Raw genomic sequence first — 54,679 nt, 5'->3', positions numbered from 1 at the left:
GCGGGATGTACGAGACTTGAACTCGCGACCTCCGACGTGACAGGCCGGCGCTCTAACCAACTGAGCTAACACCCCGTTCAGCTGCGAGAAAGTACAATACAGCAGTTAGCGATCCGATGCAAGTACTATTTTCAAAAAATTGCCCCTCCGGCGATATTAAACCCGCAAAGAGTTCGCTCAAGGAGCCGAACCCGCATCGTTGCTCAAGCAGCCTCCCGGCGACCGCCCTATCGTCAACCGCCCCCATCATCGAACGGCCTTGCGGCAGCTATCCCCCGCATGGACGCTGCACAACCCAAGACCCACGCGCACAAGAAAGCCTCCCATCTCTTACTGCGAGAAACGGAAGGCTCCGGAGCGTTCGCGTTCGATCTATTTCGCCCGTTGCGCGATGCGCGTCATGGACAGCACGCGCAGCGGCTGGTCATCGGCGGGCGGTTCGATGGACTGCGTCCACGCATTGTCCACCAGAAACGCCAGCGGGACCTCTTGCTCCTGGCCATCGGGCACGTTCACCTGCTCCAAGCACGCGGCCAGCAGCTTGTCGGGGCGAAGGCTGCCCGTGGGCTTCTGCTCCAAGGTGAACGTCAGCGACGCACCCTCGAGCAGCATCTCCCCCACCAGGAAGTCGGCAACATCGAGCACCTTCTCCTTCTTCTTGCGGATGATGTGCACCTGCGCGGGAACCGGCAGCTGCGCCGGCGCGGCCGACAGCAGCGCGCGATAGGTGCTCAGCGGGAACGCCGCCGAGGCCGCAGGGGCCTTCGGCTCGATGTAGACGCATTCCTTCACCATAAGGTCGGGGACGCTCTCCTTCTGCAGGGCGAGCAGTGCCTCCTCGGGACGCACGTAGCGCAGAAGCTGCAGGTCGACCATCTCGTGCGTGCCGCCGACGCCAACAGGCAGCGCGGCGCCGAACGCGATCTTCATATGCGGGCTGAAGCCCTGCGACACGGCGAAGGGAAGCTGGGCGCGGCGCACGGCGCGCTCGATGGCGCGCGCAACCTCAAGGTGCGACAGCAAAGCCAGGCGGCCCTGCTTGGCGAACGTGATGCGCATGCGGAACGTTTGCTGCTCGGCCATGCTACTCCCCTTTCTGGGCGGTTTGCGAACCGGCGGCGGGCTGACCGCTTGCGGCCTGCTCGGCGTCTACGGGCGCGGCCTCTTCGCCAGCTTGTTGCGGGCGGGCGTTCGAGCCGCCGGCGATGCGCGGCTGCGCCAGCTGGTTGTCGACGCCCAGGCCCGGGCACGCCCCGCATGCGGCGCAGCGCTCGAAGGTGCAGTCCGGCGTGGTCTTCTCCGCCGCAGCCTTCTTGCGCTCATGCGCCAGGAAGCGCGTAGAAACGCCCGTGGAGATGTGCTCCCAGGGCATGACGTAGCCGGTATCGTAGGACGTTTGCGCCACGGCGGCGGGGTCGAGCCCCACCTCGGCGGCCGCATCGTGCCATGCCTGCTCGTTGAAGTGCTCGGTCCATGCGTCGAAGCGCGCGCCATGGCGCCACGCGGATTCCACCCAAGCGGCAGCCGCACGCCCGCCGCGGCTCATGACGGCCTCGACGAAGCTGGTGGACGGGTCGTGCCAGTGCACGTCGATAGCGCGGTACTTCACGCTGCGGCGCAGAAGCGACACGCGGCGTAGGGCCTCTTCCGGGGCGATCTGGCCGTCCCACTGGAACGGCGTCTGGGCCTTCGGCACGAACAGCGCGCACGACACCGACATGCGGATGTTGCCTCGCTGCTCGACCGGCACGGCCTTCTTCGCCCTATCGTAGGCGCGCTGCACCAGGCTGGCTATGCCCTTGATGTCGTCGTCGGTCTCGGTGGGCAGACCGATCATGAAGTACAGCTTGCAGCGACGCCAACCGGCGCCGAACGCCGCGTCCACGGCTCCGAACAGGTCGTCTTCGGTCACCTGCTTGTTGATGACGTCGCGTAGGCGCTGCGTGCCGGCCTCGGGGGCGAAGGTCAGGCCGCCCTTCTTCTGGCCCGCAACCAGGCCCGCCATGTCCACGCCGAAGCTGTCAAGGCGCTGCGAGGGAACGGAGATGCGCACGCCCTTGCCCTGGAACTGCTTGTTCAGGCGCGTGAGGACGTCGGCGATCTGCGAGTGGTCGGTAGAGGACAGCGAGGTCAGGCTGACCTCGTCATAGCCGGTTTGCGCCAAGCCGCACACCACCGAGTTCACGATGTTGTCTGCGGAACGCTCGCGCACGGGGCGGTACATCATGCCTGCCTGGCAGAAGCGGCAGCCACGGGCGCACCCACGCAGCACCTCCACGTTCAAGCGGTCCTGCACCACCTCGGTGAACGGCACGATGCACGGCTCCCAGCCGGGGCTTTCCGCAAACCCTTCGAACACGCGCTTCTGGATGTGCGTAGGAAGGCCCTCTTCGATAGGCTCGATCCAGCTGCCCGCCTGCTGCGCCTGCTCCTCCTCGCGCCAGCGATACAGGCTGGGCACGTAGTAGCCGTCCATGCGCGCGATGGCGCGCAGGATGTCGGCGCGGCCGGCCCCTTCGGCGCGCAGGCGGCGGATGGCCTGCAGGCACTCGGGCAGCGCCTCCTCGCCCTCGCCGATGCTGAAGATGTCGAAGAACGGCGCATAGGGCTCGGGGTTGAACGAGCACGGGCCGCCGCCGATGACGAACAGGTCGTCCTCGCCGCGGTCCTGCGCGTGCAACGGGACGCCCGCCAGGTCAAGCGCCTCGAGCACGTTCGTGGCCACCAGCTCGTGGGACAGCGTGATGCCGAGCGCATCGAACTCGGCCACGGGAGCGCAGCTTTCGATGGAGAACAGCGGCAACCCCTCGGCGCGCATGGTGTCGCAGAACTCCGCAGCCGGCAGGAAGGCGCGCTCGGCCACCATGCCGTCCACGGCGTTCACCACGTTCACCAGGATGCGCAGGGCCTGATTGGCCTGCCCCAGCTCATAGGTATCCGGATACATCATGCAGAAGCGGAAGTCCGCCTCGGGCTTGTACACGCAGCCGAACTCGTGGTTCAGGTAACGCGCCGGTCTTTCGGCGCTGGCAAGCAGCGGCTTGAGCCGCGGCCACAAATCTGTCACTGTTACCCCCTCGGAAACAAGATTAGCGTCGGGAAATGCGGGCGCGCAGACCCGCGGCGGCATCGGTTGCCTTCTGGCGAACGGCTTCCACGGCGGCCGCACCGTTGTCGGCGGCAGCGCCTGCGGCCTGCTTCGCGGCAGCGGCGATCACCTTATCGCGCGCAGCCGAAACGTACTCGGCGAACTTCGCCACCGTAGGCCCGCCTTCGTAGAACTCCACGGCGGCACGGCCCATCGCAAGCGTGCCCGAGTACCCTACCGCGGCCTTCACCGCCCAACCGAGCACCGGCACGGCAGCGGCCAGCTGGCGCGCGACCGCGCGGCAGGCGAACGCACCGCCCACCAGGGCCGCAAGCTCGCGCACGCGCCCAGCGTCGATGGACTGCCCATAGGCCGCCGCGATCTGAAGCAGCATCTTGGCCTGGTTGAGCGTCATGACGGGAAGGTCGGCGCCCGGGATGAGGAACAGCAGCCCCACGCCGGCGTTCTGCACGGCCGTGGCGTTGACCGTTTCCAGCGCCAAGGGACGGCGCACGAACGGAAAGGCCTGCGCGAACGCCAGGCGCTTTGCCCGGCATGCCGCGCACACCCATTGGCCCATGCGCGCATCGAGCGTGGCTCGAGCGTCGTAGATGAGCTCGATGGGCTCGTAGATGCCCACATCGCCGTTTTCCGGAGGCTTGGGCGCGCCCCACGAAGCCGTGATGGCCGGCCCCTGCCCCGCCGCCGTGGACACGTGCTCGTACACCTTCGCCGTGAGCTTGGGCGCCACGATGTCGGCCTCGGGGATGACGCAACCCGACGCCTTGGCGATGGCCCCCACCAGCTGCGGCAGCGTGGTGACCACCATGACGGGCACCCCGGCCTTACGGCAGGCGCGGGCATAGGCGCCCACGTTCTCGTTCAAGCCCGCCACAATGCAGGCCATGTCGTCGCCGGAGCTGGGCGCGAACTCGCGTCCGTCCAGGTAGATGAGCGAAACGCGCGCCGTATCGGAGGCGCTGGCGAACGCTTGGCGCACATGCGCGGCAACGTCGCCCGGGGCCGTCTCGTCAACGTAAACGCTTACCGAGAGCGGCGTGGCGCGGGCGCCCTCGACGTTGACGGCCTCTTCCAACAGCGCGCCGATATCAACAGGAAGCTGCATAGGGCATCCTTTCGCTTAGTGCTGCTTGAGCGTCGCGTTATGGGCCCATACCGAGCCGATCATGCCCAGCATGACGAAGTTCACCACCATAAACGACGATCCGTAGCTCATGAACGGCAACGGGATGCCCGTGATGGGCATCAGGCCGCAGTCCATGCCGATATTCTCCAGGATCTGGAACAACCACATGCCCACAACGCACATCACGATGACCATGCCGAACAGGTCGCCGGAGCTGCGGGCTATACGGAAGCTTATCAAAACCAGCGCAGCATACAAACCGAGCAGCACAAGCGCTCCCAAAAATCCCAGCTCCTCGGCAAGCACGCAGAAGATGAAGTCGGTGGGCGCCTCGGGAAGAAGGCCCAGCGAATGCTGCGTGCCCTGGAACAGGCCCTTGCCGAACAAACCGCCCGAGCCGATGGCCACCTTGGCTTGCTGCAGGTTGTAGCCCTCGTCTGTGGTGGCCGTACCGGACTGGTCCATGAACACCAGCAGGCGGTTGCGCTGGTATTGCTTGAGCAGCTTGTACTCGCCCGTGGAGGACTTGATCACCTCGTCGATGGCGAACACCGCCACCACGGCCGCTACGAGCAACCCCAGCGTGATCAGCAGGTACTTCGGGTTGGCACCGCCCATGACCAGGGCGAACGCCGCGATGCACAGATACACCAGGCCCGTGCCCAGGTCGGGCTGGGTCATGATGCACAGAAACGGCACCATCATGATGCCCAGGGCCTTCACGTACTCGCGCGGATCGTCCAGGTTGCCGCCGTAGCGCGCCATGACCGCGGCATCCATCAAGATGACGGTGATCTTTGCGAACTCGCCGGGCTGGATCTGCATGCCCAGCTTGATCCAGCTTTTCGCGCCCATGCCCGCATCGGTGCCAAGGCCCGGTATGTGCGGCGACATGATGAGCACCACGTTGATGATAAGGAACAGCGTGGTGTAATCCGACAGGCGCCGGTAATCGAAGCGCCACACCAAGATCATGAATACAAGGCCCACGGCAACGCCGCCGAGCTGGCGGCTGTACTGGTAATCGCCGTCAGCGCGGACTGCGGAATACACGATGATCAGTCCGTATCCCACCAGCAACGTGACCACGATGGCAAGCGGCAGGTGCAGCCACGGAAGACGACGCGGCTTGGATGCAGCTGTTGCCGCCGCATTGGGGCGGCGAAGCGAATCAATTTGCGGTAACTGCGCCACAGCACCCTCCTTCCGTTAGTCCGAACGTCCGCTCGACGTGCCCTTGCCGGCGCCGGCCTCCGACTTGCCCGACGAACCCGCGATATCGCCGACTTCCCCATCCGAGACGTTGGTCGACGAAAGCGCCGCGGCCATGACCTGCGCACCGATCGGCGCCGCCACCGACGAACCGCCGCCGCCGTGCTCGACGACGCAGGCGAGCACGTACTTCGGGTCGTCATAGGGGGCGTAGCAGGCGAACCATGCCGTGTCCTCCATATCAGTGTATTCGGCCGTACCGGTTTTGCACGCAACCGTATCCGGGTCGATACCTTGATCGTTGAACAGCTTGGCGATCTCGTCGTTGTCGGCGGTCACGCCACGCAGCGCGTTGCGAACCACGGCAAGGTCGGCCATAGAGACGTCAGGCGTGTCCAGAACCTGCGGCTGATACGTAAGCGCCACGTCGCCGGCGGCGTTTCGCACCTCTTTAAGAAGATGCGGCTTAACGATGTTTCCCGACGCGATGGCGCCGTAAGCGACCGCGATCTCCATGGGCGTGACAAGCACGTAGCCCTGGCCGATGCACATGTTCGTGTAGTCGCCGCCCTTCCACTGGGCGTCTTCGGGCGTATCGCGGAAGTACTCCTGCTTCCATTCGGGCGTGGGAATGCGACCCGAGGTTTCGCCGTTAAGGTCGATGCCGGTGGTCTGATCCAAACGGTAGCGCTTCAGGAAATCCTGCAAAAGCGTTGCCGATTTGCCCTTGTTCGCCGCGGCATCCCAGAACTTGTAGCCGATGTCGTAATACACGGTGTCGCAGGAGTTCACGATGCCCCCGCGGAAGTCGAGCGTACCATGGCCCTGCTTCTTCCAGCACTTCTGCACATCGCCCGATCCGAAGCCGTCCCAACTGCCGGTGCAGTCCCAGGTTTCGGTTGCCGTTGCCATGCCGTTTTCAAGCGCCGCCAAACCGGTGAACGTTTTATACGTGGACGCAGCCGGATAGGTGCCCTGGATGGCACGGTTGAGCAGCGGGCTGAACGCGGCGGAAGATTGCAACAGGTCGAGCTCGTCTTGTGTGATGCCGCCAACGAACGTGGAGGGCGTGAACGTGGGATAGCTGGAAAGCGCCACGATGCTGCCGTCGGTGACGTCCATGACCACCACCGCGCCGCCCGTGCCCTTGCCCGAGCCGATGGCGCCGCCATCGGGGCAGATCATATCGGCAAGCGCCTTGTCCGCCACGTATTGCACGTGCGACTTCAGGGTGGTATGCACGTCCGAGCCCTTGACGGGCTGCGTTTCGCTGACCACTTCCACCACGTTGCCCTGCGCGTCGGCCATGACCTTGCGCTCGCCGTGATCGCCAGCGAGCAGGTTGTCGTACATCTGCTCAATACCGCTGCGGCCCACCGAGTCGCCCAGCTCAAGATCGCGGCCCTCGGCCACGCTTGCGATGTCGTCGCTGGTCACGCTACCGGTATAGCCCACCGCATGCGCCGCAAGGGCGCCATGGGGGTAATCACGAACCGTGCGGGTTTGCACGGTGATGCCCGGGAACGCGTCGGCATGCTCGGCGATGAAGGCGACGTTGCGCATGCTGGCGTCGCTTGCCACCACCCGCTGACTTTGCGCGCCGCTGGTAGCGTCGGCGATGCGCTTGCGCACGATGCCGGTCGGGACGCCCAACACCGTGGACAGGCGTGCGACCACGTCGTGGTCGTTGGCAACGTCGGGCTCGGCGAGAACCGTGAGCGACGTGCGGTTCTTCACGATGACGTTACCGTCGGCGTCGAGGATGTAACCGCGCGGCGCGGGAGTGTACACCGTGGTGTACTGGTTGTCCTCGGATTCCTTCTTGAACGAGGCGCCGGCAAGCACCTGCATGCTCCACAACTTCGTGGCAAGGGTGCCGAAGATCAAGCCGGCCACAACGCCCATGGCGGTGAAACGGTTTTTCAGGTTATCGCCGGGGTTGGCCACCGGTTGAGCGGGCGTACCGCCGCGGGCGACGCCGCCGGCCGGCACGCGATGCGAATCGGGAAGCGAGCTGATCACGCCCACCGACTGGATAGAGCGGACGTCGCGCTTGACGCTGACGTTCTCGGTTTTCCGGCCGCGAAGCACCACGTAAACCGCCACCAAGATGGCAGCGACCACCAAAAGGGCCACGAAGCCGGCTACGATAGCTGCGAACATGCGCGCCCCCTATCGCAGTTTCGGCGTGCGCAGACCGCGGTCCTGGGCGCCGGAGGCAAGCAGCCGCGCCATGACGAAGTAGACCACCAGGCCCACGGCGCAGTCGTACAGCGCGCACGGAAGGGCGCGGGTGAACAGCACCTCCAGGGGATTGGCGGCAAGCCCGCATGCCATGAGCAGCATGCCGTAGGAAAGCTCGGCTAGAAGCGCGCAAGCCGTGAAGATGGCAAGCGGCATGAACAGCGTGTCGTTATCCATGAGCGAGAACACGCGCGATGCCAAAAAGCATGCGATGACCAGCAGAAGCGCCATACCGCCCACCGGGCCCGTGCCCGTGAGGTCATACAGAAGGCCCATGATAAACGGCAGCACCGGACCCGCCTCCGTGGGGATGACGATGGCCACGACCAGGGCATAAGCCAACAGGAAGTTCGGCTGCGCCGAAAACAGCGCCACGGCCGGGGCCAAGGCGATCTGCAGCACGAACGCCACGATAGCGCCCACCACCAGCACCAGGTTGTTCTTCTCGCCCATGGCTAGTGCCCCCCTTCGTTGGATGAATTGCCGTTGCCGGAGTTAGTAGAGCTGCTCGAGCTCGACGAGGAGCTACTAGAGCTGCTAGAAGCAGTCGAGCTGCTCGAGGAGCTGCTGGAATCCGAATCGTCGTCATCGGAGGCGCCCACGCTGGAGACCACGAGCACGTCCTCGAGCGTGTCGATGGAATCGTTCGGGGAGACCACGATGCGGCGGCTGGTATCGCCTTGCTGGGCATCCACCTTCACCACCGTGCCGATAATGAGCCCGCGCGCATAGCTTCCGCCCAAACCCGAGGTGACGATGACGTCGCCGACGTTCACCTCGGCGTCGGCGTCCAAATCCTCCAGGTACAGAAGGCCCACCAGGCTGCCGCGCAGGATGCCCTCGGCACGGCTGGACTGCACCATGGCCGCGGCGCCGGATTGCGGGTCGGTGAGCAGGCGCACCGTTGCGGTGCTGCCGCTGCACGAGACCACCTGGCCCACCACGCCGGAGGTCCCGATGACCGTCTGGCCGGTGGAGATGCCCTCGTTGGCGCCCTTGTTGATGATGACCGTCTGGCTCCAGGCCTCGGAGCTTCGGCCGATGACGCGCGCGCCCGTGCCCTCGATCTGGTAGTTGTCCTTCAGGTCGAGCAGCTTCTGCAGGCGCTGCGCCTCCTGCTTGTACTCCTCCATCTGGGCATACTGCTGCTCAAGCTGGCTGTTGTACTCGCGCAAGCCCGTCAGGGTGTTCTGGTCGGCCGTGATGTTCTCCATGGTGTCGCCCACCGTGGAGGTTGCCGCCTCCACCGAGCCGCCCACGATGCGCAGCGGGCTGACGGCACCCGACACGGCGGACTGCAGCGTATGCAGCGGACCGGCCGAGCCCTCGCGACCGTAAGCCGTGATCATGATGATGCTGGCCACGATCAAGCCTATAAGCAGCGCTCGGCGCATAAGCGCCGAGCTTTGTTGTTGAAAATTAAGAGCCATAACGTTGAGGCTGTCCTATTTCGATCGCATGAGCGTCTGCTTGAGCGCCTGCGGGGTTTCGAGAACCTTCAGGCAGCCCATGACCACGTTCGTCAAAGCCGTTTCGCTCACCCACACGGGGATTTCCAGCTTATCGGTAAGGTAGCGGTCCAGGCCGGAAAGCAGGCCGCCGCCGCCGGTGAGCAGGATGCCGTTCTGGATGATGTCCGACGCCAGGTCGGGGTTGGTCTTCTTGAACGTCTCCTTGATGTGCACCACCATCTCCTCGCACGGGGCGATGAGGGCCTGGCGGACATCCTCGGACTGGATGGTGACTTCCTTGGGCTGCTCGGTGATGACGTCCTGGCCGGAGATGATCATGTCGCGCTCGCGGCCGTCTTCAAACGGCAGGATGGAGCCGATCTTGATCTTGATGATCTCGGCGGTGCGCTCGCCGATCTTGATGCCCAGAAGGTCGCGCAGGTGCATGGCGATGGCCTCGTCCATGCGGTTGCCGGCCAAGCGCAGGCTGGAAGACGTGACGATACCGCCCAAGGAGATGACGGCCACCTCGGTGGTGCCGCCGCCGATGTCGACGACCATGGAGCCGGTAGGCTCGGTGACGGGCAGGTCGGCGCCCATGGCAGCGGCCATAGGCTCCTCGATCAGGTACGCCTGGCGGGCACCCGCCTGCACGGCGGCCTCAAACACGGCGCGCTTCTCAACGGAGGTGGCGCCGCAAGGGATGCAGATGACGATGCGGGGCTTGGCCTGCCACGGATACTTGCGCGGCGCGGCCTTGTTGATGAATGCGCTGATCATAGCCTCGGTGACGTCGTAATCGGCCACCACGCCGTCATGTAGCGGGTGCTCGGCCGAGAACGCGTCGGGCGTATGGTTGATCATGTTCTTCGCCTCGTGGCCGACGGCCAGGACGCGATGGGTGCTTTTCTCGATTGCGACGACGGAAGGCTCGTTGACGACGATGCCTTCGCCGGGAATGGCGACCAGGGTATTCGCGGTGCCGAGGTCGATGGCCATGTCGCACGACATCTGGCCAGTAAGACCCGAGAAGAAATCCAAGAATGACATGTAGGCAAACCCCTTGTGCTACGTTTCTAGTGAAACCAGATTCTAGCACAGGCGATTTCGCCCGGTTTCCCTGCGCATGGAAATCCATCAGGGGTACGCATTAGGGAAAGGCACGGAAACCCCCTGTGTCATACCGTACATCAGCGCCAAACCGACAAGCACCGTGCAAATCGCGTTCAAAGCATCGTGGATGCCGAAAGCGCGAAGGAACCAGAGAGAAGTATTCCATCACCACGAGCAGCATAGATGCGCTGCACAACGCCGCAGACGCTTTGAACAGTGCCGTCATCGCGATCATTGCTCTTCGCTCGCAAACAAATGACGCGGCCAAGCGCCATCGGGCACCGGTTTATGATTGTAGGGATTCCAGGCTCGCGCTTCCAATCCCGGATAGCAATGCTTGAACAGATGATAGCCGCAAGACGCCGACATAAGGTTTGTGGTGCACCGGCAAATACTCCCATCTTTCCAAATCCGCCAAGATGCGGTAAAAGCGAAATCTTCCCCTAGAAGACCAGCGAAATATTCACGCGCCGTTTCGCCGGCCACATAAGGCCGAGAGGCCGCAACATCGCGTCGTTCATCGTAGAAGTTCGCTTCCGCCTCAACACCCTTTTCGGGAGCTCCTTTCGTGTCATAGACGTGCTCGGGGCAGGTGACCAGCACGCTTTTTTGGCCGAACATGCCGCACCAATGCGTAGCCAACGTGATGAAGTCAAGCGGTGAAAAGCGGCTGTTCGCCACCAAGAACACCTCGGCATCCGCCTCTGCGGCATCGGTAGCGCCGGATGCTGCGGCGAACCTCCCCCGCGCTCTGCAATGCACAAGCCCCGATTTCCGGATCTCCGTGCGAAGCAACTGCCTTTGCTCGCAGGCACGCCACGCCGATTGCCCCGGCACCGCCGCCGTTATGAACAAGCAGTCCGTGCGATTGAGACACTCGCTCATTCGGTCCTGCCCGTCTTGCGGCTTCTCGGCCAAACCCAGACCTGCTACAACGCTCGGGGCGTATTCCGAGCGCAATGCGTCCATGCGATTCTCCGCACTTATCCGCTGCGTCAAGGCAATGGCCGCATTCGCCACCGCCCCAACGTCGATGTTCCCCTTCAAATATTCGCTTACGGGTTTGAGCAGGCGGTATTTACCGGATAATGGACGGTTGCAATAAGCCGCGTTCAGCATGTCGTGCATGCCGAAACCATCATCGAATATATACGGCTCGCCATTACCGGAATCTTCAACCACGTACCCGTACCCATCTATATACTCTGCCCCGCCTTGAGCAAGATAGCGCGCGAGATTCTTGTCGGCAGCCTTGATGCGTTCCTCGCTCGATTCTAAAGACAGATTTTCGCGACGCTTCTCCTCGGTTCCCCACAAGCGTACCTCGGTCAGCACATACGGCGCACCGCCGTAGTGCCAGTCGAACAGGATATCGCCCGCATGAAACGGCAAGGGGAACTTGAAGAGCATCTCGCAAAAGGCCATGTCAAGGTTAACCTCATCGTCGGAAAGCCCACTGCGACAATCAAGCCTCAAAACCTCGCCGGCAGCATTGATGCTGCATTCATCTTCACCGAGACCGTCTCCATCATCTATTCGGCGCTTGACGATATAGCGCTCGTACACATCGTCTTGAAACGAACCGCCCGGGCACATTTCAGGGCAGCATCCATCATGCGAACCAGCAAGGCACCTGCTCTCTCGCGCATCCTCGACAACCGCCGTCACACAACGCTCGAACGTGCCATACAGCCCCCAGCTCTGATCTTCTGCACGCTGACAGGCTCGAAGGCCGGGAATGAACAGGCACCCACCCGGCTTTTTGAAGTTCTCAAGCAAGCGTTTCTGCAATGCTATATAGCGATGCAGAAACTCATGGAAATCAGAGATTTCAATCTCAAGACGCTTTGTCTGGTACCCGCAATTCGGCATGGTGGCGATAATCTGCTCCCACGCCGCAAAACGCTCTTGAAGCGTTGCATCGTGGCAGTGCCACACCAAAAACGCCGCTTCAGGCGTGCTTGGCTGGTACCCGATATCGCGCATATGCTGGCGAACATCGGGCGAGCCAACGAAACGAAGGATGTCGATCGTCATGATCCCAACCTCTTTCAATTAAGGAAAGTCGTTATGTTGGGAATGTTATAGGCAGAAGTAATATCAACGGTACCAATAATGGTGCTTTGTGAGAATAGGTGCCGCTAATTCCTTTTACCGTAAAACGTTACAACAGCTATGCGCAAGCAATCTCTTGCTTATGGTTTCTTAGAACCGCAGCAAGCTCGTCGTTGCTTTTACCACTTGCGGCAGCGGCTAGCACCCATGCATACAAGCCGCTGCAAACAGGTTCGTTGGCGTCTTCAAAATCAAGCGTGAAACCGGCTAACTGCAGAATAGAAAGCGCGGACACAAGCGTAGTGCGTTTGTTTCCGTCCGGGAAAATATGATCTTTAGCTTAATGGACCGCGAAAACGGTGACTTGCTCGAAAAAGTCAGAAAAATGCTGCTCTGGCCTCGCACCATATACCGTGCAGAAGGCAGATACAACCACGGACAGAACGCGGCTTGTAATTTCCTCCTGCCTTTCGTTCGAAAGCTCAGGAGCAAACCCACGCTTCGCAACAAGACCATCATGGATTGACACGACAGCAGAGGACAGCGCCTCTTCCTGCCCATCGAAGCACAACGGAGCTTCCGCACGCGCCCGCAACGACATCACGCGTCCTCCAACAGCCGAAGCGTATTGCCCCACCGCGCCTCAACATCACGCACTGTAGATTCTATCGTTGCAGCAAAATCAGACCCCGCAGCGCATTCAACCGGTGAGGTTGCGCTGGCAGCCATACCCTTATCATCATTGACGGGAACAAGCCCTTCCGCCCTTGTACCCTGCTCGTCCATACGCTCTACTCCTCCCCGTGGTTCACGCTGTATGCGCACCTTAAGTCCTCGAGCAAAAGCCTATTTGCCTCTAAAACGATATTGGCTAAACCAGGGATTTCCGCAAACGCGGATTGCGCGTGCGCAGCCACACCCGTTGCAATGCGCTTAACCACATCAAGAGCCTTATCAACCGCAAGCCCATTCTGACGCGCAAGCGCTTCCCAATCAGATAATGTGATCTCATTCGTGAACCACACGTCGTTTACCGACATAGCAAGCATAGCAAGCGCTTTGGAATATTGCGACCAATACCAAGTTGCTAGGCCGTCGCATAAAGGCGACAGCTTCACCTTTTCGACCTCAAGTAGCAGGCTGTAATTCTTCGTATGGGCACCGGCATTGCAAACCATCACGTTGAAGGCGAATTGCGCAAGCCAGTCATATCAAAGCGAACACGTTGGGTCTACGTGCTTCAGCATCGCAATAACCGTTTCAGTTTCCACGTCATATTTCACATCGCGAGACACACCGAGACTTTGCGTGAAGTCTTCGACACGCAAACGCTCAGCAAGTCCATCCGGGGCGAATCGCCTATCGAAACGCGGCGTGATAAACGCGCTACTGTCGCCAACGTTTACAACCGAAAACGCTTCAGCGATACCATTCTTCCAAGTCGCGCGATTCCGCGTAGTCCCAGGTGATCTCTCTAGGAGGATTCGAAACCTGCCGATAGGCCTCCCACATAAGCTGTGCGATCTTCATAAACGGCAGAAGGCCGCATTCCCCGCCAAAAGCCGGAACCACGATTTGCGTGCGCGCTGTGCGCAGCGCTTCCATAAGAGAAGTCCTCATGCACTGATAGGCAACCATAGGGTCGACTATGCGGCTAGGAACGCGCATAGTCGGGGTATATATGAGCAGCACGTCCTCACGCCCAGGAATGGGAATTGAAAAACTCGTAGCAACCGGTTGCTCTCCGCAGAATCGCTCCAGAATGCATTCTCGCACCTTCACGGCTAGATCGCGCCCGAACGAATCGATTATCGCTTTGTCGAAGCCACCGTCCATCAAACCATACGAATTCGCTGGCGAGACAACAGCATCGATCTCAGGGTGCTGTTGGATAAACGCCCTAAAATCCGTGCAATATACGACAACACCATCATAGCCCCTGAAAGCGACTTTCCAAGCTTCCGCCATTCCGGCGCTGTTCGTCACTAGATGCAGCATTATTTCTTGCATGACTACCCCTTCCCTTACGCTACATTGTTTCAAGCGCCTTAGCGCCTGCTACCGCGTCTGCCGGTTGCCTTCAGGTTCCAAATAGGCTTAAGGCAGTGCACGATTTGAGCCGTAGGCTCCATCAGACGCATGATCATTTCCGCAGCCTTATATGCTTCCGGCGATTCATCCAGTGTTCCGTCGCAGGCGCTTGGGCTATAAATGCCGGCGTCCTTCATTTCTTGTACAAACGCTTCCGCATCAAGCGTTGCGAACGCCTGTGCACGGCTCATAGCACGACCGGCACCGTGCGGCGCCGAGCAATTCCAATCCTCGTTGCCCTTGCCTGTGGCAATAACGGCTCCGTCGCGCATGTTGAAGGGGATAAACACCGTTTCCCCAGTTTGAGCGCTGATTGCGCCTTTGCGAATAACCCCGTCATCCGAAATGTAATTGTGCATGGTGGTGAAACCCGTACCGTCAACGCGAATACCCGTGCGCTCAAGAATCTGCGCGATGATTGCTTCGCGGTTCCTGTTGGCAAACTGCTGGCAATTGTGCATATCGGCAAGGTATTCAAGCGTGTAATCACCCTCAAGGTACTTAAGCTCCTCGGGAACCTCGTCTTTGCAAAGCGCCTGCGCCAGAGCTTGGTGATGTTCCGCAACCTGCTTGCCAAGGTTGCGCGAACCGGTGTGGACAACCAGGTATTGCGCGCCCTCTTCGTCCTCGTCAAGCTCGATAAAGTGATTGCCGCCGCCAAGCGTGCCCAGCGAGCGCTCCACGCGCCGCTTCCCTTCAAGCCACTTGCAGGCGTCCATGCCGAAATCGGACAGTTCGCACACCGGGTCGCGGTGAATCTTGAAGCCAGTAGGCACGGCACGCTTAACGTCGCGGTTGAACTGGATAAGATCTGCATGGTCGATATGCTCGGCAAGCTTGATGCAGAACATGCCGCACCCGATATCCACGCCCACCAGATTGGGAATCACTTTATCGTTCAGCTTAGCGGTAAACCCGATAACGCATCCTTTGCCTCTGTGCGCGTCAGGCATAATGCGAATCTTGGCGCCCTCGAACGCCGGGCATGCCACAATCTCGTCGATTTGCTCCTGCGCGGAATCCTCTATGTTCTCGGCAAAAATCTTTACATCGGCCATACACTCTCCTTTCTGATGGTCTATGCCTTGCAGAGCAGATGATATGGAGAACGCAGATTGCAAAAGGGTCAATAATGGGACCCGCGGTGTTCGGACCCTTTATTGATCCCAGGTCAACATAAGTCCTTCGTACAATCAGACCAGCGAACTGCACCAATCCGGAACAAAGAGGGCTGACGTCATGGACATCTACCGTTTCATCGATTCCCGCGACATCCGAGAGCACCTTAGGAAGCTCGGTTACCGGTTCACCACACCTGAAGCGGCGTTTTTGGTGTGGCACTGCCATGCTGCCACGCTTGACGAGAAGATCACCGCATGGCGGGAAATCATCGACACCATGCCGAACTGCTCCATAGGCCCACGCCGGCTCGGGCTTGATATTCCCGATTTTCACGAGTTCCTTCGACGGTATATCAACTTGCAAATGCGTTATCTGAAGCAGTTTAGGGATGCAACAGGCGGAGTTTACTCGTGGAGGGCCCTATTTGGATGTCGGAAAGAAAACGTCAGCTCGACCGTTTACGCCAGCTATTGTCGCTGCCTTGATGCAGCAAAAGATTGGGCAGCCGACGACGATGGTTGTACTGGATTTATCATTTCGAAAAATCTTATTGACACTGATCAAAAACGCAGCTGGGCGGACAGCGTTCGCTTCAACCGCAAGAGCCAAATCGTTGACGTCCATTGCTTTGATGCGTACGAGGAAGACTCCGACCTTTCCATAATGTTTACCTGCATGTGGTTCGCCTTTCCTACACCGTTTCACGCCGGCGACATCGTGCGCGATATCCACAACCCCGACCGCCCGCACGTTCTCGCCGATTTGTGCACCTGGACATCGAAAAACGCGCGTGAAGAACTCCCGCAAAGCGAAATGCCACGAGGCGCGGAGTTTTACGACCATATCGTCTCATTGCTTGAAGCAGAAGGCGATATAACCGACATGTCGTGGAGCGGTTACGCCATGCAAGAGAGCGGCGAAGAAGCCGGGGTCATCCTTGTTGACGGCCACGGCAGTCAAGGCAACTACCTGGACCTAGAATTCGCCTGCAAGCCCCTACCCGACCGCTATCGCCCTCTTGAGGTTGTGGGCGCTTACTTCAAAGAACGCCGAACGGGAGAACCGGTAGCCATAGACGACATGCTGAACAGCTACATAACGCTCATAGCGAAAGGCGCTCGCGAGCAGCGCGCAACAAACTAGCCGCCAATCTCCGTCGAAAGGCATAGTCATGGACATCTACCGTTTCATCGATTCCCGCGACATTCGGGAACACCTCGGGACGATCAACTATCAGTTCACCACACCTGAAGCGGCGTTTTTGGTGTGGCACTGCCATACGGCCACGATAGACGAAAAAATCGCGGCGTGGTGGGAAATCATCAGCACCATGCCGAACTGCTCCATGGATGCACGCCGTTGCTGGCATGGGCAAGGCATTCCTGACTTTCACGATTTTCTCCGGCGATATATCGCTTTGCAAAACCGCTGCGTACAAAAGTTCAAAAACGGCGGCGATGTAGTTTACCGGTGGAAGGAAACACACGGAAACGAGCGCTCTGAAGTTGACCCGCACGTCTACATCATGTACGAGCAGTGCTTCGGCAAAGCCATGGAATGGATGGCCAAATGCGAAGGAAACGAAACCTGCAACGAAGACCATTTGGGATTCATTATCGAGAAACTGCTCGTCGACTCAAGCGAAGAGCAACAAGCCGACTGCCTGCTTTTCAATCACCGCGGGCAGATAACTGCCATAAGCTGCGTTTGCGACAATGAAGAAAATGCATCGCTGGACAATACGTTCAACGGCATGTTTTTCGCCTTTCCCACGCCGTTTCATGTCGGCGACATCGTATGCAACGTCGATGAGCCGAACGACCCGTTTGTGCTTAGCACCATGAAAACGTGGGGCGCAAAGCAAGCGAGCGACGAGTTCCCGCAAAAAACAGCAAAAGAAGCCGCAGCCTATGACCGTTTGCTAGCAGAGCACGAGAAAGACGGCGACATCAGCGACATGATGTGCTACGGGTACAGCATGTGGGACCAGCGCGAAAACGGAGGGCTATTCGTCGCTTACGTTGATGGGGTCGACTACCTTGATATCGAACTAGCCCGCAACCCCCTCGAAGGGACCCATCAACCCCTTAAAGCCATCAGCTATTACTTCAAGCAATGCAGAGCGGGCAAGCCTATCCTCATAGACACCCTTCTGAACAGTTACACCGCGTTAGTAAGCAAAGCCCTTCACGAATCCACGCGTTCCTGGGTAGAAAGTTCCATCGGTTACCGATGGATAGACGACCTGACCATCCTGTCAAGCAATCCAAATGACTAAGAAACCAACGGCTGTCCCGGGAGCGGATCCCAGGACAGCTGTTCTTTAGAACCCCGGCGCGGTTTCCACGAGCCATTGCTCGTAAGCTCGCTGCATCACTGCAGCTTTATCTTTCTTGTTGCGGCAGCTCTCCTGCTGTTCACGCGCGCGTTCGAACAGCTGGCTTTGCTCGAACGCGCTCGTATTCCATGCGCCTGCGCGGACGCGTGCCCACACCGCGTCGATAAGCCATTCAAGCTCACGAACCTCCTCGGCTGTTGCCGTAGCCATGAACGGCTTGCTCAACTCACCCGTCTTCTTATCAGGCTCAACGTAGTAGTCCCCCATGGCCTCCACCGTGTAGCCTTCGAATTCCGCAGACGATTCCACCAGCAGTTTGTAGAACTTCAGTTGACGCTCGTACTTCGTGGGCACCTCGTGCTTTAGGCCTGTTTTGTAATCGACGATGCGTACCGTTCTCGCCGCATCATCAACCAGCAGCAAGTCTTGAATACCGTATATGGGCGACCCCGCCGCCGTGGCGGCGTGCAAACGAGCCTCTGCAACGCAACGGCAACCGGCAACGTGTCCCACAAGCCACGGCACAAACGTTTCGCATATGGCATCAAAGCGTTCGAGATATTGGGAAACCTCCCCCACAGGGAAATCCAAGTTCGCGATATTTACCCTATGAGCTGCAATAACTTGGTTAAGGGAGCGCTGGGCTGCGCCAAGGGTCATGTTCGAAACATCTTCGAGCATGGCATGCACTTCAGTGCCGAACTCGGTTGTGATGTTAGGCATACTGGGCAAACGAACGACCTCGCGCTCGGGAAACGTTGCGCTATTAGCGCACCCAGGCTCATATGTCACGAAAGCATTGAGCTTCGAAGCAGTAAGCCAGCAAACGTCTTCTTCCGCACTTAACAACGCGGCAAGCTGGGGCGTATCCAGCTTATAGCTCGCGCGCCAATCGCACTCGATTGCCGCATCCAGGCACTCGGGCTCCGGAGGGACATGTTCAGTCGAAACCTCGCCGACAAGCTCCTGCAGCGTCTGGCCCGCAGCACGGAACAGCAGCAGATGACGCCGGGCCCTGGTCAGGGCAACGAACAGCAGGCGGCGCGCATCGTCTTCATCTTTGGTGTCGCCGATTAGCAGGTTATCCGGATACAGCCCACCGCCCGCTGCGCCTTTATGCCACGTGCCGTCATCGGCATCCGCCAAGTACACGCAATCAAACTCCAGGCCCTTCGAGCTATGCGCGCTGGTCAGGCGCACAGCACCGGGCTTTCCTAAGCTTAAGCTCGCATCGATGGCGACCTTATACCGCTCGGCGGCATCTAGACGGTCTACCACATCCGCCAGACGAAGCGCAGTCCCGCAACGACCCGCAACATCCAGCTCGCCCTCGGCAAAGCGCAGCAACGCGCGCATTCCAGCGTTGAACTCCGCGGACGCTAGCGGATCTACCTCGTTCAGACGACGATAATACGCCAAGGGCTTTGCCACGATTTCGAACAGAAGCTCGCGAACCGGCGCACACGGGGCCTTTGCCGCCCACTTCATCAAGTCGTCATGCAAACCCTTGATGCGCGCATTCGACGATTCGCCCATTGCGCGCAGCCAGTGCCCATGATGCTCTCGCCGTGCCCATAGCGCGAATGCCACCGACGATTCATGGCAGCCGCCGAACTCCGGCGCCGCCACGACCTGGGGCAAATAGCCATCGGACAGCTGCTCGCGCCCCTGCGACAACGCCGCAACGCATCGAATACCGGCAAGCACCGCCTGCATGCATTCAGCCGTAAGCACATCCTGCGTCTGCTTATACGAGAAGGGAACGTCCTCTGCAACCAGGTACGGGATAAGCGCCCGAAGCGTTGCATGTTTCGGCGCGATCACGGCAATCGCCTCGTCAGCGTTTCCGCACGATTCCGCATAGCCGGAGTCCATGCGTTCGCGAATGCTGCGCGCGATCGCCCGATACTCTTCCGCTTGTGTCTCATAGACCATTTCGGAAAACATCACCTGATCGCCTTGCGCCCGATTCGCAACGATTTGCTTGCCTTCGCTAGCGCCCAAACGTCGTTCAACCTGGCAAGCAACCTTTTGTCCCAAATCGACGATAGCCGGCGTGGATCGATAGTTCGTACGCAAAACAACGTTGCAAGGCTCGTAGCGATCAGCGAACTGGTTGATGCACTCGATAGTTGCACCCTGAAAACGCATGATGGCCTGATCGTCATCGCCAACGGCCATAACGTTTGGCTGCTCCAAACCATCGCACAAAAGCTCGACAATGCGCATCTGCGCGCCATTGGTGTCTTGGAATTCATCGACTTGGATATAGGCGTAACGGTCCTGCAAGGTTTGACGGAGGGAAGGGTTTTCTTCGACAGCATGCACGAAATCAAAGATCATATCGTCATAGTCGTACAGCCCCCGTTCATCGAGCACCGCCTGGTATTGCCGAGCAACCTCGCACGCCGCCGCCAGCTTCTCGCTTTGCTTGCGCACCTTGAAGAAACGACCATCCTTGTTCGTGCCAGCGAAGAACTCGTCGCGCACCTCGCGGAAACCGGGCGTTTTGCCCTCCTCGTTGACAAGCTCGGTTCGCACCACCGTATCGTAGAGCTGCTCGATAAACGAAACATACACGCCAGGAGTTGCGACGATCGCATGCTTCAGCTCGCGCGGAGCCGCGGAATGAGCGCGAAACACCTCTTCTTCGAATCGCTCCGCAACCGCAACGCTTGCCCGTTGCGCAGCCAAATCGCACAGCAGGGAGTGCTGCTCAAGCCAATCGGCGGCTTGCAGGTTCTGCTGTGCAATCGCAGCCAGCTGCTCATACGACACGCCGCTGCGTTTCACCTTCGACACGAATGCGAGCATTTCATGCGTATACCTGGCCATTCCCTGGTAAATGCCGGAAAGCGGCTGACGAAACGAACGCCGCTGAAGCAGCCCGTCCATAATCTCCATCTGATGCAATTCCGTGACCAGCTTGTCGGAAGCCGCTCGCGAAAACGCATCCGGATACAACGCGCGCGCAGCATTCGCGAACCCGTGGAACGTGCATACCTGAATGCCATACGCATCACGCCCCACCAACTCGATAAGGCGCTTGCGCATGGCTTCGGCGCCGGCTTCGGTATACGTCAAGCACAAGATATTGCTTGGCGAAACATCGCGCTTCGCCAATATGTTGGCGGCGCGCAGGCTTAGCAGCTGCGTTTTCCCTGTTCCCGGACCGGCGATAACCAAAAGCGGTCCATCAAGGTGCTCGACGGCCTGAAGTTGCTCGAGGTTCAGGCGGTCCATTTCCTCCTGCAAATGCGCGCAATCGATCATCGTTGATCCTCCGCATACATATCCAGCGTGTCCTTCAGCCATTCCGTATACTTTTGCTGCGCGTTCGTAGGCGAAACGATCTTCGCCCAAGGCGTCAACTGCAGCAGCCAGCCGAAAAACTGCGGCGACAGCGGTGCCTTCACATGCGCCCGCATCATCACACCCTCTTGCTTGAACACAAGCGCATCCAAGCCGAATTTATCGATAACGGGGTTCATTACCCGTTCGTCGAACTCCAGGACGATATTCGTCATCTCCGCTGCGAAAACGCCGAACGAAGGGGAGATATGCTCGTCGGAGCGATACGTGGCGATGCGCGCATCCTTCGTGGCAAGCTCGTCGGAAACCCGTACGTCAAGCATCCGATCAACGCGAAACGGGCTGAACGGCTGATGGCCTTCGACATTCGCCCAACGATCCATGAAGGCAATAAGGTAGTAGAACTCGTCGGCATACACCAAGCGCACCGGCGTCACCGAAAACGGTTCGCCGGCGTGGTTGAGAACCTTTTCCTTCGCGGCGTTGTAGTGAAAATACTTGAACGACACCTTGCGCTTCATGCGCATGGCCTGCTGGATGATGTCGGCGTTTTCCAACGCCGCCGCGTTATGCATCTTCACGCGACCGGGGACCTCGATACGGCGATGCAGCAGGTCGCGCTGGCTTTCGCTTGCAAGGCCCTGGATCTTTTTGATGAGCCTATCAGTTGTACCCTCTGTCAGAAACGGCGTGCTTTGCACCGCGTCCACCAGCATAATGAGCTCCTGGATTTGAAACGGACGGTTTGCCAGGTACCATTCCCGCCCGCCTCGCTGCTCGATCGTCAGCCCGAAATCCTTTAGCGCGCGAATGTCGCGATGGATGGTTTTACGCTCGGCTTCCAAACCCAGATTCGCAAGCTCATCGATGATCTGCTGCGTCGTCAGACCGTTCTCCGTATCCGTTTCCTCGAAGAACAGCTTGAGCACGTACAACATCCGAAGCTTTTGGTTGGGCTTGTTCGCCATGCTGAATCCTTCCACGCCAAGGCATGCTACCTGCGACCATTGTATATCGAGCACCTTTATTAGCCTTCAACGTTCTTGTTTTCGGGCTACCATGCGCACCAACGCCGCGATCGATCAACGCGATCAGCCCCTGAAAGGGGAACGCATGCTGAACGCTTTCTCGCAAAACGCCTTCTTACCTATGCGCGAAAAAGCGGCCCGCATTCCGCGGGCCGCCTTCGTTTCTGCTATTCGACTCCCTAGTGCACGCTGCAGCTGAAGCAGGGGTCGTAGGCTCGCACGAGCTTCTCGACCTCGGCGCGCACCTCCGGCGCCTCCGCGCCGTCGGCGATGAGCTTCTCAGCCAGCACGCGCATATCGGCCTCCAGGTTCGCGCAGTTTTGCGCCGTGGGGGTCATGATGGTGGCATGCACCACGCGACCGGCGTCATCGAGCTCGAGCTGATGGAACACCGTGCCTCGCGGCGCCTCGGTGAATCCCGTGCCCACGCCCGCGCGCACCTCGAACGGCACCGGGGCGCTGCCGCCCTCGAACGCGCCATCGGGCTCGGCGAGCTTGCGACACAGGTCGGCGCAGCGTCCCAGCGAGTCGAGCACCTCCACCGCCTGGGCGACGTTGTTCAAGAACGGATTGCGCTCGGGCGGGCGCAGGCCGGCCTTGGCAGCTGCAACCTTCGCTTCCTGCGAAAGCGCGCCCCACGATGCGTTGATACGCGCCAGCGCGCCGGTGAAGTAGGTCTTGCCCGTCTGCCTGCAGCGGGCGAAAAGCGCCGCGGAGTGCGACACCTCGTACTCCTCAACCTGCTCGCAAGCCCTATCGACGTCGAACGTGACGCCCGCGTCCAAGAAGCGCGCCCAGCGGCTGTCGGCCACCGGGTAGCGGCCTTCGGCCACCATGGCCATCATGTCGCCCTGGGTGGCGATATCGGGAACGGCGAAGCCGTTGAACAGGTCCACCACCGCGCGGGCGAACTCGCGCTCGGCGTCCAGCTTGTCGGCCATGGCCAGGTATTCGTCGCGCGTAGGCTCGTGGGTGAAACCGCCCACCACAGCGGTGATCGGGTGGATGGAGCGCCCGCCCACCAGGTTGCACAGCTGGTTGCCCAACGACTTCAGCCCCAGCGCCTGGTCGAACAGCTCGGGGTTTGCCTTGGCCAGCGGGAACACGCTTGCCATGTCCAGAAAGTCGGGCGCGGCGAACACGAACAGGTGCGACGCATGGTTTTGCAGGTAGCTGCCGTACACCAACAGCTCGCGCAGCGCGCGAGTGCGGTCGGTGACCTCCACGCCGAAGATGCGCTCGATGGCCAGGATGTCGGTGATTACGTGGCTTGCCGAGCAGATGCCGCACACGCGGCTGGCGATATACGGCACGTCGGCGAACTTGCGGCTCACCACCATGGACTCGAACAGGCGCGCTGGCTCCACCACGTTCATCTCGCACGTTTCCACCGCACCGTCCTTGATGGACAGATGCACGTTGCCATGGCCCTCAACGCGGGCGATATGGTCTACCGAAATGGCGGTCCTCGTCATATCGATTCGTCTCCTATTCGCGCGCCGACTGCACGCGTTCAACCTGGTTGAACAGCGCCAGCGCCTCGTCGAAATCGTCCGGGTCCACGCCGGCGCGCTCGCACGCGGCGCGCGCAGCGTCAAGGTTGGCGTCGGGGGAAAGCCCGCGGCAGCCATTGCACGCCCGCCCAAAGTTCACGCACTTCGCGCCGCAGCCGGCCACCGTCACCAGGCCCAGGCACAGCTGGCCCTGGTCGAAGAAGCAATCGGTGCCGTTGCGCTTGCACTGGCCGCACATGGTTCCCGTGCGGTCGAACTTGTTCGACCCGTACAGCGCACGCTGCAGCACGTCGATGAAGTCCATGGTGTCGATCGGGCAGCAGCGCACCGTGTAGTCGACGTCGATGACCGCGCCGACCGGGCGCGGCACCACCATGGAACCGCAGGCTGCGGGCACATCCTGATACACCTGGCTGGGGCGCTTGAAGAAGTTGCGCGCGGCGATGCCGGGGATGCCCGCCGTTGCGGCGCAGGCGCCCAGAGCGATGACGCACTTGGCGCGCTCGCGCAGCTTGCGCACCGTGGCCTCGGATTCCTCGGTGGTCACGGCACCCTCGATGACGGCCACGTCGAACTCCTCCGGCATGGGCTCGCTTGAGGCCAGCTGCCAATAACGCAGGTCGATCTGGCCAAGCACGTCGGTCAGGTATTCCTCGGCGTTGGTGATCTGCAGCTGGCAGCCGAAGCAGCTGGCAAGCCCGACCACCACAACGCGCGGAAGGTCGCGCGTCTGGCGCTCGTCGTTTCCGCATCCCATGTTCGTGCCTCCCATCTACATCGACCCCTGGATGTTCTTCGCTTCCCAATAGTTGAACACGGGCCCGTCGATGCAGCAGTACTGATGCCCGATCTGGCAGTGGCCGCACTTGCCCATGCCGCACTTCATGTGGCGCTCGAAGCTCATGTAGATATGGTCGTAGCTGATGCCCTTCTTGCGCATCTCGGCGACCACAAAGCGGTACATCACCGGCGGGCCGCACACCGCGCCGAAGGTGTTCGCCGGGCTGATCTCCAGATGCTCGAAAGGCTTGGTGACCAGGCCGACTTCGCCATCCCACGTGTCATCGGGGTTATCGACGGTCAGGTACAGGTCGAAGTCCTTGCGGTGGCGCCACATCTCGAACTGGTTGCGGAACATGACCTCGGAGGGGTTCTTCGAACCGTAGATGATGGTGACCTTGCCGAAGTCGCTGCGCTCGTCGTGGATGTTGTTGATGAGACTGCGAAGCGGCGCGATGCCCAGGCCGCCGGCAACCAGCAGGATGTCGTGACCCTTCATCTCCTCGAACGGGAAGCCGCGGCCGAAGGGCCCTCGGATGCCCACGATGTCGCCGCACTGCATCTTGTGCAGCGCCTCGGTGAAGCGGCCGGCACGGCGCACGCACAGTTCGATGAAGCCGCGCTTCGAGGGGCTCGACGAAATGGAAATGGGAGCCTCGCCCACGCCGAAGATGGTCAGCTCGACGAACTGGCCCGGCTCATGGCGGAACGCCTCGCGGATGCGCTCATCGATCAGGCGGAACTCGAACAGCTTCTCGGTTGCCGTCAGCTCGGTGATGGACGTGATGCGCGCCGGCCACGGGCGATACGGGTTGGCTGCCATAAGCTCCTGCCCCGTCATGGCAGCCGGCTCATCGTGGTACGGCGATACGACCACGGGGTTGAAATCGGTGTTAGCAGGCACCTTCGGCCCCCTTCTTCTCGAAGAACTCCAGCACGCGAATGGGGTTGATGTCAGCCTTGCACGCCTTCACGCAGCGTCCGCAGCCCACGCACAGCATGCGGTCGTAAGTTGCCAGAAAGCCGTTGAGCTTGTGATACATGCGATGGCGCACGCGCTCGCGGCCCGTAGGGCGGAAGTTGTGGCCGCCGGCCACCACGGCGAACTGCGGCGAGGTGCAGGCGTCCCAAATGCGCTGACGCTCGCCGGTTTGACCGTCGGGGTCGAGCACGTCCTGGATATCGAAGCAGAAGCACGTCGGGCACACGGCGGCGCAGGCGTTGCAGGCCAGGCACTTGCTGCCCAGCTCCTCCCAAAACGGATCGGAGTGGAACGCGTCCATGAGCATGGCCACGTCCTGGATCTCGGGAATCTCGGGATTGAACGCAGCCTGGCGTGCACGCGTGGCGTGACGGAATTCGATGCGGTCCTCGTTGGTGGCGTCGCGCAGGTCGACCGCGGACTCGAGGATATTGGCGGCCTCGACGCTGGAGATGCTGACCAGGAACTTGTCGCCTAGGCGATGAAGGAACAAATCGTAGCCGAAACGCGCCTCGTCGGCATCCCACAGATTGCAGAAGCAATCGGAGTCGGGGCTGCACGACACGCCCACGATCAACGTGGCGGCGCGGCGGGCCTTGTAGTAGGGATCGGGATAACGCCCGTCGCTAAACACCAGGTCCAGACGGTTGATGGCGTTGATATCGCACGCATGGGCGCCGAAGATCACGCGCGGAACCACTTCCTCCTGGAAATCGGCCACCTCGTTGGTGACGGCGTTGTAACGCATGAGCGTTTCGGTGGGAGGAAGGAAGTAGCGCTTCGGCGATGCGAGCGTGGTGTCGTAGGCCAGGTCCATCTCGTCAGGCGAGCTGATGGCCTCGAACGAATAGTGCGCACCGCGCTTCACGGGGGCCACGACCTCGTAGCCGTCCATGAATGCCGACACCAATGCGGGTAGCTCCGCGGCATCGAAAACTCGATAGAGCATGTTTCATCCGTTTCTCGTCTTACGGCATTGCGGGCTCCGATATCGCAAGCACCTGCACGGCGAACCGCAGGGCGCTTGCAGGCGGCACGGCCACCCCCTTAGGGCAGCGTACCGACGGCAACACGCGCGAACAGTATCCCAACATCCCGCCCAAAGAAAAAGCCCCCTGCCCGCTTGAGCGGGCAGGGGGCTTCCAAACGTGCAGGATGCCGGTCGGCTTATGCGAAGAAGATGCCGATCTCGCGCTCAGCGGACTCCGGGGAGTCGGAGCCGTGAATAACATTCTCGTCCATAATCAGGCCGAAATCGCCGCGAATCGTGCCGGGGGCAGCTTCAGCCGGATTAGTGGCGCCCATGAGGGTGCGCACCTTGGCGACGGCGCCCTCACCGGAGATGACCATCTTCACGACCGGGCCGGAGGTGATGTAGGAGATGAGGCCGTCGTAGAACGGCTTGCCCTCGTGCTCGGCGTAGTTGGCCTTGGCCTGGTCAAGCGTCACCATGCCCAGCTCCATGCGCTCGACGGTCAGGCCGGCGCGCTCGAAGCGGTTGACGATCTCGCCGATGTGGCCGTTGCGCACACCGTCGGGCTTGATCATGCTGTAGGTCTTCTGGATAGCCATGATTGGTACCTTTCTTCTTATCTCTTATCCCAAGCGCCCGTTTCCACGGGCGCAGGTTACCTTGGTTGCGGCTTCGATGCCCGATATGCGCATCAAGCCGTTTGGCGACAGGTCCGAACGCGAAGTCCGCAGCTCGTCAAGCCGTTAGTTCTGGCTGGGGAAGTACAGCTCCACGTTGCTGACCTTCCAACCGATGAGGTCGCGAACCATGGATACCTTGTACTGCATCTGCCCGCCGCCGTCGGTTTCAGCGGTCGCGTACACGGTGGAATCGGTCATGGACTTCTCCACAGCATTGATGGTGGGAGCGGAATCCTTCACCAGCGAGTTGGTCATGGAAGCGGCCGACGTGTCGCTGACCTCGGCGGAATACAGCGCAGAGGCGTTATCGGGATCAGCGAACAACTGCGTTGCCACGCTGTCCTGGCTGGGATAGCCCCAACCCTGCGTGTACAAGAGCAGAGCGCCACCGAAGGCCACCACCACAAGCAGGATGATGACGACGAAGATCTTCAGGCCGACGTTGCGGCGCTTGCGATCGCGCTTGGCAACGCCCTTGGACCACTGCTCGAGCTCCTCGTCGGAGGCGCTGAAGAAGCGGTCGTCGCCCGCTGCCGCGCCGTACTGGCCGGCATCGGCGGCATAGGGATCGCCGTAGTAGTACGGGTCGGCTTGCTGGGCGGCGTAGGGGTTCTGCTCGGCGTACATGCCCGAACCGTCGGCAGCCACATCGATGCCGGAGAGGTCCGCGGAATCGGAGGGCGCTGCGCTGCCGGGAACCGAAACCGGGGCCATAACCTGCGTGATCTCGGACGTGCCCTGGGCAACGGCCGCCACCGCGCGCTGGTAATCGACGCTTGCGGAATCGGACAGGAAGTACGTCTTGTCGGCGATGGACTCCTCGAAGGCGTTGACGGCCTTCTGCATCTGGCCGGTTGCGACATAAGCCTGGCCGAGGTTGGCGTACAGGCGGTTGCGCATCTCGGGCTGCATGTCGAACTGCAGGGCGCTTTCGTAGGACGACACCGCATCGGCGGCGCGGTTGAGCGCCATGAAGCACACGCCCAGGTTCAGCAAGGCCTTGGTGGGATCGGGGTTGGCCTCGTCAAGGGCGGCGTTGCGGAACGCCACGCCCGCCTCGGCGGACTTGCCCATCTTCAGAAGCGCGTTGCCCATACCCGTGTAGGCCTTGTAAGCGGAATCGTACTTCGCGTCGGATGCGGCAGCCTCGAAGTTGGCCACGGCATCCTCATAGTCGTGCAGGGCGGCATAGGCCATGCCCAGGTTGTAATGCACGCCGCCGCGAGCATCGTAGGCCTCGTCGGCAACGGCCTGGCCGTAGGCCTGGATGGCCTCGTTGGGCTGCTTGAGCTTCACCAGGCAGTTGCCCATTTGATGGTACAGCTTGCCCGTCTCGCCGGGGGCAAGGGGGCTGGCCTCGTCCTGCAAGCACTGCTGGTAAGCCTCCAAGGCGCCTTGGAAGTCCTTCTGCGCATAAGCTGCGCGGGCTTGCTGGAATAACTGATTGTTCATCTGGATCCTTCGTTATCTTGTACGCTTGGGAATGCTGCGCGAGGCAGGTTATTCGGCGGCGTTCTCGATCTCGATGCCCTCGATCACATCGCCGACGCGAAGCTGGGCGATGACGTCCATGCCCTCGATGGTCTGGCCGAACACGGTGTAGCCGCTGTCCAGCATGGGCTGGGCGCCCAGGCACAGGTAGAACTGCGAACCCGCGGAATCGGGGTTCTGGCTGCGGGCCATGGCCAGCGCGCCGTCGGCGTGATGGTTGTTGGGGTTGGTGGAGTACTCCTCCTTGATGCAGTAGCCCGGGCCGCCGGTGCCAAGGCCGGCGAAGGGGTTGCCGGCAGCGGCGATGACCTGGTCGGTATCAAGGTCGCGCGTGTTGGGGCAGCCGCCCTGGATGACGAAGCCCGGCACGTAGCGATGGAACTTCAGGTTGTCGTAGAAGCCCTTGGCGGCAAGCTCGACGAAGTTGCCGACGTGGATGGGGGCGTCCTTGCCCGCCAGCTGCACGCGGATGTTGCCCTTGGAGGTTTTGATGACGGCGACTTCCTCGCCGGTGGGCTGGTACGCGGGAGTGTACAAAGCCATGGGACTTCTCCTTTTCTCAAGCCGGCCCCGACGTTTGCCGGAAGCCTTCGCGAAAACGCCCGCGCAGATGGCGGGCGTTGCTTTAAACGAATCTCGTGATGCGTAGTTTAGCAGCTTGGGACCGGGCGCGGCGAAACCTGAAAACGCCTGCGGGGAAAAACCGTAGAACGCACAAACGGGACCGGAGCGCCGGCAAGCGGCGCGACGACGCTTGGCACGCTTCCCCGACAGGCCAGGAGCGAACGCGCCGGCGCCTATCCGCGCATGAAGCAGCTGACCAGCTCCACGTGGTAGGTTTGCGGGAACAGGTCCACCGGCTGCACGCGCTCGAGGCGATAGCCCACATCCTCGAAGCGGCGCACGTCGCGCGCCCAGGTGGCGGGGTTGCAGCTGACGTAGACCACGCGCCCCGGGCGGGCGGCGGCGATGTCGGCGGGCACGCCGTCGGCAAGGCCGGCGCGCGGCGGGTCGACCACCAGCGCGTCAAGCCCGCCCAGCTCGGGCAGCTCGCGGGCCGCGTCCCCGCCGATCACGTCGATGTCGACGTAGTTCTCGTCGGCGTTGCGTCGCAGGTCGCGCACCGATGACGCGGCGGACTCCACGGCGATCACATCGGCGCCGGCGCGCGCCATGGCCACGCCGAACGTGCCGCAGCCCGCGTACAGGTCGGCGAGGAGCAGCCCGTCGAGCCCCTCGGGGCCGCCCTCCCCCACGCTGCCGCCGAGCATGCGGATGGCCTGCTCCATGAGCTTTTCAGCCTGCGCGGTGTTCACCTGGAAAAAAGACGGCGCATGCGCCACGTAGCGCGCCCCGAGCAGCTGCTCTTGCCAGCAGCCCTTGCCGTCGAGCACCTCAAGGCCCTTGATCTTGCGCGCCTTGCCCGGGTCGGCGATGACGCGCACCACGCTGGTGGCCTTAAGCGAGCTTTTGAGCATCTTGGCAGCCGCGGCGCGCGGGAAGCCCGACGGGCGCGTCCACAGCGCGATCTCGGTCTCGCGGGTGCGCACGCTCGTGCGCACGCCTACACGGAAGATGCCCAGGTCATCGGAACCCTGCAGATAGCGAAGCGCGCCGCGCAGCGCCTTGGGGGCCTTGGCGATAGCGTCATGGGCCAGCGGGCAGGACAGCGCCTGCATCACATCGGGGCTGCCCTCCTGATGAAAGCCCAGGTTGAACGTGCCCTTCGCGTCCCATTGCGCGCCCAGTTCAAGCTTGTTGCGGTACCCCCACTGGCGCTTGGAGGGCAAGCACGGCGCCACCAGCTCGGCGGCCGCATCGCCGAAGCCGCCCGTGCGGGCGAGCGCGGCCACCACGTTGGCGCGCTTGGCCTCAAGCTGCGCATCATAGGCGATATGCTGCCACGGTGCCGCGCCGCTTGCCGCGGGCTCGGCCCACTTCGGCATCACACGGCAAGCGCCGGGTTGCTCGAGCTTGGCGATGCGGGCGCGCGCGAACGTGGGCTTGTCCTCCACCACTTCCACGCTTGCGACATCGCCCGGGGCGCCGCCTTCCACGAACACGGTCTTGCCGTCGGACAGGTGCCCGACCGCTTCGGCGCCGTAGCCCATGCGCTCGATGGTGATGGTTTCGGTCATGTTCACACTCGTTTCTTTTTCATGCCCATTCGGGCGATAGTAGCGTATAATAGGTAGATACGCCCTAGTAGCTCAGTTGGATAGAGCGTCTGCCTCCGGAGCAGAAGGCCACAGGTTCGAACCCTGCCTAGGGCACCACTTCATAGGCAACGGCCCAGGTTATCTACCTGGGCCGTTCTCGTTTCAAACGCGAACGCTCGAAACTGCGCGCACGGGAACCCCGTAACCACATCACGCCTTTTGCTCTTGCGGCGCATCGCCGGCGTCCAGGAAGATCTTGCGCGTGACGAAGTTCCACACCATCACGATGGCGGTGGCGAAGATCTTGGTGATCAGGTAATGCACGCCCAGAAGCTCGACGCCGGCCCACATGCATGCGTTGTTGATGCCCAGGCCGATGACCGACAACACCACGAAGATGATGAACTCGCGGCGTCGGGACATGCCTTCTTTATGGGTGAACACGTAGCGCATGGAGGCAACGTAGTTGAACACCACCGATACCGTGAACGAAATGGTGGCGCTGACCAGGTAGTTCACGCCGAACGCCTCGGTGAGCAGGGCCAGCAGGCCGTAATCGATGACGAACGCGATCACGCCGACCACGCCGAACTTCATAAGCTGCGCGATAAGCTTCTTCACGCAGTGCTCCTCTCCATCGAAAGCGGGAGCGACCCGCACCTGCGAGGCCTTCGGTAAAGGCCTCGCCTCGGTTCAACTTCACATAACGTTGCGCATACTGCGCTGCCGACCAAGAACCTCAGGCGGCACATCGCGCCGCCGGCAGGCCGACAGCCCGCGCACAACGCGAAAACCGCCGCAGCGCAACCTGATGATTATGGCATCCCTTGCCCTATCGGCACAACAATCCCACGCCTTCCGCGCATATACTGCGGAAAGCAAGGCATTCACGTGGCGAAACCACGCGGTTTCGAGTAGCATGGCTTATATCTTTGTGCATTCAATTAATCCGAAGGAGCGCCCGGTGACTGAAACCGACAAGGCCGCCCTCACGGGCAAAGGCGTGGCCGTCATCATACCCTGCTACAACGAGGCCGTCACCATCGGCAAGGTGGTCGACGACTTCCGCCGCGTGCTGCCCGAGGCGGCCGTGTACGTCTACGACAACAACTCCTCCGACGGCACGGGCGACATCGCGCGCGCCCACGGCGCCATCGTCAAGGTGGAGCGCCGCCAGGGCAAGGGCAACGTCGTGCGCCAGATGATGCGCGACATCGACGCCGAGGCCTACCTCATGGTCGACGGCGACGACACCTACCCCGCCGAGGCCGCCCCGGCCCTGCTCGCGCCGCTTCTCGCCGACGAGGCCGACATGGTGGTGGGCGACCGCCTGTCCAACGGCACCTACGGCGAGGAGAACGACCGCGCCTTCCACGGCTTCGGCAACGACCTGGTGCGCTTTTTGATCAAGGCCATCTACGGCTTCGAGTTCTCCGACGTCATGACGGGCTACCGCGCCTACAACAAGGTGTTCGCCAAGACCATGCCCGTGCTCTCGCCGGGCTTCGAGATCGAGACCGAGCTTTCGATCCACGCCGTCGACAAGCGCTGGCGCATCGCCGAGGTGCCCATCGACTACCGCGACCGCCCCGAGGGCTCGGAGTCGAAGCTGTCCACCTTCTCCGACGGCTTCAAGGTGCTCATGATGATCATGTCGCTGTTCAAGGACTACAAGCCGCTGGCGCTGTTCTCCTGGGTGGCGCTTTTGTTCGTGGTGCTGGGTCTTGTCGCCGGCGTGCCGGTCATCGCGCAGTTCGCCGCCACGGGCCTGGTGCCGAAGCTTCCCACGGCGCTTCTGGCGGTGGGCCTGGTGTTCGTCGGCCTGCTGTGCTTCGCGTGCGGGCTTATCCTGGACACGGTGGTCAAGGGCAACCGTAAGCAGTACGAGATCGAGGTCACGGAGGCCTACGAGCGCTACGGACGCTAACGCACCGCAGCGGGCTCCCCGCCTCCTGTTCCGTCGGCAAGGGCGTCCCCATCAGCGCAGGCCAATGCACCCGATCGTTTCACGCCCTTGTCGACAACCATCAGTCTACGGGGGTTTTTGCGAAACGAGCCCATCCGGTATGTTGAAACGGAATCAGGTTGTGTAAGAAATATGCACAACCGCCCAATGGGGGCTTGCGAAACGAATTGCTTTTTGGCATACTAAACGGGCTGCTTTTCGAGACGGAAGCGCAAACCGTCCCCATAGTCTAGAGGTCAGGACGCGGCCCTTTCAAGGCTGAGACACGAGTTCGATTCTCGTTGGGGGCACCATTCGAACGCTAGGGCCGGTCGAGTACCGGCCCTTCTTATTAGTGAAAGCCGGCTCGCCGGCTTTTTCGCTATCTTGAAGGGAAGGCAATCATCATCGCTACCCCCGCCGAAACCGATTCGCGAAACGAGCAGGCAGCACCGCTGGTCATCGTCATGCACGCTTCGGTGGGATCAGGGCATCGCAGCGCGGCGAACGCTGTCGCGCAAGCCTTCGAATACATGAAGGTCGAGCAGGCCGAAGGACGCGAGCAGCCTACCGAGGCCTTTCCCGATGTGCCGAAACTCCCTGACGGACTTGAGGTCGAAGTGCTTGACGTGCTCGATTTCGGCCGTGTGGTGTTCGATGGCGACAAAACCGCTTCCATGTTCACCGGCCCTACCCGCCCCATATACGACCTGACGTGGCGCTTCACGTTTACCGGCAGGCTTTTGTGGGGAGGCGGCAGCATATGGTCGCACCTGATGTACGGCAAGTTCACCGAACTGGTGCGCAAACGCCGCCCGCTTGCCATCATCTGCACGCACATCACCGCGGCAAACGTGGCAGTGGCGGCGCGCATGCTCACCGGACAGCACTTCCCCATCGTGTGCGTCCCCACCGACTATGAGACCGAGGGCCTCTGGCCGCATCAGTCCAGCAACCTGTTCTGCGTCGCAACGGAGAGCATGGCCGAAACGCTGCGCCCGCGCCTGGTGCCCGAGCAGCGCATCCGCATCACCGGCATCCCCACGCGCGAGGACTTCCGCGCAAGCTATGACCGCGAGCAAACCCGTCAACGGTTGGGGCTGCCGCAGGACAAGCGCATCGTGCTGGCACTGGCCGGAGCCTATCTGCCACGGCCCTATGTGCACTTCCGCACGGCGCTCGACAACCTGCTGCCGTACCTGCACACGTTCGGCGACACGCTGCATTTCGTGTTCGTCGCGGGAAACGATGCGGAATACGCCGGTCATCTGCGAAGGGCCTGCAGCGACCTGGGCATCTCCGATTACGTGACGGTGCTTGAATATGTCGAGGGCATGGCAGGGCTTATGGCGGCATCGGACCTGGTCATCTGCAAATCCGGTGGCCTTACCGTCACCGAATGCCTGTGCGCGCAGGTGCCCATGATCTTGCTGGGCCGCGCATACGGCCAGGAAAACGCCAACGTCAGGCTGCTCACCGCACACGGCGCGGCCATGCACGTCACCACCTGGCGAGAGCTGCTCGAAGCGCTGCGCCACATCTCGCGCAGCCCCGAAAGCGCTCGCTCCATGCTGGTCAACGGCAGCTTCCTTCGCCGCCCCGACGCGGCACGCGACATAGCGTGCGCGGCCATGGAGCTGGCAAACGCCGAGAAGGACCCGGCAAACCCGCTGTACAAGAAGCATTTCCTCCATTTCTATTGGGGGCATAAACCCGCGCACGTGCGATAGAGCCGCGCGCATCTGGAAAGGATCTACCTTACATGACGCATTTCGACGACCTCGGCCTTTCGGGCCAGGCATTGCAGGCTGTGGCCCAACTCGGTTACAGCACCCCCACTCCTGTGCAGGAGCAGGCCATCCCCAAGGTGCTCGAAGGCCGCGACCTGATCGCCGCCGCGAAGACCGGCACGGGCAAAACCGCCGCGTTCAGCCTGCCCACCATGGATAAGCTCGGCCACGCCAAGGGCAACAAGGGCCCGCTCATGCTGGTGGTCACCCCCACGCGCGAGCTTGCCGAGCAGATCGGCGAGGTGTGCGGCACCATCGCGAAGAACACGCACCATCGCATCCTTACCGTGGTCGGCGGCGTTTCCTACAACCCGCAGATCCAAGCGCTCAATCGCGGCGTCGACATGCTCATCGCCACGCCGGGCCGCTTGGTTGACCTTATGGACCAAGGGGCCGCCCACCTGAGCAGCGTGGAAGTGCTCGTGCTCGATGAGGCCGACCGCATGCTCGACATGGGCTTCTGGCCGGCAATGCGCAAGATCATCGGCGCAACGCCGCAAAACCGCCAAACCCTGCTGTTCAGCGCCACCATCGACCGCACCATCATGAACACGGCCGGCAAGCTTTTGCACAACCCCGCCATGGTCGAGATCGCCCACAAGGGCGAAACCGCCGATACGGTGGAGCAGTACGTCATGCACGTGCAGCAGGCGGTGAAACCCGAGCTGCTCAAGGGCCTTATGAAAGAACGCGGCCACAGGCGCGTCATCGTGTTCTGCCGCACGCGCAGCCGCGCAGACGCCACGTGCCGCCGCCTGAAGAAGGTCGGCTACTCCGTCGAGGCCATCCATTCAAGCCGCAGCCAGAACCAGCGCCGCCGCGCCCTTGAGAACTTCGCGAACGGCACCACCGACGTGCTGGTGGCCACCGACGTGCTCGCACGCGGCATCGACGTGGAGGAAGTCGAGTACGTGGTGAACTACGACCTGCCCACGCAGCCCGAGGACTACGTGCACCGCATCGGCCGCACGGGCCGTGCAGGCGCTACGGGCTTCGCCGTCAGCTTCGTCAGCCCCGAAACCGCCGACGCGCTTCGCGACATCCAGAAGCTGCTCAAGCGCACCATCCCCGAGCTTGAGCTTCAGAACTTCGACATGCACGAAGCCGAGAACGAGGCCGCGGCCAGGGCGCAGCGCGCCGAGGCGCGTCGCGACCCCGAGATCCAGCAGGCCAAAAAGGAGCAAGCTGCCCGCAAGCGCAGGAAGGACAAGGCCCGCGAGGCTGCACAGGCCGAAGAGGTGAACACCCGCCGCACCAAGCGCGGCAACCGCAAGGGCGCGGAGAAGCCCGCCAGCGGGACGGCCAACGCCGCAAGGAGGCACAGCAACGCCGATCACGGCTCGCAGCACAAGCGCAACGCCGGCCAGAAGAACGCTTCCGCCAACCGCGCGAAGACAAACGCCGCCGGAACGCAGAACGGCGATTTCCGTCCTGGACGCGCCCATCGCGCCCAGGTTGCGCATCAGCGCAACAGACGCCGCTAACAGATGCTATTGCGCCGGTTAAGGGGCCGGCGCATAGAAGCCCGGTAATCTATCGGTAAAGTGTATACGTCTTTAGGAGGGAGGACGCCATGCGCATAGCGGTAGCTTGCCAAGGGCTTGATGTGGCGCCAAGATTCGCACGCAGCTCTAGTTTCATGTGCTATCGCGTTGACCGTGGCATGTTCGCCGATTGCCAGAACATGCCGAATCTTTCGTTCCCTCCGGCTCAGCTGGCTCAGGTGCTGAAAGACCTTGAAGTCAGCGTCATGATCGTCAACAGGATCGATCCAACCTCTGAGACGGCCCTGAAAGCGGCCGGCATCGAGGTTCAAACCGGCTACACCGGAACCGCGTCCGCTGCTGCACGCACGTATATCGGCCGCACGCTGTCCGGAACGCACGAAGAGCTGGAGGCATCGTAGGCGCTTTTGCGCCACGCGATAGCATGGCACGTGGAAAGCGCCCTTAAGGGGCGCTTTTTTCGCGTCCGAAATCCCGGAGCATCTAAAGGATGGCGAAGACGCCCACAGAAAAGGGCCGCGCCTTTAACGATGCACTATTCTCAACCCTTGAAGGATCGAACACCGTAACGTGCTTGCGATTCAAAAGCATCCACTCGCAAACCGAACACTTCGGGTCGATCGGCTTAATGCCGATCCAATCCATGTCCGCAACAGGCCGCGCGCAAGCGATCATCGAACACGCTCGAAGCAACACGCCGCTGGAACGCAAAACACCCCGCCTGGATTCCCAAGCGGGGTGTTGCATATATGAAGCTATATGTAGCTTACAGGGCCTTCTTGGCGACCTCGACGATGGCGGTGAAAGCCGCGGGGTCGTTGATGGCCATATCGGAGAGCACCTTGCGGTCCAGCTCCACGCCAGCCTTCTTCAGGCCGTTCATGAAGGCGGAGTAGCTCATGCCGTTCAGACGGGCGCCGGCGTTGATGCGGGTGATCCACAGACGACGAATCTCGCGCTTCTTGTTGCGGCGATCGCGGTACTGGTACTGCAGGGAGTGCTGGACCTGTTCCTTAGCAGCGGTGTAGGAACGGGACTTGGCACCATAGTAACCCTTTGCACGGTTAAGGACGGTGCGGCGCTTCTTCTTGGCGTTGACTGCACGCTTGATACGAGCCATTGATTATCACTGCTCCTTTAAAACTTAGCGACGGCCGAGGTTGCGGGCCACGACGCGACGGTCAGCGGCGGACAGCTCGGTCTCGTGACGGAAATTACGCTTACGCTTCTGGGACTTCTTCGTCAGAATGTGGCTCTTGTAGGCCTTAGCACGCATAATCTTGCCAGAGCCGGTAACGCGGAAGCGCTTTGCCGTACCGCGATGGGTCTTCATCTTAGGCATTGCCTTCGTCCTTTCCTTCGTCTTTCTTGTCGTTTGCCTTCTTTTTCTTCGCCGCCATGCTTGCGGGAAGCGGGGCGATGAGCATGTGCATGTTGCGGCCTTCCATCTTCGGCTGGCTCTCGATGACCGCAATGTCCTTCAGGTCGTCGGCCAGGCGCTCCAGGATGGTCAGGCCCTGTTCCGGATGGGCCATCTCGCGGCCGCGGAACATGATGGTGATCTTGACCTTGTTGCCAGCGGAGAGGAAGCGAAGCACATGCTTCTTCTTCGTGGTGTAGTCCCCCACGTCGATCTTCGGGCGGAACTTCATTTCCTTGGTCTCGATCTTGCTTTGGTTCTTGCGAGCCTGCTTCGCCTTGATGGCCTGATCGTACTTGAACTTGCCGTAATCCATGATGCGGCACACGGGCGGTTCCGCATTCGGGGCGATTTCAACAAGATCAAGCCCCTGGTCGTCAGCAACGCGCTGCGCCTGGGCAACCGGGTAGATACCCAGCTGCGTTCCGTCGAACCCGATCAGGCGGCACTCGCGCACCGTGATCTGTTCGTTGAGCCTAGGCTCTTGAGCGGCTATCGCACTCACCTTCCTTCCTTGCATGCGGTATCGCATGGCATAAAAAAACCCACAGCTTCAAGCATGCGGGTGTGATGAACGAACCATGTTCAGGTATTCATACGACCCATCAGCTGCTTGAAAGCGCCGAACTAGGTGGGAAGCGCTATGCCCCCGCTTGTGAACAGCTCGTTTATTATAGCGCGAACGCCGACCAGCGCAAGGGACCTCCCTTTTCGCCGGCCGGCGTTCACAAGATGGACACAAGAAGCGAAAGCCGCACGAGGCAGATCCAAGCCCCCGGTCGCCGACACGCGCCGCGATAGGCCTGCCCGGCTCCAGCCCAGGTTATCGACCAAGCTCTTGCGTCCCGACATGCCAAGCGCAAAATCCCTGGTCACGGCCGAAAACAGCACCGGCGGCCATCCGGCCGCCGGTTGCAAGCTACGCGTTCACGTAGATATAGATGATGCGCACGGTGTCGGCCAGGTTGCCCGAGGCGTTTGCCGTGCTGTAATCGTACATGAGCACGCTCGACCAGGCATGGGGGGCGCCGTTGATGTCGACGGTACCGCTAAACGAGCAGTTCTCCTTCACCAGGGTGGTGCCGTCGGATGCGTAGCTGGAGTACGAAGTCTTATCGGCGGGCAGCGTTGCAGACCCATCCGCCACGTTCACGCCCGCCTCGCGCAGCGTCTTCTCGACGATGTGCTCGTTCTTCACGGCATCGGCAAAGCTGAGCGAGCCGTATCCGAGCGACGCGGTGGCGGCGGAGTAACCGGCCTGGATGACCTTGCCGTCGGCATCAAGCCCAAGGTAGACCGTAGGCGTGCCCGAACGGGAGTCGGCGGGCTCTGCGGTAAGGGCCACCGTGACGCTTTTCTTCACGGAATTGCCCTCCTCGTTGACATCCTTGGAGGACGTGACCGTTGCGCCATGGGCAAGCGCGGTCACGGCCGCATCCTGGGTTTGCCCCAGCACGCCGACCAGGTTGGGAACCTCGGTCTTCTTGGTGGTGGTGGCGCTTGCCGCATCCTTGCCGGAATTGTCCTGCGACAGGTTGCCCACGTCGGTGGATTGCTGCTGGGCTTGGGTCTGCTGCACCATGGCGCGGCTGGACTCGTTCCACAGCTGGAAGGCGAAATACCCCAGCGCGCACGCCAGCACCACCAGCAAGACGACGATGACCACGAGCACGCGGCGCACGCGGCGCGACTTCTTGAGATGCGGATGCTCCACCGGCTCGGGCTTGCCGTGGCGGCCGCTGGTTTGAGCGGGCGCAGGTGCGGGGACCTCGTCGCCGAACACGGGCTCGTCGCGCGGCTCGAGGCTCTCCACCGGGTCGGAATAATCCTCCGAGGTGTCGCCTTGATAGCTGAATCCGGCGGCATGGGCGCCATGGGAGGCGGCAACGGGCGCGAACGCCTCGGTCAGGCCGAGCGACGTATCGCCGTCGGCGGCAGCGCGCGGCTCGGGAGCATCGCCGGCCCCGATGGGCGCGAACGCCTCGGTCAAACCCAGGGAGGCGTCGCTTTCGGGCTGCTGCTTGCGGGCGCCGCGAGCGATGTTGAAGCTATGTTTGGACATGGTCAGGCCTTTCTCTTGAAAACAGCCGATCAGCGCATGAACAGGGCGAAGTAGACGACCGCCGCGACGATGATAAGGCCGATGCCGACGAGCACCGCCTTCTGCATTCCCGACATAGGGCCCGCATCCAGGTCCTCAAGGGTCTGCTCGGCACGATGGGCAGACTTCAATCGGCTATCGGGATCGGCGGCTTGCGCCTTGCGGGCGTGTTCGGCATGCGGTTTCGCGGCAGGCTCGTGGGCAGGCATCTGCTGAACCGCATGCTGCGGTTTGGGCGCCCCAACGGGAGCAACCTGAGGCTCGCGCTTCGCGTGAACAGCCTCTTCGGGAACATCTTCGCCCTGGTGACGGCCATAAGCGCCCGCCTGGATGACCACATCGTCGTCATCGCCGGCATTGACCGTGATATGGGAGAAGCGCTGATCTTGCGCCATGCCGAACCTCCTGCCTTGTGCGTTTCCATGCTGTGTATGCCCCCGATTATAAAGGATTGGCCGGCACGCCCCGGCACCTAGGTAGAAAAACCACGGAGCAGCCCTGGCGCCTTGCCCGGCGCCGCCGCCGTTGTGCGACAATAGCGGGCGAAACCAGTAAAGAGAAAGGCGGCTTGCATGAACCTTGAACAAGGCCAGGAACTGCACGGGTTCACCGTGCTCACGGCCGAGCCCTTGCCCGAGATCGACGGCGATGCCTATACGCTTTCCCATCCGGCAAGCGGCGCAAAGCTTCTATACCTGCGCAACGACGACCGCAACAAAGCGTTCTCCATCGCCTTCCGCACCCCTCCTGCCGACGACACCGGCGTGTTCCACATCCTGGAGCACTCCGTGCTGTGCGGTTCGGAGAAGTTCCCCGTCAAGGAGCCCTTCGTCAACCTGCTGAAAACCAGCATGCAGACGTTTTTGAACGCCATGACCTTCGGCGACAAGACGCTCTACCCCGTGGCGTCCACCAACGACCAGGACCTCATGAACCTGGCCGACGTGTACATGGACGCGGTGCTGCACCCCGATATCTACCGAAAGCGTCAGGTGTTCGAGCAGGAAGGCTGGCACCTTGAGGTGGCCGACGCCGAAGAGGGCCAGGCCGAAGCCGGCCGCCAGCTCACCTACAACGGCGTGGTGTACAACGAAATGAAAGGCGCGCTGTCCGACCCTACCAGCGTGCTGTACGACCAGCTGCAGACAAGCCTGTTCCCCGACACCCCTTACGCGTTCGAATCCGGCGGTACCCCCGAGGCCATCCCCACGCTCACCTACGAGCACTACCTGGAGGAGCACGAGCGCCACTACCGCCTGGACAACAGCTACATCGTGCTGTACGGCAACCTGGACCTAGATCGCATGCTGGCGTTCTTGGATGAGCGCTACCTGACGCCCGTAGCCGCCGAGCAGGCGAAACGCCGCGAGCAGCGCGCAGCCGAGGGGCTTGCGGAGCTTTCGCCGCGCACCTTGCCCGTGCAAGAGCCCGTGCGCGCCCTGGGCGTGCGCCGCGAGATGGCCACCGCGCCGGACAACGCCTGCATGGGCCTGGCCTGGGTCATCGGGCACGTGCGCGAGCGCACGCGCATCGTAGCCGCCGACATCCTGCTCGATGCCATCGCCGGCAGCAACGAGGCGCCGCTCAAGCGCGCGCTGCTCGACTCCGGCATCGCCGGGGACGTGCAGTCCTACCTGGCCGATTCCGTGCAGCAGCCCTTCGCCGTGCTGCAGGTTCGCGACCTGGGCGAAAACGCCGCGCAACGCTTGCGTCCCGTCGTGGAGGCCGAGCTTGAGCGCCTGGCCGCGGGCGGCTTGGACCATGCGCTCGTGGAGGCATCCATCTCCCGAGCCGAGTTCGTCATGCGCGAACGCGACTTCGGCATGGCAGACGGCGTAGCGCTTGCCATGACGTCGCTGTGCGGTTGGCTCTACGACGACGAGCTCGCCACGGCCTATCTGCGCTACGAGGACGACTTCGCCTTCCTACGCCGCGCGCTTGACCAGGGGTATTTCGAGAACCTCATCCGCGAGGTATTCCTGGACAACGCCCATATGGCTGAAGTGGAAGTGGTGCCCGTCGAGCAGCAGGACGATTCCAACCAGCGCCGCCTCGCCCAGCTCGCCGCCGACTTCGCCGATGACGACTTCCGTCGCGTCGAGGACGAGGTCGCACTGCTTCGCCAGATGCAGGAAGCCCCGGATGCACCCGAGGACGTGGCGAAGCTGCCGCAGCTGACGGTCGCAGACATCGGGCCCGCGCCCGCCGAGCCCGCCTACGGCCTGGCAGAAGGCACGCCGGTCCCCTGCATCCGCCATCACCTGCACACGCGTGGGCTTGTCTTCGCGTACCGCTACTTCGATATGAGCTGCCTTGAGTTCGAGGACCTGCCCTATGCGGCGGTGCTCGGCATCGTGCTGGGCAAACTTGGCACCGACGCGCATTCGGCGGCCGAGATCGACACGCTCACCAACGGCAAGCTGGGCAACTGCTCGTTTTTCTGCGAGGTGTACGAGGACGAGTACGACCCCGAAGTCGTGACGCCGACGTTCGTGGCAAGCGCCTCGGCTTTGGCCGAGAACGTCGAATGGCTGGCACAGCTGCCAAGCGAGATTCTGGAGAGAACCGACTTCAGCGACACCGGCAAGATCCGCGATGCGCTGCAGCAGCGCCGCATCGGCATGGAGCAGAGCTTCGCCAACGCCGGGCACGCCGCCGCCATGGCGCGTCTGACGTCGTACTTCCTGCCGGCCGGCGTGGTGCGCCAGCAACTCGGCGGCGTGGACTTCCACCGCTTCCTGGTAGATGTGCTGGACAACTTCGACGACCGCGCCGCTGAGCTGGCAAAACGCCTTGAGCAGGTGGCGCATAAGCTCTTCGACGGCTCGAACTTGTTGGTGTCGCTCGCCGGCAGCGACGAGTGCATCATGCGCTTCTGGCAAAACGCCGGCATCACCGCGGGCACCAGGAAGGCCCCGACGGTATTCGAGATCCCGAAGCCCCAGATGCGCAACGAGGCGTTCATCGTCCCCACCGACGTGTGCTATGCCTCCACGGGATTCGACCGCCGCTCGCTCGGTGCGCCCTACACCGGCGTATGGCAGATCGCGGCGCGCGTGCTTTCCTACGACTACCTGTGGAACGAAGTGCGCGTGAAGGGCGGCGCCTACGGAGCGGGATTCCAAGCGGCGCGCACCGGCACCGTTCGCTTCTATTCATATCGCGACCCGCATCTTGACGAAACCCTGGAGCGGTTCAACGGCACGCCCGCTTGGCTTGCCGCATTCAACCCCACGACCGAGGAGATGGACGGCTACGTGGTCAGCACCGTGGCCAGCTTCGATGCGCCGCTCAAGGAACGCATGCAGATCCGCCGCCAGGATGGAGATTTCCTTAGTGGGCGCTCGCCCGAAGCGCGTGCGCAGACTCGCTCCCAGATGATCGAGGCAACGCCTGAAAAGCTCCGCGACCTTGCCAGCGTCATCAAGAAGGCGCTGGACAAGGAAGCCGTCTGCGTGTTCGGCAACAAGGCCATCCTCGAGGGCGCGAAAACCGATTTGGACGTGATCGACCTGCTCAATAGCTAGCGTCGCAGAAGGCTGAAGCGCCCGAAAACCCTGGAAACGGCGAAGCGCCGCAGGCAAGGCCCGCTGCAAGATGCGAGACTGCGCCTGCGGCGCTTTCCTTTTGGCGCGAAACGCGAACGCGGCCCAGGCTCGATTGCCTGGGCCGCGTTCAAGCAAAACCAGTGGTTATACGAATTCGTCCACGAAATGCAAGATCATCGCCGCGCTCGTGGGGGTCATGCGCTCCCCGGGCAACGTGCGTTCGCACACGGGGATACCGAGTGCGATGATGGCGGCAGTCGCCGGTGCCGGGATGGAAATCGTGCCATGGGCGCATTCCACCGTCCCCTGCCCCGTTTGCGCGGCCGTGGCCACGATGCGCTTCGCGCCCGTTGCCTCCACAGCCAAGCAGACAAGCAGCGTATTGCGGATACGGGAGCCATCGCCGACTTCGTGGAAATGGGTCTGCTCAACCGCGCAACCATGCGCAGCGGCCTCGGCTTCGGCCAAGATGGTGTAGATGGCGCGCATATGGTCGCGCACCGCCTGCGATACCGCCAAACCGTCGATGGTGGCAAGCACCTCCCCGATATCATGATGATGCCAATCGGGCACGCCTGCGGCATCGGCCGCAGCCTCAAGACGCTCCCGAGCATCAGGCGGCAACTGCAACAGGGTGTCGCTCAAAAGCTGGCCACGCGTGGCGTTCTCGGCAAGGTTCCATCTAAGAATCTGCATGTCGGCTTCCTCTTTTCCGTGTTGATTGCCCGCGCGCTCTATCATGTGGGCCTGATACCCCGCGCCGAAACCGTTGTCGATATTGACCACGGAAACGCCCGACGCACAAGAATTGAGCATGGCAAGAAGCGCAGCCACGCCGTCGAAGCTGGCGCCGTAGCCCACCGACGTGGGAACGGCGATCACGGGACATGCGGCCATCCCGCCCACCACGCTGGCAAGCGCGCCTTCCATGCCCGCCACCGCCACCACGCAGCTGGCACCTGCGATGTCGTCCTTACGAGCCAGCAGGCGGTGAATGCCCGCAACCCCCACATCATACAGACGCACCACGCGCGAACCGAGCACCTCGGCGGTGACGGCAGCCTCCTCAGCGCAGTATAAGTCGCTGGTACCGGCGCACGCTACCGCGATGTAGCTATCCCGCACAGGCTTTGCGGGGATCCCGAGCAGGCCCAGGCGGGGAACGGGACGATACTCGAACGCCGCCGCGGCCTGCGAGTCGCGGACAAGCAGCGCGGCCCGCACCGCTTCGGCCTTCTGCGCTTCAAGCCTGGTCACGAGCACGCACGCCTGACCAGCGGCATGCAGAGCCAGGCAGATATCGGCGATCTGATCGGCCGTCTTGCCGGCGCCGTAAACCACCTCGCCCGCACCCGTGCGTTGAGCGCGATCGGTGTCGACCTTCGCGAAGCCCAGGTCGGTGTAACCCTGATCGACAAGTTTGCTTTGCGCGGCCGCCGGGCTGATCGAGCCTGAAGCCACCTGCTCGAGCATGCGCAGGACTTGCTGCGGTTCCATGAACCCGCTCCTTTCCCCGCTCGCCAGCAGCGAGCCGTCGTTGATGTCACAACCTATTGAAACACCGGAAGTTAACTTCAGGTCAAGCACCATCAAGGGACTGCATGCTTTCGTCATAGACACATGGCGAAATGCCACGGACCCGATAGGCGCTGCGCCGCAACGCGACTGCGGCACGGCACAGCCCCCACGATCGATCGCCGCCGATACGGCAATGCTCTTGAGGGCCGCCGCCCTGCACGGAAAAGCTCCACGATCGATCGCAGCCCGATACGGCAACGCCCCCGCAAGCCGCCGCTCTGGACGGCAAGGATCTCACGAGCAAGCGCCACCCATACAGCAAGGCCCCCGCGATTGCGAGGGCCTTGACCGAAGATGAAGCCGGTTGCAGCTTGCAGTCGATTAGTTCGAAGCAGAGCTGCTGTCGGAGTTGGTCTTGTTGGTGCTCGAGCCGTTGTTGCCCGTAAGCGTGCCGATAGCCGCATTAGCGGAGTTGAGAACCTCGCCCATGTCGTCCTTGTCATCGGAGGCGCCGGCGGTCAGCTTGATGCCGGACAGGTCCATGGTGGTGCCGAGCCACTTCTTCTGGATGACCGAGGACACGCCGTTGGAGTTCATAGCGGAAAGCGCGTTGGACACCGCCTGCTTGAGCTGGGTGTTGCCGTCGAGCACGCCTACGCAGTAGCCGCTGGCCTGCTGCATGAGCGCGACCATGTGCACATCCATGCCGGCGTTGTTGGAAACGTACGAACCCACGACCGCATCGGCGGCCACATACTGCACCTTGCCGGACTCAAGCGCGGAGAAGGCGCTCTTCAGATCCTCGGTGGTGGTGATGGTGGAGCTATCGAACTCGTTGGTGACGGCCCAGGCGCTATTGGAAGACACCTGCGCGGCGATCTTGGTGGATTCCGCGTTCGCCGGCACCGTGGAGTTGGAGGACTGCGCGAACAGGGCCACTGCCGTGGGCAGATAGGTGTCAGAGGTCCAGAAGCTGGGGGAATCGGACTTGTTAACGCCCATGACCACGTCGACCTTACCGGAGGTGAGCGCGCCGGCGGCATCGGTGGACACGTCCACGACCTCGAGTTTCAGGCCAAGCTGATCGGCCAGGGCGGCGGCCATGTCGACGTCGATGCCGACGATCTTGGTGGAAGAGGAGGGCTGGCCGGCCAAAGGCGCGTTGCTGGCGTTGACGCCCACGCGCAAGACGCCTTCCTGCGCGATAACGGGCTTGCTGACCGCAGGCGTGGCCTCGGGCGGCGTATACGATTCCTGCTGCTGCTGGCAACCGGTGGCAAGCAGCAGCATGGCGGCGCAGCAGACAGCAGCGGCGCAGCATGCGGCAAAGCGCTTGAGATGCTTCATGTTCCGACTTCCTCCATCTCGTGCAAGTAAAACAAGCTTCTTCCGACTGACCTAGTTTTCGACCCCACACTCGCGCACCGGGGCTTGGCTTTCGCGCCACCCTCTCCCCCGTCGCGACGGTATGCCGCTCGTATAAACGGAGGGTGCGTCTTACCTCTAGGATACGCCGTGCTCGCCTTCGCGGACGCGCCGCGGGACTTACGTGGATCCTTTCGACCGCATCTGCCATGGACTAGGGCCTTCGTGGAAAGCCCGCAACTACAGACTCGAAAGAAGCCTTAGTAGTGTATCAGATACGCAAGGACCAAAGGGTTTCGCGAGGCGTTTTCCGCAAGGGTTTCGCAAGACGGTGCGCTTAAGCTTCAAGGCATGGGAATGATGTCGAACATAGCAGGCGCCTGCGCGCCGCTTGCCGCCGAGGCCGTCGAGGCCTTGGCCGAAACCGTATGGCCGACGCGATGCGCAATCTGCGATGCGCCCGGTCAGGTGCTCTGCGATTCGTGCCGCGCATCGCTTCCCTACGTGGACTGGTGGCGCGCATGCCCCCGCTGCGGGGCACCGTTCGGACGCGTGCAATGCTGCGAATGCAACGAGGTGATGCTTGCGGCGCAAGGGCGCACGCAGCCGGCTTTCGACGGAATGGCCGCGGCGGTGTCGTTCGACGAAGGCGCCGCGCGCATCGTGCGCACATGGAAAGACGCCGGGGAGAGACGCCTGGCGTCAGAGATGGCACGGCTCATGCTGCCCCAGGTGCCGCCCGCATGGTTTGCAAACGCGGTAGCGGCGCCCATACCCGCAAGCGCCGCCGCACGCCGCCGACGCGGGTTCGACCACGGCCGGGAGCTTGCATGCACGGTCGCCGACCTGGCGGGAATCCCCCTGATCGAAGCGCTGGCACGGCCCCGCACGTTCGACCAGCGCGCACTCGGCCGGCGCGGGCGCATCGCCAACCTGCAAGGCCGCTTCCAAACGCTGCCCGGCGCAACGGTTCCTGCCCGTATCCTGCTCATCGACGACGTGTGCACCACAGGCTCCACCATGAACGCTGCCTGCGACGCCCTTCGCGCGGCGGGCGCGGTCGAGCTGCACTGTTTGGTGTTCGCACGCGTCTAGCGCAAGAAAGGCGGCCCCAAGGCCGCCTTTCCATTTCGTACGTTGTTTCGCCGTTCAGCGCTAGGCGCGCTCGCGGCGGGATTCGCTTTCGGCGAATTCCTGCACGTCCACGTTGATGGAGTGCTTGATGGGCTTCCAGTTGCACTTCTTCACCAGCGCCACCAGCGCAATGGGCACGTAGGTGAGCATGAAGAACGGGAACGTGAACATGTAGCGGATCTTCTTGCCCGTGGTGGAGTGGATGGAATCCCATTCCACGAAGGTGGTCAACACGCCGAACATGAACATGAACACCATGTAGTTCATCAGGCAGAAGCAGATCGAAGACACCGAGGAGGCGACCATGACGCCCGTGGACATAAGGCCTGCCGCCGCTAGGGCGATGATGATGGCGTTGAACGTCACGCTGATGATGGTGAGCAACATGCCCGGGGCGATGGTCATAAGCATGTCGTAGCAAGCGAAGCGGCTGCCCTTGGGGTTGGTGGCGATGCCCTTGGCCAGTCGGGCTCCATAATGCCAGAACACCTGGTAGAAACCCTTCGCCCAACGGAAACGCTGGTTCCAGGAATCGCGGAACGTGACAGGCTGCTCATCGTAGAGCACGGCCGTGGGCGTGTAGCTGATGCGCTCGCCCTCCAAGATGGAGTTGGCGGAGAACTCGATGTCCTCGGTGAGCAGGTGCCACTTCCAGCCACCGTTGCGCTCGATGATCTTCGCGGACACGAAAAAGCCCGTGCCCGAAACGGCGCAGCTGGTGTTGAGCGTCAAGCGGGCCTGGTTGAGGAACTTCGCCTCGCGCAGGAACCACACGGCGTAGCCGGCGGAAATCCAGTTGCTGTCGTAGTTCTTCGAGTTACGGTAGCTGGTGGATGCCACAGCGCCGTTATCGAAGGTCTTATTCATCTCACGGAAGTAGTTCACATCAAGGACGTTGTCGGCGTCGAACACGAAATACGCCTCATACCCGCGATCGGCGTACTGGCTGCGGATGACGTTGAAGCCGTAGTCGAGCGCATAGCCCTTACCCACTTGCTCGGTATTGAAACGCGGGAACACGATGGCACCGGCCTCACGGGCAACCTCGGCGGTGTTATCAGTGCAGTTATCGGCGATCACGAACACGTCGATAAGCTCGCTCGGATAGTTCTGCACCTTGATGGAATGAATGAGCTGGCCGATGACCGCGCTTTCGTTGCGTGCGCTGATGACGGCCGCGAACTTGTGGTTCTTCCTCGCGACAAGCTTCTTGGGCTTGCGGGTAAGCACCACGAACACGTAGTAAAGCTGATACGTATAGCAGATGGTGAACGCCAAGAAGACGCAGAAGTTGAATATATCCACGAACGAGATATGCGAGAAGAACTGATCTAGCACCTTTGCTCCTTTTACGGGCCGCACTCGCTTCGCGGCCGACCATAGACGCCGCCTGCGGCGCCCCCGGATGCCCATGCGGCATCAGGCAACGTCCCGCGCATGTGCTGTAATGGTAAGTTCGTTATAAGCGGAACGTTTAAACCTATAGAAGTATAGCGGCAAGGAACGGATTTGTCCTGCGCGCACCGCTTTTTGGTCCAGTATACGACCGCTAACAGGCCGATTCGCCCCATTTGCACACAGGGTGTGCACACGCCCTTCATAAACCAGTACCGAAGAGCGTGCCGACGCGGCCAGCCAACATATCACCGCTCGCAGACAAGCGAATGCTTACGTTAATCTCGAATTTGCCCGAATCGCACAGACATCGATCGCTCGCTCAGATATTCGGATCGAGGCGGAAACCATTCCCTCCCTTTCGATAAAGCGAAAGGCTTGAAGCCGATTACGCGTTCCATAATCGGCAACGCAAACCGCAAAAAAATAGATTTCACTTTATACTCGTACGCGATTGCATTGCTTTGAGCAGCGAGGGGACTATAATGCATAGCAAGAAAGTTGGGGATTGCCCCAATCTTGAACAGAACAGGCACGAAAGGACATCGGACATGAGCAAGGAGCCGTTAGCGAACGTCGCATGCGATCAGATGAACGCAAAAGAGGAAGATAAGGCTGGTTCTTCTTTTGCCGCGGCAGGCACCTGCGCGTCCAACCCATGTATCATGGGCAAGTACCAGGGCCGTTATACGATGCGTCGTGGCGGTATCAGGAAGCGCTAAATACCATTTAGATTCGATTGCATTGTCAAATCAAATCAATGAAAGGGGCCGGGGCTTCCTGGCCCCTTTCATGTACCGTTGCAGGCTGTGCTAGATTCGGCTTGTTTGGACGAAAGCACATCTGAATCCGTTGGCGAAGACGAGAGCTGGAGCGCACTCCCTCACTTGACCTTCGCAAACGCCACATCGGTAAAGCTGCTCTGTCATATCAGCCCGCAATCTAGGGCACCATGCCAGCAAAACAATCGGAATCGAATGGCGCCGACGTTGCCATCGGCGCCATAAGCTCTGTTTGGTAGAGCTTTGCGATCTAACCTACGGAAATGAGGCAGCTCGTCGGCTACTCAACTACTTGATGTCGTGCAACTCGATGCCGTTATAGTCATGCGCGGTGAACCAAAGGATGATACCGGCAATGATGCAGATGCCCATCATGTAGTAAGCCGGGGCCATGCCGTTGCCCGTGAAGTCGATCAGCGCGGTTGCCACCATGGATGCCGTGCCGCCGAACAAAACGTAGGCAATGTTCGAGCCAAGTGCAGCGCCGGTGTAACGAACCTCAGTGGGGAACATCTCGGCCTGATAGCAGGCGATGTTCGAGTCGTTGATCGAAAGGGTGATGCACAGCATCAGCTCTGCAACGATGATGATCGGCAGCGAAGCGGTGTTGAGCATCAAGAAGCCAGGCACGCTCAGAAGGATGAAGATCAAGCATGCACCGAGCATCATGCGGCGTCGTCCGATGATGTCAGAGACCTTACCAGCCGCAAGCACGATGAAGATGTACGCCAGCAGCGCGATATCGGTGGCCAGCTGAGCATCGCCTGCATTCACGCCCGCATATTGCGTCAGGTAGGTCGGCAGATACGTCAGCACCAGATAGAAACCAACGGAATTCACCATGGTCGCAGCGATGCTGGAAAGAAGGCGCTTACGGTACTTGGTGAAAACCAGGTGCGTGGGATGCTCGACTTCAGGAACCGTGTTTTCTTCGATTTCCTCTTCATGCTCTTCGTACACGGGAGAGTCGTCGACATGGTTCTTGATGTAGAAGTGGAACGCAACGCCGAGCGGTCCTGCCAGCAGGAAGGGAATGCGCCATCCCCACGAGATCACGTCGATCTCGGGCATGCTCATCTTGATGATCAGTGCAGCGGTAGATCCTGCGAACAGGCCGCATGCCGTGGATGCGGCAACAAGCGAGCAGTACTTGCCGCGATGGTTCGCGGGAGCGTATTCGGCCAAGAACACGGCCGCGCCGGAATACTCGCCGGCGGCGCTAAAGCCCTGAATGCTGCGCAGCGCAAGCAACAGCAGAGGCGAAGCGATGCCGATGGTCTCGAAAGACGGAAGGCAGCCGATAAGGAACGCTGCAGCGGTCATGCAGAGAATGGAGACGGACAGAGACCATTTCCTGCCCTTTTTGTCGCCCATGGAGCCCCAGAACGCAGCGCCAAGCGGACGGAAAACGAACGAGAGAGCAAAGATTGCGAAAGCCATAAGGGTGGAGTCCACGGATGATTCCGGGAAGAACACCTGGCCGATGGTGATCGCGAAGTACGTATACGTTGCGTAGTCGAACCATTCGATGAAGTTGCCCAAAAAGGACGAGAACGCAACCTTAAGCGGGACCTTTTTCTCTTCGACATCCGTACTCGGAATGTCAGCGGTGACAGCACTCATTTCGTGCTCCTAACTGATTTCATGGAAATCGCCTAGGGAATGAACCCGCTCGTTGGCGTCAAAACGTCGGTCCGTGTAGTGAAGCATGAAACCTCCCGATGTCCTGCGCTCTTGCAGGGTCATTTGGAAAATCGGGTGATACATGCCAAGCGCTTGTATCACCCGACTGTTTACGATGATCTGGTCTTACAGATACTCAAGCTTGATTGCTTCGACCATGTTGGCAACAGCGACGTCGCGCAGAATGATGCCCTTTTCCTTGGAGCTCTCACCCGGGTGAGACAGGCAACCCGAAGGCGGAGTGTAGGAGGGAACGATAGGCAGAACGTCGTAGTTGGGAAGAGTTGCCGGAAGACCGGTGTAGAGCTTCTCATCCATCCTGCTCATATCCACAAGCTCAGGGAAGAACAGGAGCATGAGCGAGGTTTCCATAACGCCTGCATGCTCGAGGTCCCAACCGGTGAATCCATCGGGATAAAGGCGCTCGATGGTGGCGTCATCGACGAAGTCCCAATAGCTGAGCAGCTGGATCTTCACATCGTCGATGCCTTCACGGCGAGCATCCTCGATGGCAAGCTGCATGCCCTCGAATGCGAACTGGTAGTTCTCGTAATGACCGTTCATGAGGACGATCTTACGGGCGCCCTGGCGGATCAAGCTGTACGCGATGTCGCGTGCCAGCGCGATCAGCGTGGTTCCGCGAAGGCTGGTGGTGCCGGTGAGATGGAATCCGCCGCCGCTGCGCTGCTGGGAACGGAAACCGTAATTGATCGGGGCGGTAACGATGCCGTGGACCTTGCCGTTGGTCGCTTCCTCAAGAGCCTTGGCGGTTTCGCCTGCCATGGTCTTGGTGAGTGCGGCATCAACGCACATGGCCATATGCGATCCGTGCTGCTCAAGCGCTCCGACCGGGATGAAGAAGATGGAATCGCCTTCAAGCTTATCGCGATAGGTGAACGCGTCCATTTCTTCCATGTACACGCTGGGCTTCATAGGAATCGTCTCCCTTCGACCTCGGAATCAACCGGGTTATGTGGGGGGATGCCCATCCTTAGGGGGTGAACATCCCCTTGCGATTTACTAAAGGATTAAGCTTCTGAGGAAGCTGACTTTGTGTCGAACTCCTCAGCTGCCTTCTGCGCTGCCGCGCTCATGGCTTCGAGCTTCGGATCCATTCCGTCGGGGGTGGCGTCGATCACGCCTGCTCCCCCAGCACCGACCTGCGCGGGAACCGCGGCACCGGCTTCGACCTCGCCATTATTGGCAGCCTTGGTGGAGAAGAAGATCTGCGCCACGCCGCCGATGATGATCAGGGCGCCGCCGATAATCTGGAAGGCGGTCAGGACTTCGCCGAACATCACCAGACCGAGGAGGGAAGCCATGATGGTCTCTTGGTAGGAGATGGCTGCCAGCTCGCCGGCCTTCAGACGCTTGGTCGCGAAGGTGAGCAGGTAGAAGGCGCCGAAGCCGGTGATCAAGGCGGCAGCGATCAGCACTGCCCAAGAGGAGCCGCTCATGGTGAACATGTTCCATGCATGGGTGATGATCTGGCCGTTAGCATCGAACTGGGTAACGCCGTTGATCTTCTCGGTGTAGGCGAGCGGCTGCAGGAAGAAGTGGTGCCAAGCCAGCAGAACCAGGATCGACAGCGAGCCGAACAGGAAGTTCCACCAGCTGCGAACGTTGGAGTCGCAATCCTCGCGATAGCGGGAGAAGAACAGGTACAGGCCATAGGCGACACCGGAGGCGAAAGCGACTGCATTGCCGAACGAGTACTTCGGATCAAGGTCGAGCGTGAGGCCCTGCGGGGTGATGATACCGACGATGAACAGCATGCCGATAACAACCGCTACGATGCACAGGACGCCTTTGATGTTAATCTTTTCCTTCAAGAAGATGGCAGCCAGAATCGTCGAGTAGATGGGGCCGGTGTAGATCAGGAAAGAAGCGTTGGCCAGGGTGGTGTACTGCGTGGAGAGGCAGTACAGACCAGACAGCAGGCCAAGGAAGATACCGGACAGCAACATCGTTGCCGAGAACTTCGTGGCTTTCAACTTCTTGAAGCCGCCGATGAACAGGAAGATGATCGACAAAGCGATCAGACCGGCGAAGTTCCTCCAGAAGGAGATGAAGTCGCCAGGTGCATCGATGAATCGGGCAAATGCACCGATACCGCCCATCAGCGATGATGAGCAGAACATCATGATAAAGCCAATGAGCTTATACTTTGCTTGTTGGTTCATGGGGGTGTCCCTTCAAACGTCGGCCTTCTCTTATCGAGTGGACGTATTGGGTGGGAAACAAGCGCCCTAGTCTGACGTCGCCGCGATTGAGAGTGTAGGCGGGTTGCTGAAGTAAGGATACTTGCTTACAGAAATCAAGAATTGACTCTGCACTAATAATTGAAATTGAGGTAAAATCCTCATCCATGGCCCCGGGGCTTCGAATAAAGGCATAAGGAGATGCCGCTGCAACGGCTACCTTTGATCCGAAGCCCTAGGATTTCTTTTGCGCAACATTGCGCGAGTGCATGCTTTGCTTTGAGTCGCCCGGACGATTTTCATCGTCCGGGCGTTTTTCGTTGTCAAACGATTTCTAGGCTAGCGGCCTAGTCCTCCCACATCTCCGGGTGGATGAGCGTGCAGTCCTTGACGCGGTTCGGGAAGTAGTCAAGGCACTCGCCCTCGCGGTAGACGTCAGCGGTGGAGCAGTGCAGGCCGCCGCCGAACGGGTAGGCGTCGCGCAGGTCGACCGGGATGACGTTCATGCCCAGGGAGTCCATCTGCTCCTGCTGGTTGACCTCGGAGGCCTCGACGATGACCGTGGAGGGATCGAGCACCAGGCAGTTCATGGACAGCCACACGGAGCTGTAGCACAGCGCGGGCGGCTCGTCATGGGCGGGCTGGGCAGCGTCGACGATCTGCCAATCGTTGGCCTCGAAGATCTCCTTCTGGCCCTCGGCGGGGTGACGGTGCGGGTTGTTGATGATCAGGCCCGGACGCAGCGGCACGAAGGTTGCGTCGATGTGGATCGGGTAGGGGTCGCCCGGGAAGTTCATGGCATGGATGCGGTACTCGGGATAGTAGCGCTGGAACCACTCCATGGCGGTGCGGTTGGTGGTCAGGCCGTGCTGGATGAAGATATCCTTGCCCATGCGCATGAGGTCGGCGGCGTCCCACATCGGCTCGACTTCGGTGGTCACGAAGTCCTTGTTGGCGGTACGGACGAGGCGCTCCTCGAGGGTGATCTTCTCGTCGTAGTAGTTGTGCTTGTAGGAAGCGTCGGTCAGACGAGGACGGGGGGCCTGGGTCCACAGGAACTCGGGATCCTCATCGAAGTACTGCTTCATGAGCGGCCAGTAGGCCAGGTACTCGAAGTAGCGGCAGCGGAAGGAGTTGGCGGAGGCCATGATCTCGTTGCCGACGGTCAGCAGGATGTCGCGCGGAGGCATGCAGGTCATCATGGAGTCGTTGCGGAAGTCCGGCGTGCCGATGGCCTGGTTCCACTGCAGAGGGGTCGGGCGGTCGACGACGACGCCGCGCTCCTCGACGGCCTTGACCAGGTTCTCGAGGCACTCGTTGCCGCGCTCGACGGTGCGCAGCGGGCGCAGGCCCCACATGCCGCGCATCTCGGAGTCGACCGGCACCTTCTCAGAGGTTGCGGGCTCCTCGGGCGGGATCATGGAGTTATCGCAGCGGCCAACGATGACGCGCTTCAACGGATCCCAGTCGTTCCAAGAGTTGACAATCTTCGCCATGACTGTCTCCTTTCTT

At 61.2% G+C, this 54,679-nt stretch carries 44 protein-coding genes, 3 tRNA genes and 1 pseudogene; 12 read left to right on the top strand and 36 right to left on the bottom strand.

Annotation, left to right across the window (positions count from 1 at the left end; translation table 11 throughout):
- Position 1: 1 nt before the first annotated feature.
- From Q0D52_RS07545 to Q0D52_RS07500, 10 genes are all read right to left on the bottom strand, one after another.
- Positions 2-75 (bottom strand) — tRNA-Asp (locus Q0D52_RS07545).
- Positions 76-372: 297 nt separating this feature from the next.
- Positions 373-1,083, bottom strand: coding sequence for a TIGR03936 family radical SAM-associated protein (locus Q0D52_RS07540; RefSeq protein ID WP_294381514.1), 711 nt, complete (start codon positions 1,081-1,083; stop codon positions 373-375).
- 1 nt (position 1,084) lies between these two features.
- Positions 1,085-3,067 carry a TIGR03960 family B12-binding radical SAM protein gene (locus tag Q0D52_RS07535; protein ID WP_294381511.1) on the bottom strand — a complete coding sequence of 661 codons (1,983 nt, stop codon included), beginning with the start codon at positions 3,065-3,067 and terminating at the stop codon, positions 1,085-1,087.
- 22 nt (positions 3,068-3,089) lie between these two features.
- Positions 3,090-4,214 carry a hypothetical protein gene (locus tag Q0D52_RS07530; protein WP_294381508.1) on the bottom strand — a complete coding sequence of 375 codons (1,125 nt, stop codon included), beginning with the start codon at positions 4,212-4,214 and terminating at the stop codon, positions 3,090-3,092.
- Between the two features lie 15 nt (positions 4,215-4,229).
- Positions 4,230-5,429, bottom strand: coding sequence for an FtsW/RodA/SpoVE family cell cycle protein (locus Q0D52_RS07525; RefSeq protein WP_294381506.1), 1,200 nt, complete (start codon positions 5,427-5,429; stop codon positions 4,230-4,232).
- A 15-nt stretch (positions 5,430-5,444) separates the two neighbouring features.
- Positions 5,445-7,610 carry a penicillin-binding protein 2 gene (gene mrdA, locus Q0D52_RS07520; RefSeq protein WP_294381504.1) on the bottom strand — a complete coding sequence of 722 codons (2,166 nt, stop codon included), beginning with the start codon at positions 7,608-7,610 and terminating at the stop codon, positions 5,445-5,447.
- 9 nt (positions 7,611-7,619) lie between these two features.
- Complete coding sequence (gene mreD / locus Q0D52_RS07515; RefSeq protein WP_294381500.1) at positions 7,620-8,144, bottom strand: rod shape-determining protein MreD; 525 nt, start codon at positions 8,142-8,144, stop codon at positions 7,620-7,622.
- A gap of 2 nt (positions 8,145-8,146) precedes the next feature.
- On the bottom strand, positions 8,147-9,085 hold the full coding sequence (gene mreC / locus Q0D52_RS07510; RefSeq protein ID WP_294381516.1) for a rod shape-determining protein MreC: 939 nt from the start codon (positions 9,083-9,085) through the stop codon (positions 8,147-8,149).
- A gap of 51 nt (positions 9,086-9,136) precedes the next feature.
- Complete coding sequence (locus tag Q0D52_RS07505; RefSeq protein ID WP_042434605.1) at positions 9,137-10,192, bottom strand: rod shape-determining protein; 1,056 nt, start codon at positions 10,190-10,192, stop codon at positions 9,137-9,139.
- Positions 10,193-10,486: 294 nt separating this feature from the next.
- Positions 10,487-11,821: a hypothetical protein gene (locus tag Q0D52_RS07500; RefSeq protein WP_294381498.1), complete on the bottom strand. Its 1,335-nt coding sequence runs from the start codon at positions 11,819-11,821 to the stop codon at positions 10,487-10,489.
- Positions 11,822-11,869: 48 nt separating this feature from the next.
- On the opposite strand from Q0D52_RS07500, the gene Q0D52_RS07495 reads away from it, so the two are divergent.
- Entirely contained in the window at positions 11,870-12,343 is a 474-nt protein-coding gene (locus tag Q0D52_RS07495) for a hypothetical protein (RefSeq protein WP_294381496.1), read from the top strand.
- Positions 12,344-13,101: 758 nt separating this feature from the next.
- On the opposite strand, the pseudogene Q0D52_RS07490 reads toward Q0D52_RS07495, so the two are convergent.
- The 3 genes and pseudogenes from Q0D52_RS07490 to Q0D52_RS07480 all read right to left on the bottom strand — a co-directional run.
- Positions 13,102-13,500: pseudogene (locus tag Q0D52_RS07490) on the bottom strand (HipA domain-containing protein); the annotation flags it as partial.
- A 229-nt stretch (positions 13,501-13,729) separates the two neighbouring features.
- Positions 13,730-14,320, bottom strand: coding sequence for a macro domain-containing protein (locus tag Q0D52_RS07485; protein WP_294381493.1), 591 nt, complete (start codon positions 14,318-14,320; stop codon positions 13,730-13,732).
- Positions 14,321-14,358: 38 nt separating this feature from the next.
- Positions 14,359-15,459, bottom strand: a complete 1,101-nt coding sequence (locus Q0D52_RS07480; RefSeq protein ID WP_294381490.1) for an RtcB family protein — start codon at positions 15,457-15,459, stop codon at positions 14,359-14,361.
- Positions 15,460-15,640: 181 nt separating this feature from the next.
- Between Q0D52_RS07480 and Q0D52_RS07475 the strand changes: the two genes are divergently transcribed.
- Both Q0D52_RS07475 and Q0D52_RS07470 read left to right on the top strand, forming a co-directional pair.
- On the top strand, positions 15,641-16,666 hold the full coding sequence (locus Q0D52_RS07475) for a hypothetical protein (protein WP_294381487.1): 1,026 nt from the start codon (positions 15,641-15,643) through the stop codon (positions 16,664-16,666).
- A 28-nt stretch (positions 16,667-16,694) separates the two neighbouring features.
- Entirely contained in the window at positions 16,695-17,801 is a 1,107-nt protein-coding gene (locus tag Q0D52_RS07470; protein WP_294381484.1) for a hypothetical protein, read from the top strand.
- Between the two features lie 45 nt (positions 17,802-17,846).
- On the opposite strand, the gene Q0D52_RS07465 is transcribed toward Q0D52_RS07470, so the two are convergent.
- The 10 genes from Q0D52_RS07465 to rlmD all read right to left on the bottom strand — a co-directional run bounded on the left by Q0D52_RS07465 (position 17,847) and on the right by rlmD (position 30,759).
- Positions 17,847-21,134 (bottom strand): ATP-dependent DNA helicase, encoded by a 3,288-nt coding sequence (locus Q0D52_RS07465; protein WP_294381482.1) that lies wholly within the window; start codon positions 21,132-21,134, stop codon positions 17,847-17,849.
- Complete coding sequence (locus tag Q0D52_RS07460; RefSeq protein WP_294381480.1) at positions 21,131-22,141, bottom strand: YafY family protein; 1,011 nt, start codon at positions 22,139-22,141, stop codon at positions 21,131-21,133. The genes Q0D52_RS07465 and Q0D52_RS07460 overlap by 4 nt, the downstream gene beginning before the upstream one ends.
- 239 nt (positions 22,142-22,380) lie before the next feature.
- Positions 22,381-23,676, bottom strand: a complete 1,296-nt coding sequence (locus Q0D52_RS07455) for a Ni/Fe hydrogenase subunit alpha (RefSeq protein WP_294381477.1) — start codon at positions 23,674-23,676, stop codon at positions 22,381-22,383.
- Positions 23,677-23,689: 13 nt separating this feature from the next.
- On the bottom strand, positions 23,690-24,472 hold the full coding sequence (locus Q0D52_RS07450) for an NADH:ubiquinone oxidoreductase (protein ID WP_294381474.1): 783 nt from the start codon (positions 24,470-24,472) through the stop codon (positions 23,690-23,692).
- Positions 24,473-24,487: 15 nt separating this feature from the next.
- Positions 24,488-25,399 (bottom strand): FAD/NAD(P)-binding protein, encoded by a 912-nt coding sequence (locus tag Q0D52_RS07445; RefSeq protein WP_042434614.1) that lies wholly within the window; start codon positions 25,397-25,399, stop codon positions 24,488-24,490.
- Positions 25,389-26,426 (bottom strand): 4Fe-4S dicluster domain-containing protein, encoded by a 1,038-nt coding sequence (locus Q0D52_RS07440; RefSeq protein ID WP_294362225.1) that lies wholly within the window; start codon positions 26,424-26,426, stop codon positions 25,389-25,391. Before Q0D52_RS07440 ends, Q0D52_RS07445 begins: the two co-directional genes overlap by 11 nt.
- Positions 26,427-26,644: 218 nt before the next feature.
- Entirely contained in the window at positions 26,645-27,049 is a 405-nt protein-coding gene (gene ndk / locus Q0D52_RS07435; RefSeq protein WP_042434618.1) for a nucleoside-diphosphate kinase, read from the bottom strand.
- A gap of 144 nt (positions 27,050-27,193) precedes the next feature.
- Positions 27,194-28,582: a tetratricopeptide repeat protein gene (locus tag Q0D52_RS07430; RefSeq protein ID WP_294381471.1), complete on the bottom strand. Its 1,389-nt coding sequence runs from the start codon at positions 28,580-28,582 to the stop codon at positions 27,194-27,196.
- Positions 28,583-28,630: 48 nt separating this feature from the next.
- Complete coding sequence (locus tag Q0D52_RS07425) at positions 28,631-29,164, bottom strand: peptidylprolyl isomerase (RefSeq protein WP_294362230.1); 534 nt, start codon at positions 29,162-29,164, stop codon at positions 28,631-28,633.
- A 254-nt stretch (positions 29,165-29,418) separates the two neighbouring features.
- The gene (gene rlmD, locus Q0D52_RS07420) at positions 29,419-30,759 is read right to left on the bottom strand and encodes a 23S rRNA (uracil(1939)-C(5))-methyltransferase RlmD (RefSeq protein WP_294381466.1); all 1,341 of its coding nucleotides are present in this window, start codon (positions 30,757-30,759) and stop codon (positions 29,419-29,421) included.
- Positions 30,760-30,820: 61 nt separating this feature from the next.
- Between rlmD and Q0D52_RS07415 the strand changes: the two genes are divergently transcribed.
- Positions 30,821-30,897, top strand: a tRNA-Arg gene (locus Q0D52_RS07415).
- A gap of 93 nt (positions 30,898-30,990) precedes the next feature.
- Here Q0D52_RS07415 and Q0D52_RS07410 read toward each other — a convergent pair.
- Positions 30,991-31,401: a GtrA family protein gene (locus tag Q0D52_RS07410; RefSeq protein WP_294362233.1), complete on the bottom strand. Its 411-nt coding sequence runs from the start codon at positions 31,399-31,401 to the stop codon at positions 30,991-30,993.
- A gap of 343 nt (positions 31,402-31,744) precedes the next feature.
- Here Q0D52_RS07410 and Q0D52_RS07405 point away from each other — a divergent pair, with 343 nt between their 5' ends.
- From Q0D52_RS07405 to Q0D52_RS07385, 5 genes are all read left to right on the top strand, one after another.
- The gene (locus Q0D52_RS07405; protein ID WP_294381463.1) at positions 31,745-32,707 is read left to right on the top strand and encodes a glycosyltransferase; all 963 of its coding nucleotides are present in this window, start codon (positions 31,745-31,747) and stop codon (positions 32,705-32,707) included.
- Positions 32,708-32,964: 257 nt separating this feature from the next.
- Positions 32,965-33,039: transfer RNA gene (locus Q0D52_RS07400), tRNA-Glu, on the top strand.
- A 219-nt stretch (positions 33,040-33,258) separates the two neighbouring features.
- Positions 33,259-34,455: a glycosyltransferase gene (locus tag Q0D52_RS07395; RefSeq protein ID WP_294381461.1), complete on the top strand. Its 1,197-nt coding sequence runs from the start codon at positions 33,259-33,261 to the stop codon at positions 34,453-34,455.
- Positions 34,456-34,487: 32 nt separating this feature from the next.
- Positions 34,488-35,999: a DEAD/DEAH box helicase gene (locus tag Q0D52_RS07390; protein ID WP_294381457.1), complete on the top strand. Its 1,512-nt coding sequence runs from the start codon at positions 34,488-34,490 to the stop codon at positions 35,997-35,999.
- Between the two features lie 122 nt (positions 36,000-36,121).
- Complete coding sequence (locus Q0D52_RS07385; RefSeq protein ID WP_294362237.1) at positions 36,122-36,421, top strand: NifB/NifX family molybdenum-iron cluster-binding protein; 300 nt, start codon at positions 36,122-36,124, stop codon at positions 36,419-36,421.
- A 365-nt stretch (positions 36,422-36,786) separates the two neighbouring features.
- On the opposite strand, the gene rplT is transcribed toward Q0D52_RS07385, so the two are convergent.
- From rplT to Q0D52_RS07360, 5 genes are all read right to left on the bottom strand, one after another.
- Positions 36,787-37,140, bottom strand: coding sequence for a 50S ribosomal protein L20 (rplT, locus tag Q0D52_RS07380; protein ID WP_042434636.1), 354 nt, complete (start codon positions 37,138-37,140; stop codon positions 36,787-36,789).
- Between the two features lie 24 nt (positions 37,141-37,164).
- Positions 37,165-37,362 (bottom strand): 50S ribosomal protein L35, encoded by a 198-nt coding sequence (gene rpmI, locus Q0D52_RS07375; RefSeq protein WP_294362238.1) that lies wholly within the window; start codon positions 37,360-37,362, stop codon positions 37,165-37,167.
- Positions 37,355-37,960 carry a translation initiation factor IF-3 gene (gene infC / locus Q0D52_RS07370; RefSeq protein WP_042434641.1) on the bottom strand — a complete coding sequence of 202 codons (606 nt, stop codon included), beginning with the start codon at positions 37,958-37,960 and terminating at the stop codon, positions 37,355-37,357. Before infC ends, rpmI begins: the two co-directional genes overlap by 8 nt.
- A gap of 399 nt (positions 37,961-38,359) precedes the next feature.
- A complete protein-coding gene (locus Q0D52_RS07365; protein WP_294381454.1) occupies positions 38,360-39,502 on the bottom strand; it encodes a hypothetical protein in 1,143 nt (380 codons plus the stop codon).
- A 29-nt stretch (positions 39,503-39,531) separates the two neighbouring features.
- Positions 39,532-39,936 (bottom strand): hypothetical protein, encoded by a 405-nt coding sequence (locus tag Q0D52_RS07360; protein ID WP_294381451.1) that lies wholly within the window; start codon positions 39,934-39,936, stop codon positions 39,532-39,534.
- Positions 39,937-40,113: 177 nt separating this feature from the next.
- Here Q0D52_RS07360 and Q0D52_RS07355 point away from each other — a divergent pair, with 177 nt between their 5' ends.
- Positions 40,114-43,068 (top strand): insulinase family protein, encoded by a 2,955-nt coding sequence (locus Q0D52_RS07355; protein WP_294381448.1) that lies wholly within the window; start codon positions 40,114-40,116, stop codon positions 43,066-43,068.
- A 165-nt stretch (positions 43,069-43,233) separates the two neighbouring features.
- Here the strand turns inward: Q0D52_RS07355 and larB are convergent, their stop codons facing one another.
- Both larB and Q0D52_RS07345 read right to left on the bottom strand, forming a co-directional pair.
- Positions 43,234-44,586 carry a nickel pincer cofactor biosynthesis protein LarB gene (gene larB / locus Q0D52_RS07350; RefSeq protein ID WP_294381445.1) on the bottom strand — a complete coding sequence of 451 codons (1,353 nt, stop codon included), beginning with the start codon at positions 44,584-44,586 and terminating at the stop codon, positions 43,234-43,236.
- A 402-nt stretch (positions 44,587-44,988) separates the two neighbouring features.
- The gene (locus Q0D52_RS07345) at positions 44,989-45,954 is read right to left on the bottom strand and encodes an ABC transporter substrate-binding protein (RefSeq protein ID WP_294381441.1); all 966 of its coding nucleotides are present in this window, start codon (positions 45,952-45,954) and stop codon (positions 44,989-44,991) included.
- A 375-nt stretch (positions 45,955-46,329) separates the two neighbouring features.
- On the opposite strand from Q0D52_RS07345, the gene Q0D52_RS07340 reads away from it, so the two are divergent.
- Positions 46,330-47,067 carry a ComF family protein gene (locus tag Q0D52_RS07340; RefSeq protein WP_294381439.1) on the top strand — a complete coding sequence of 246 codons (738 nt, stop codon included), beginning with the start codon at positions 46,330-46,332 and terminating at the stop codon, positions 47,065-47,067.
- A 60-nt stretch (positions 47,068-47,127) separates the two neighbouring features.
- Here the strand turns inward: Q0D52_RS07340 and Q0D52_RS07335 are convergent, their stop codons facing one another.
- Positions 47,128-48,444: a glycosyltransferase family 2 protein gene (locus Q0D52_RS07335; RefSeq protein WP_294381438.1), complete on the bottom strand. Its 1,317-nt coding sequence runs from the start codon at positions 48,442-48,444 to the stop codon at positions 47,128-47,130.
- A gap of 608 nt (positions 48,445-49,052) precedes the next feature.
- Between Q0D52_RS07335 and Q0D52_RS07330 the strand changes: the two genes are divergently transcribed.
- A complete protein-coding gene (locus Q0D52_RS07330) occupies positions 49,053-49,223 on the top strand; it encodes a hypothetical protein (RefSeq protein ID WP_294381435.1) in 171 nt (56 codons plus the stop codon).
- 348 nt (positions 49,224-49,571) lie between these two features.
- Here the strand turns inward: Q0D52_RS07330 and Q0D52_RS07325 are convergent, their stop codons facing one another.
- The 4 genes from Q0D52_RS07325 to Q0D52_RS07310 all read right to left on the bottom strand — a co-directional run bounded on the left by Q0D52_RS07325 (position 49,572) and on the right by Q0D52_RS07310 (position 54,663).
- Positions 49,572-50,906: an MFS transporter gene (locus Q0D52_RS07325; RefSeq protein ID WP_294381432.1), complete on the bottom strand. Its 1,335-nt coding sequence runs from the start codon at positions 50,904-50,906 to the stop codon at positions 49,572-49,574.
- Between the two features lie 186 nt (positions 50,907-51,092).
- Complete coding sequence (locus Q0D52_RS07320; protein ID WP_294381428.1) at positions 51,093-51,899, bottom strand: creatininase; 807 nt, start codon at positions 51,897-51,899, stop codon at positions 51,093-51,095.
- Between the two features lie 95 nt (positions 51,900-51,994).
- Positions 51,995-53,149 carry a DMT family transporter gene (locus Q0D52_RS07315; protein WP_294381425.1) on the bottom strand — a complete coding sequence of 385 codons (1,155 nt, stop codon included), beginning with the start codon at positions 53,147-53,149 and terminating at the stop codon, positions 51,995-51,997.
- 365 nt (positions 53,150-53,514) lie between these two features.
- The gene (locus Q0D52_RS07310; protein ID WP_294381423.1) at positions 53,515-54,663 is read right to left on the bottom strand and encodes a serine/threonine protein kinase; all 1,149 of its coding nucleotides are present in this window, start codon (positions 54,661-54,663) and stop codon (positions 53,515-53,517) included.
- Between the last annotated feature and the right edge of the window lie 16 nt (positions 54,664-54,679).

Source organism: uncultured Senegalimassilia sp. (assembly GCF_934630535.1).
Lineage (GTDB): Bacteria > Actinomycetota > Coriobacteriia > Coriobacteriales > Eggerthellaceae > Senegalimassilia.
This window is presented reverse-complemented; position numbering and strand designations above follow the sequence as displayed.

Coding starts and splice junctions, on each gene's coding strand:
- Q0D52_RS07540 (WP_294381514.1), bottom strand. CDS start 1,083: ATGGCCGAGCAGCAAACGTTCCGCATGCGCATCACGTTCGCCAAGCAG.
- Q0D52_RS07530 (WP_294381508.1), bottom strand. CDS start 4,214: ATGCAGCTTCCTGTTGATATCGGCGCGCTGTTGGAAGAGGCCGTCAAC.
- mrdA (WP_294381504.1), bottom strand. CDS start 7,610: ATGTTCGCAGCTATCGTAGCCGGCTTCGTGGCCCTTTTGGTGGTCGCT.
- mreD (WP_294381500.1), bottom strand. CDS start 8,144: ATGGGCGAGAAGAACAACCTGGTGCTGGTGGTGGGCGCTATCGTGGCG.
- mreC (WP_294381516.1), bottom strand. CDS start 9,085: ATGCGCCGAGCGCTGCTTATAGGCTTGATCGTGGCCAGCATCATCATG.
- Q0D52_RS07505 (WP_042434605.1), bottom strand. CDS start 10,192: ATGTCATTCTTGGATTTCTTCTCGGGTCTTACTGGCCAGATGTCGTGC.
- Q0D52_RS07495 (WP_294381496.1), top strand. CDS start 11,870: ATGCGAACCAGCAAGGCACCTGCTCTCTCGCGCATCCTCGACAACCGC.
- Q0D52_RS07485 (WP_294381493.1), bottom strand. CDS start 14,320: ATGCAAGAAATAATGCTGCATCTAGTGACGAACAGCGCCGGAATGGCG.
- Q0D52_RS07480 (WP_294381490.1), bottom strand. CDS start 15,459: ATGGCCGATGTAAAGATTTTTGCCGAGAACATAGAGGATTCCGCGCAG.
- Q0D52_RS07475 (WP_294381487.1), top strand. CDS start 15,641: ATGGACATCTACCGTTTCATCGATTCCCGCGACATCCGAGAGCACCTT.
- Q0D52_RS07470 (WP_294381484.1), top strand. CDS start 16,695: ATGGACATCTACCGTTTCATCGATTCCCGCGACATTCGGGAACACCTC.
- Q0D52_RS07465 (WP_294381482.1), bottom strand. CDS start 21,134: ATGATCGATTGCGCGCATTTGCAGGAGGAAATGGACCGCCTGAACCTC.
- Q0D52_RS07460 (WP_294381480.1), bottom strand. CDS start 22,141: ATGGCGAACAAGCCCAACCAAAAGCTTCGGATGTTGTACGTGCTCAAG.
- Q0D52_RS07455 (WP_294381477.1), bottom strand. CDS start 23,676: ATGACGAGGACCGCCATTTCGGTAGACCATATCGCCCGCGTTGAGGGC.
- Q0D52_RS07450 (WP_294381474.1), bottom strand. CDS start 24,472: ATGGGATGCGGAAACGACGAGCGCCAGACGCGCGACCTTCCGCGCGTT.
- Q0D52_RS07440 (WP_294362225.1), bottom strand. CDS start 26,426: ATGCTCTATCGAGTTTTCGATGCCGCGGAGCTACCCGCATTGGTGTCG.
- ndk (WP_042434618.1), bottom strand. CDS start 27,049: ATGGCTATCCAGAAGACCTACAGCATGATCAAGCCCGACGGTGTGCGC.
- Q0D52_RS07430 (WP_294381471.1), bottom strand. CDS start 28,582: ATGAACAATCAGTTATTCCAGCAAGCCCGCGCAGCTTATGCGCAGAAG.
- Q0D52_RS07425 (WP_294362230.1), bottom strand. CDS start 29,164: ATGGCTTTGTACACTCCCGCGTACCAGCCCACCGGCGAGGAAGTCGCC.
- rlmD (WP_294381466.1), bottom strand. CDS start 30,759: ATGACCGAAACCATCACCATCGAGCGCATGGGCTACGGCGCCGAAGCG.
- Q0D52_RS07395 (WP_294381461.1), top strand. CDS start 33,259: ATGAAGGTCGAGCAGGCCGAAGGACGCGAGCAGCCTACCGAGGCCTTT.
- Q0D52_RS07390 (WP_294381457.1), top strand. CDS start 34,488: ATGACGCATTTCGACGACCTCGGCCTTTCGGGCCAGGCATTGCAGGCT.
- rplT (WP_042434636.1), bottom strand. CDS start 37,140: ATGGCTCGTATCAAGCGTGCAGTCAACGCCAAGAAGAAGCGCCGCACC.
- rpmI (WP_294362238.1), bottom strand. CDS start 37,362: ATGCCTAAGATGAAGACCCATCGCGGTACGGCAAAGCGCTTCCGCGTT.
- infC (WP_042434641.1), bottom strand. CDS start 37,960: ATGCAAGGAAGGAAGGTGAGTGCGATAGCCGCTCAAGAGCCTAGGCTC.
- Q0D52_RS07365 (WP_294381454.1), bottom strand. CDS start 39,502: ATGTCCAAACATAGCTTCAACATCGCTCGCGGCGCCCGCAAGCAGCAG.
- Q0D52_RS07360 (WP_294381451.1), bottom strand. CDS start 39,936: ATGGCGCAAGATCAGCGCTTCTCCCATATCACGGTCAATGCCGGCGAT.
- Q0D52_RS07355 (WP_294381448.1), top strand. CDS start 40,114: ATGAACCTTGAACAAGGCCAGGAACTGCACGGGTTCACCGTGCTCACG.
- larB (WP_294381445.1), bottom strand. CDS start 44,586: ATGGAACCGCAGCAAGTCCTGCGCATGCTCGAGCAGGTGGCTTCAGGC.
- Q0D52_RS07345 (WP_294381441.1), bottom strand. CDS start 45,954: ATGAAGCATCTCAAGCGCTTTGCCGCATGCTGCGCCGCTGCTGTCTGC.
- Q0D52_RS07340 (WP_294381439.1), top strand. CDS start 46,330: ATGATGTCGAACATAGCAGGCGCCTGCGCGCCGCTTGCCGCCGAGGCC.
- Q0D52_RS07330 (WP_294381435.1), top strand. CDS start 49,053: ATGAGCAAGGAGCCGTTAGCGAACGTCGCATGCGATCAGATGAACGCA.
- Q0D52_RS07325 (WP_294381432.1), bottom strand. CDS start 50,906: ATGAGTGCTGTCACCGCTGACATTCCGAGTACGGATGTCGAAGAGAAA.
- Q0D52_RS07320 (WP_294381428.1), bottom strand. CDS start 51,899: ATGAAGCCCAGCGTGTACATGGAAGAAATGGACGCGTTCACCTATCGC.
- Q0D52_RS07315 (WP_294381425.1), bottom strand. CDS start 53,149: ATGAACCAACAAGCAAAGTATAAGCTCATTGGCTTTATCATGATGTTC.
- Q0D52_RS07310 (WP_294381423.1), bottom strand. CDS start 54,663: ATGGCGAAGATTGTCAACTCTTGGAACGACTGGGATCCGTTGAAGCGC.